We start from the raw sequence: 57,671 nt of genomic DNA, 5'->3' as shown, positions 1-57,671 counted from the left end.
AGATTTTTACTGTCCCGAGTGTAAAAGAACAACAACCCACAAGAAGATTATGTGTAAAAATCAGGTATGTCCTGAGTCATCCATAGGACAGTTTTTTAATTCTTTAGGTCAAATTTTTCGTGGTACGCATTATCATGAAATGGAAGAACAACTTTTTTGCAGAGAATGTAATTGCCAAAAGTTAGATGTAAAAATAGCAGAAAAGTCGATAAGTACAGCAGCAAATGCTCACTAGCTTGTTTGGTTAATTACCTCTAGTGATAGATTTACAGTGATCCAGATAAGGTGTTATCTGGATTTTTTCTTTTTTTTCTCAACAAAGTCGTTATATTGAGAGAAATTGTTATTGAAAAATGGAAGGCTGAGCAAAGGATATGGCTCAAAATTTAGATAAAACGGACTTAGAAATCCTTCGAATCTTGAACAAGAAAGGTCGCCTTTCTATGGTCGAGTTAGCAAAACAAGTTCACTTAACAACGTCTCCATGTTCAGACAGAGTTAAGCGTCTTGAAAAAGAAGGTTTTATTCAAGGTTATCATGCTGAATTATGCCCAGAAAAATTGGGGTTAGATGTTCAGGTCTTTATCCATGTTCGACTGGATCAATCAAGTTTCTCTATATTTGATAAGTTTGCTAAAGCGGTTGATTTAATGCCTGAAATTGAAGAGCATTATTCTTTGTCTGGTGACTTTGATGCCATGATTAAAATTCGAGTAAAAGACATGAAAGCGTATCAAGTGTTTATGTCTCACAAGCTAGGTACCTTGCCAGGTATTATCCAAACTCGTAGTGAAGTAGTAATAGAGGAACATAAAAAAAGCTTTGGTATTAATGCTGATAATGTTTCGCTTTGAATAAGTTAATGTAATCTACGTACAGAAAATACTCGGTGTTTAATTGTTAACTTTACACTGTAAATAGCCGAGTATAAGTAGGTGTTTTTATGGCGTTAACCCGATAGGTGAGATTAACTTTTAACTTCACCTATCGAGCTAATGTTTTCATCGTATTTTAGTGCTCAATTTGAATAGAGTCGTTACTCATTACATTAGCGATGATGAAATAACCCCAATTAACCCGCCAAAAACGCCGCCCCAAACGACAAGCCAACCTAGATGTTGTTTGATCATATCTTGCACCATTTGTTTTACTAGCTTCGGTGTGAGTTCATTCAGTCTTTGGTCAATGATGTTTTCGATGTTTTGTTGAATTTCAGTCATCATATTAGGCTGTTCGAATTGGTTCTTTAATGTTTGTTTAACTGCATCACTTTGACTTATCTCAACCACAGATTGTTGCATCTTCTCTACAAAAGGTTGTTTAAGTGGTAACAGTGCTTCTGTTCCGCCAAACATTGCTAGCATGCCGCCGAATGATGAATTGGCAATAACGTCGACTAATGATTCAAATGTTGGCTCAAAATCGATGCTGTTAATCACGGGTGAAAGATCGAGTTTATTGCTGCCGATCATTTCTTGAGTTAAAAATCGGTCAATGTTTTCGTCGGTGAAAAACTGCTCCATCATTAGTGTTTTAATCGCTATTTTAAATTCCTCAAAACGCGCCGGAATAACGCCTGAACCATATAATCCAGGTACTTTTTCAAACAGCATATGTACTGCTAACCAATTGGTAATGGCTCCAGAAAAAGCAAACACCCCTGCATAGAGTAACGTTTGGTTGTTTGTTTGATAGCCAATAGCTAATAAAGCCAATGCGATAATGTTGGTGGTAAGACTTTTATTCATAGTTGCTCAGAAAGGTTACGTTGATAAAACAGAGCAAGATTTTAGACAGTAATAGTTTATAAGTGAAGTGATTTTATTGCTAGCGTATTGCAATCATTGGCGGACGTATCCGCCAATAACATGTTATTGCTAGATGGTGCTTTGCTCATTTTCTCCGATAAAACCACCAGTTTGGTGTGCCCAGAGTTGAGCGTAAATACCTTTGCCTTTTATCAATTCTTGGTGTGTACCTTGTTCAACGACTTGACCTTTATCTAGGACGATAAGCCTATCCATTGCGGCTATCGTGGAGAGTCGATGGGCTATTGCGATAACAGTTTTCCCTTCCATTAATTCAAAGAAACTTTCTTGAATAGCTGCTTCTACTTCTGAATCGAGAGCGGAAGTGGCTTCATCTAGAATCAATAGTGGCGCATCTTTTAGTAATACTCGCGATATAGCGATTCGTTGCCGTTGACCACCAGAAAGTTTAACGCCGCGTTCACCTACTTGTGCATCATAGCCACGGTTTCCATGAGGGTCGGTTAGCGTTTCTATGAACTCGTGTGCTTCTGCTTGAATCGTGGCTTTCAGTACTTCTTCGTCTGTTGCATCTGGTTTGCCGTACAAAATATTTTCTTTTATTGAGCGGTGTAATAAGGACGTGTCTTGTGTGACCATACCAATATTAGCTCGTAATGAATCTTGAGTGACATCGGAGATAACTTGCCCATCAATCTTAATTTTTCCGCTTTCTACATCATGGAAACGAAGTAATAGATTAACAAGAGTCGATTTACCAGCACCTGATCGGCCAACTAGCCCCACTTTTTCCCCTGGTTTTATCTGTAGATTTAGGTTGCTAATCACGCCTTTGTCTTTTTCACCATAATGGAAACTGACGTCATCAAACTCAATACCGCCTTTGGCAACGTTTAACGGTTTAGCATCTTCCTTGTCAGTTATATCTATTGGTTTGGAAAGAGTGGCAATACCATCAACAACAGTGCCCATGTTTTCAAATAAAGTACCGACCTCCCACATTATCCACATAGACATGCCATTGATACGTAATGCTAAGCTAATCGCTATCGCGATAGCACCGATAGAAATAGCGCTTTCCATCCATAGGAAAATTGACATAGCCGCGATAGAAAAAACCAAAAAATAGTTAACTATTTCTACACTAACGTTGAATCCAGTCACCAAACGCATTTGTCGATAAACTGTATCCAAAAAGCCTTCCATACCTTCTTCGGCATACTTAGTTTCTCGTTTACTGTGTGAAAATAGTTTAACAGTGGCAATATTGGTGTAACTGTCTACAATTCGGCCGGTCATGGTTGATCGTGCATCGGCTTGTTCGGATGAAACGACTTTTAATTTAGGAACGAAATACATTTGTATTGCGATATAAGCGAATAACCAAACTAGCATCGGTATCATTAAGCGCCAATCTGCTTGAGCGAGCATCACAATAATAGAAGTAAAGTAGACAATAACGTAAACGAAAACGTCAGCGGCTTTCATTACGGTTTCTCGTACAGCGAGAGAGGTTTGCATTACTTTTGTGGCAATACGACCAGCAAAATCATCCTGATAAAAAGAAAGGCTTTGTTTTAAAAGGTATCGGTGAGCCATCCACCGAATCGACATTGGGTAATTGCCTAATAAAGTTTGGTGGATATTAAGCGAATATATGGTGACCATAATGGGCATAACGATTAACAGTAGAATGCCTATAAACCAAAGTGTGGCTCTGTTTTCCTCTAAAAACGTTTCTGGATTGCTATTCGATAGCCAATCGACTAACTGTCCCATAAAGCCAAATAGAGACACTTCAATAATCGCGATGATCGCACTCATGATTGCCATTAATATTAACGGCTTTTCATAGCCACGAGTATAGTGCCGGCAAAAGGCTAAAATTCCGCTAGGCGGTTGTTGTGGTTCTTCTTCTGGAAAGGGTTTTGTTAGTCGTTCAAAAAACTTGTACATTTAATTATCCTTATCCCACCTTGTTATTGTTTTATCTTCAACTATTTTAGAAAAAAGGCGGAGTTATTAACTCGTACACACTAACTCAAACAATAAAAAAAGAACATGCCTTTACGACTGTTACTTTGTATAGTTAGTTGAATTTGACCAGTGTTTTCCTACAATTAACGGCAATTTAGACGATGTACAGTAATAAAACCTAGTTACTAGGTGATAAAAGCGATGATTTCAGTGAATTGATACCGGATAAGGTGATTACAATCAATATTATTAACAATAATAGGTATCAATGGAATGAACTTAATTCAAAAAACACACACTCATGTTGCTGGTTCTATTCAAAACGCTGATTGCGTTGTGATGGTACCCCCTAAAGAATTTCGCTTTAATGTTCAAACTGCGCAAGATAATGAATTCCAAAATAACGTGCAATATAGTGACGAACTTGTTCAACAAAAAGCGATGAAAGAGTTTCGTTCGATGGTTTGTACGCTTCGACGCGAAGGGATTGATGTTATTGAATTTGATTATCCACTGGCTGATCAGCAAACTCCAGATGCGGTTTTTCCTAATAATTGGTTTAGCACTACCGCGTCAGGAGAGGTGGTTTTTTTCCCTATGGCGTGTCCTAATCGTCGATTAGAAGTACGGCCGCAAGCCTTGCTAGATACGCTTAGCCATTCTGGTCGCGAGGTTGTATCAAATTCCTCACTGGTTTCCTTCGCAGAGCAGAACGCTTTTTTGGAGAGCACCGGTGTTATGGTGAAGGATCATATTAACCAAACTATATATGCTGCGTTATCTCAGCGTTGTGACCGAGAAGTTCTTGAAGAGTACGCTCGACAAATTGGTTATGAACGGGTGATTTCCTTTCAAACAATGCTTCCCTCTGGAGCGCCAATTTACCACACCAACGTTATGATGGCGGTAGGAGAGTCCTTTTGTGTTATTTGTGACCAGATTATCCCGGAATTTGAGCGTCGTTTTGTGGTTAAGTCTCTGGCAAAAAGTAAGCAAGTTATTTCGATTTCGTTGCAGCAAATGAATCACTTCTGTGGAAATATCCTACAATTGAAAAATAGCCGTGGTGAAAAACTGATTGCGATGTCTCAATCTGCTTATGATGCTTTTACCGTGACCCAACGAAATCAGCTTGCTACCCACGGAAAATTAGTCGCGCTGGATGTGTCAACCATTGAAAGCATTGGTGGTGGCAGTGTTCGTTGCATGTTAGCTGAAGTGTTTTTAACTAAGAAATGATACTGAGTGGCTGGTTATATAAAAAGGATAGGCTTTTCAATTGCCTATCCTTACTAAGTACAATGCAAGGCTAATGCGCAATACTAAAACTTAAAGCACCGACACAATATCTTCTAGTGGTAAACGCGCTTTTGGAAGGCCGTGGTTATAATCTTCTCCGTCTTTGTGATAACCCATTGCTAATGCTACTTCACATACATGCCCATCTAACTCTTCGTTGAAAAGTTCACCAATTAACTCTGCGTCAACCCCTTCCATCGGAGTTGATGCAATGCCTAATCGAGCGAGTACATGCAAAATATTACCCAAGGCTAAATAAACTTGAGATTTGGTCCAGTGGCCATTGAATCCATGTTCGTCGGTATTGCCTTCCGCAAAAGCATACGCACCCATAAATGTTTCGTACATGTCGGCGGGTAAGTGACCAGAACTCACTTCTACATCTACTCTTTTGCTAAATTTTTCTTTAGTAAATTTAGGATCATAAGCAAATAAAATAGTGTGAGACGCCTCTTTTGCATGCGGTTGGTTAAATTGATATTTATTGGCAAAACTGTCGTGAAAACGTTGTTTAGCGCTATCGCTTTCAACCACAATAAATTTCCAAGGTTGAGAGTTAATAGATGATGCTGAAAGACGTAATGCTTGCAAAATTATTTGCATGTCTTGTTCAGAAATACGTTTAGATGGGTCGTATTTTTTGGCGGTATAGCGACTGTTAAGATCCGTGATAATTTGATGAGACACGTTTTACCTCTCTGACAATTGATAAGTTATAGGTTTATATTTCTAGTGTTAAAAGAGAAACCAGAATATTTAGCGCCATTATATTTATAATTAAAACAATATAAACAACTTAAATATAGAATCAGTTTCAATATAAAATTGATAATAATAGGTGGTTTATCTGTTGTTATCTATTGTAAATGAGTTAAGGGATCAAATTATTTAAAGCAGAAGTGATAACTCGGAAATCACATTGCTGTGTTTTCCGAGTTGAGTATTATTTCAATTTGGTCCGATGTGGTTAATCTGACTTAGCGCTCGAATGAAGTATTGCCAAAGAGGTAGGGGCCATTAACACTTCTTTAGTGGCTTTGGATCGAATTACGCTATCTTGGCTAGTATCACATATCGTATACCAGTTTTGCTGATAGTTATTTGGTAGTACGAAGCGTGCAGGTGCAGAAGCTTGATTAATTAGATAAATTAACTCGTCCCCATTTGTTCCAATACCAAGGTGTAAAGCGACAGAGCTCTGTGAATTCCAATCCTCGTGTTCCATATGTTCGCCATCGGCTCTGCGCCAACCAACTCGATTATCGTTGCGTTGTTCACCGCTAAAAGCTTGGATGAAAGGCACCATATATTGCTGACGAGCGGCTAACATATCACTCATCCAACGTTTGAATCTGTCTTTTTGCGAGTTTAAACCCCAGTTTATCCAACTTAAATGGTTATCTTGGCAATAGGCATTGTTATTACCTTTTTGTGTATGGGACATAACATCGGCTGTCATGATGTGAGGGATACCAAAGGCAAACAACAAACTTGCAATGAAGTTGCGTTTTTGTTTTTCACGGACCGCTTTGATCATCATGTTATCGGTTGAACCTTCTACACCGTAGTTGTCTGAACGATTATCTCCGTGCCCATCATGATTATGCTCGCCGTTTGCTTCATTATGCTTGTGACGATAAGAGACTAAATCTTGCAAGGTAAAGCCATCGTGATAGGTAATGTAATTGATTGTCAATTTTTGTGGCCAACGACTCGCGCTGTATAAATCTCTCGACCCCATAATTCTGGTAGCAAATTCTTTGAGGTAGCCAGGCTCGCCTTTCCAAAAACTTCTGGTGATGTCTCTAAATTTGTCGTTGCACTCGTTCCAACCATCAGGAAAACTACCAACTTGGTAACCATTTGGGCCGATATCCCATGGTTCAGCAATGAGTTTTATTTCTCTCAGAATAGGATCTTGTGCAACGGCTTTAAAAAACGGCGAGTGATAATTAAAGTCATCGCCATTTCGTCCTAGCGTTGCGGCAAGATCGAAGCGAAAACCATCAACATGAAACTCTTCAACCCAGTATCTCATTGAATCCATAACCAGATTTAACATAGGTTGATGCATTAAATCTGTCGTGTTTCCACAACCGGTAAAATTAGCGTAGTGGGGGCCATGTTTTATGTAGTTGCTAGGGTCGAGTGCTTTTAGATTAAACGTTAATCCGCCTTCTCCACCTTCGGCAGTATGGTTATATACCACATCTAATATTACCTCAATACCATGGCTGTGCAGCTCTCGAATAGCGGTTTTTAGCTCTATGACCGCATCACTATGAGCGTATCTAGGATCTGGAACCATGAATAGATAAGGGTTATAACCCCAATAATTTACCTTGCCCATGTCGAGAAGGTGTTCTTCATGCATACATGCTGCAACAGGTAATAGTTGAAGAGTGGTAATATTCTGCTCTTTATAAAACTTAAGCATCTCTGGGCTAGATAAGCCTAGATATTTTCCTTGTTTTGACTCTTCTATATCTTGATTGAGTTTAGAAACTCCTTTTACATGGGTTTCAAACAATACCGTTTCTTCTCTAGCGATACGAGGTGGTTCAACACCTTGCCAATCAAACGTGGTGTCTACGACAACGCATTTACTCATTTCCCAGCTTTTTTTGTTGCTGTACGGTGTTGCGTAATGTAACGGTTTTTCTAGTGCTTTGGCATAAGGATCAGATAAAAGCAGCCTGTCACCTTTTTCTGTGGTTATAGCGTAACCATATTTTTGCCCGGCTTTGATTTCTGCTATATAAGTATGTCGTATGCCCGCATATTCCTGATTCAACGGGAGTTCTTCATAGGCATCACCTTCGCCATCAAATAGCACCAGTAATATGTCAGGACAGGCAGGTGCATAAATAGAAAAATTGCAGCCTTTGTTGTCTAGTGTTGCCCCTAAAGGGTACGGACGTGAGCGATTGTCTGTCATTTTATATAATTCTTAGAATAGTTAGCTGTTTACACAAATCGATGCGAATTTTAGTTTTAAATAAAAAGCGAATGAAAAGCTTTGTATTTTCTCTATTTGTCGATGCTGATTTTATTTATTTATCAATTATTATTAATAGCATATTTATGTTGAAACATGATTGAATTAACACTTTATAGACTAATTAAGCGTAGATTAAGCAACTTTACCCTAGATTTAGATATTTATCATACATAATCTGTTTTAGTCATGGTTTTTTGTTTTATTACTATGTCTAAAAGATAGCTTATTTCCGCTGACTCAGTTGCGATTAAATTTTGTTTACAGTGTAAATTAGCCGTTAAGTCATTATGTAATGCTATTTTGTTGCTCAAGCGATCTGATTATGTATAGATAATTTGAGCAATGGTTTATAGTATTCTTATATGTTAATACTCAGTTGAAGGCATTACTTGCCTTTGTTGTGCTGAGTGTTGTTAATCAGTAACAGCTGTGTACAAAAAGGCTGCAAGTTTATCTTATGAATTTTATAACTATAGCCATTGGCTCTACTGTCGTATTCCTAGTCATTATTTTTGGCTGGATGTTGTCTCTATCTGCCAAAAAAAAGAGACTGGTTCAAGAAAAATCAGAGCGAGATCGTGCTTATAAAAGAGCGATTGAAAGACAGCGTAATGAAGAGAAAAAAGAACGTCAATTTAAGGCGGAGACAGGGCATATTCCTACCCAACTTTTTTTAGCCAAAGAAGCCGAGCTGCAAAACCCTAGGGAAGCGCTCTATTGGTATGAACAAGCAGCGCTCCAAGGTAATGAAATGGGGATGTTTGGTGTTGTTCGAGTTTGTGCTCGTGCTAAAGATGATATTGTCCTTAGTGAAAAATCGAAATTTTGGAAGGTTGCGATTGAAGCTTACAATGGTAACAAGCGAGCTAAGTTTGAAATGGGTAAAGCATTGTTAGGTGGTAAAGGTACCGAACAAGATATCGATAAAGGTATTGCTGCTATTGAAGATGTCGCTAATGAAGATAATATTGACGCCCAAATTTATATGGGAGATTGGTATATAGCGGAATCTAACATGCAACCCAATCCAAAATTATCAGCTGAATGGCACTTTAAAGCGGCACAACAAAATAGCATTGAAGGTCAATTAAAACTAGGTGAGCACTACCGTGACGGTATAGGAGTGGATAAAAATATCCGTAGAGCAACATATTGGTTTGAGCGTGCGGCAGAACAAGCTGATCCTAAGTCACAGTTTTATGCTGGTGACATATGGGTAGGTAGAGGTGCCAAAGGTAATGCGATTGCTTATATATGGTTGTTTCTATCGGCTTATTTTGGCTATGAGCCTGCGAAATTAAGACGGGATGATGTGGGTAATTTACTAGGCGTAGATGCAGTAGTCGCTTTGCAAGGAATGGCGAAGCCGTTGTTAAAAAAATTTGCTAGTGGTGCTATTGAAAAACATTCTATGATAAAAACCCTCAATAAATTGTATAAAAGAGAAACTTATTTTCCAGATATTGATGGAAATGAATTTATGGTCTATGAATCTCAAGCTACTGATAAAGATACTGAAACCCCAAAAAAAAGTGACGAAAAGCAGAGCCACGAACCATTTTTAGATTATTCTTCATCACCGATGGATAAAAATAACAGATAAATTTGGTGAGAGTAACGTGTAAATGACTAACGAATAAAAAATCCAGCTAACTGCTGGATTTTTTATATAGGCGAATTTATAGGTAAGTATTCTAATTATGATAAGTCAATATCTTATTATTTACGCTTGTTTTGATTGACAAATTGCGGCAGTGAAGATTACATCAGTCGAACTGTTCAATGCAGTTTCAGCTGAATCTTGAATCACACCAATAATGAACCCAACACCAACAACTTGCATTGCTACATCATTAGAAATACCAAATAAACTACACGCTAATGGGATTAATAGTAGAGAGCCACCTGCAACACCAGATGCGCCGCAAGCAGAAACTGACGCAACAAGGCTCAATAGTAAAGCCGTTGGTAAATCAATGTTGATTCCCATGGTATGTACAGCCGCAAGAGTTAATACCGTTATAGTAATCGCTGCACCAGCCATGTTAATCGTTGCACCTAATGGGATTGAAACAGAGTAAGTATCTTCATCTAGTTCTAGTTTTTCACATAACGTCATATTGACAGGAATGTTGGCTGCGCTTGAACGAGTGAAAAAGGCCGTAACACCGCTTTCGCGCAGACATCTAAACACAAGTGGATAGGGATTTTGTTTTGTTTTTATCCAAACAATAACTGGATTAACCACTAGAGCGATGATAAGCATCGAGCTTAACAATACCACTAATAATTGAATGTAACCTGCTAATGCATCGAATCCTGTTGTTGCGAATGTACTGGCAACGAGACCAAAGATGCCAAATGGCGCTAAGCGAATGATAAAACGAACAATTTGAGATACACCGTGACTAAGATCTTGGAATACAATTTTAGTTGATTCTGATGCATGGTGTAGAGCGAGACCAAGGCCAACCGCCCACACAAGAATACCGATGTAATTCGCTTCTTTTATCGCATTTACAGGGTTGTCTACCAGTTTAAATAACAGTGTATGAAGTACTTCACCGATACCTTGTGGTGGGGTTGTACCTTCTGCACCAGCCACTAATGTTAGAGTGGTTGGGAATGCGAAACTGAGTAATACAGCGGTTAAGGCGGCGGTAAATGTACCTATCAAATAAAGAGTAATGATAGGACGCATTTGTGTTTTTTGACCTTTCTTTTGGTTTGCAATAGAAGCCGCTACAAGAATGAAAACGAGAATAGGAGCAACCGCTTTTAATGCGCCAACGAATAAGCTACCAATTAACCCGGCATCTTTGGCACTTTCAGGCGCTATAGTGGCGAGCACTATACCGAATATTATGCCTACAACTATTTGTAGAACAAGGTTACCACTAGTGAATCTAGCGGCGAGTGAATTGTTGTTTTGCATGGAATTACCTAATAATTATTTTAAATTTTGTTATACCCATCCCCTAACGTTTTCTTGCTAGCGGAACGACCTGCATATTTTATGTTATGTAGAGTATCTGTCTATAATAAAGTCAATAATTAACTATTTAATAATTATATTTGTGATAAGTTAGATGTTTATATTGATACGTTGTTAACTGAACGTTAGTAAAATGATAAGAATCAGCAGTGATCAATCATCGCTGCTGATTAGTTTAAATGAGTAAACAGGTATAATAAGTATACAAATTTAATCGACCCTTCTATCGCTAGTGTGATGTTCAACAAAGATGGGTATGTGGGTACTAACTCTCTATAAAAGGAGCGATTATATTGGCTTTACAAACATTTTATATTGGTTTTACAACACATTAAAGACTACTAGGTAGATGGGACATTCTAATGATTTACATTCTGGGAGTCATAAGTAATACATTCTAAACTATGCTATTAATGGTGCGACATTTTATGTGACTTCATTCCTTGCATTACTTTTTTGATTTGCGCTTCAAAAGTTAGTGCTTCCCCGTTCGCAAAGTTGACGGTTACCTCTATTTTTTTACCTTCTGTAAATGGTTGTTGAAGGTCGAAAAGCATTATATGTAGACCACCAGGCTTCAATTCTGTCCTTGTCATAGGCTCTATAGTAATAGAACTTACCTGGCGCATTTTCATTACTTCCCCCTGCATAATATGCGTATGCAATTCAACTTTTCCTGCGGCAGGAGTAGAAGCAGACACGATCTCTCTTAGTTGGTCACTGTTGTTTTCGAAAGTTAAAAATACCGCACTAGTCGGCGCATTTGGTGGCGTTGCTCTAGCGTAAGGGTGTTGTACTAATAGGCCTGCTGCAAACACTGAATACGTCGATAAAAGAGTGAAAGCGGAGGTAAGTAGTATCAAGATAGGTTTCATTTAACATTCCTTTTGCGGGTTATAATGGTTTTTATATTGAATTGGTTTTGAGTATTTTATCTATCGCGGTGACAATAGGAGTTGGCTCAAGAGTGTGCGGAACTTTGGTAATTAATGTTCCATCTGGTTTTAGAAAGTAAAAATATGAACTGTGATCAACAACGTAGTCAATAGCAGAGTCTGCTAATACGGTTTTTTTAAAAATAACACCATAATGGTCGGCTAGTGGCTTGGTTATGTTCAATGATGCAGAAAACCCTTCAATACTTGGATGAAAATATTGAGCGTATTGATGCGCCGCATTCGCCTCATCTCTTTGAGGATCAATAGATATAAACATCGGCCGTAATTGAATCAATTGCTCTGGCGTTATAGTGTTGAGTGCAGCCGACAACATAGCGAGTGATGTAGGACACACATCAGGACATCGAGTATAACCAAAGTAAACCACTCTAATTCTATTGTCATCAAGGTTAAAAATATGGGTTGGTGTATCGTTGAATCCATTTAATACCGGATCTTTGATTATCTGTTCGGTTGCTAATTCCTGTTGTTGTTGGGCAATATCATTTTGCATTTCTATAAAGACTTTCACACTGTAACCAAGTACAAAGGCAATCACTATCGCCAACGACCAATTTTTGCTCATCTTTCCATCCTTATTGCCGCGTAAACTTGTTTTTTGCCATCGGTTAACGTTCCAATCCATGTCATTTTATTTTCAGTACATACCGGCAGCATGATATCGGTCGAAAATTTACCGTTGGGCTGTTTAGTTAATTGATATTTGGCAATGCCCATATCCATTTCTACGCCTTGTAGAGAGAGTAACAATGTATCACTTAGTGTATTTTCCCATATTACTTCAATCGTATTTGGTACTAAAGGCTTAGCAATATCTTGTTCTAATGTCATGCTGACTTTATTTTGTTCGCAACTTTTACTAGATAACATACAGTATTGAGCGATATCAAAAGGTTCTGTTTTATTCTTGAGCGACTTTACAATATCTGGAGCGTAGAACCCCAATGTTATTGCTAAAACTAAAAAGAGTATAGGAGGTAATTTCATTAGGCTACATAACGTTATCAACAAGTTAATAGTTTAACATGTGCTTGTGAAAATAGGGTCAGTTGTTTTAATTAGTTGTGATATTTGACGAGATGAGATGAATAAACTAGCCAAATATGAGTGAGTTAAAGTAGAATTGACAATTAAAGTATTCATATCATGAATGAAAATCTAATATATATAGCTTAAATTAAGATTTGGAGTGGCGGACTATTTACGCATTACTTTGTTAGGTGGTTGATGGGAAGTGATTTAGATATGTCGCTAACATTAATCAAGGGTCGTTATATATTTAAATTATGGAGAGCCAACCAATGGCTAGTGAAGATACGCCTGTGAATTTATCTAGCGAGTCAAAGCTAAAGAACGACACTACATCTGAATTGATTGTTGTCGGCGTAGGTGCAAGTGCCGGAGGCCTTGAAGCTCTGCAAGAGTTTTTATCTAATATGCCTACCGATAACGGAATGGCAATTGTTGTCGCACAACATTTGTCGCCATCTTATCGGAGTATGATGGCTGAATTACTTGAAAAAGATTCAACAATACCCGTCGTCACAGCGGTTGATAATACTAAGATAGAAGCAAACAAGGTATATGTTTGTCCGCCAAATTATAATATTGAAATTAGTTCAGATGACCGTATTCGTCTTATGAGCTACCCAGAAGTTCGCCATACTCCTCGTCCTTCTGTTGATATGCTATTTGAGTCTATTGCTCAACACAAAGGCGAGCATGCTATTGGTGTGGTATTGTCGGGAACAGGGACCGATGGAAGCCGTGGAATACGTGCGATTAAAGGCGAGAATGGCTTTGGTGTCGTGCAAGACCCAAACGATGCAAAATACGACGGCATGCCCAATTCGGCTATTAATTCTGGTAATGTTGATCTTATTTTACAAGCAACTGAAATTGGACATGAACTGAAAAATATTATTTATTTTCCACGTAATTATGGGATTGATAATGATGGTACTATGCCAAGAGAAACGTACCACGGTATTATTCAGTTATTGAAATTGCATTGCAAAGTCGACTTTTCCCTTTACAAAGAAAATACAATATTAAGACGAATTGAACGAAGAATGACTTCGTTAAAAATTCGTAAGTCAGCTATTTATCTAGAACACTTAAAAAACCATAATGAAGAAGTGGTTTATTTGTTTAATGACATGCTTATTGGAGTTACTTCATTTTTCCGGGACACGCGAGCTTTTGATAATTTACAACGTGAACTGACTCATTATATTCGACATAAAAATAATATAGAGCTACGAATTTGGTGTACTGCCTGTTCAACTGGAGAAGAGGCATATACCATTGCAATAATACTGAGTGAAATTCTTGGTGATAGAATTGAACAATATAAAATTCAGATTTTTGCCACAGATATTGATAGTAAAGCTATTTCATTTGCTAGAAACGCTATTTACCCTGAATCGGCTTTAGCCAATATTCCACGAACGATTAAACATAAATATTTTATGGTTAATGGTGAGCAATTTGAAATAATTAAATCTATAAAATCTCATGTCATTTTTTCCGTGCATGATATTAATAATGATCCGCCATTTTTGCGTTTAGATCTTATTACATGTCGAAATTTAATGATCTATTTTACAGTAGAGCTCCAGCGTCAATTATTGCCTATGTTCCATTATGCGTTAAACCCTAAAGGGTTATTGATGTTGGGGCAGTCGGAATCTATTGGTGTTTTTCAAGAGCAGTACCGTTCACTGTCTAAGACTGGAAAAATATATGAAGCGCTGTATGTAGGAAAACAACTACCTCCAGAAAGAAAAAACCATAAATCGACGAATGGTTTGCACAAAGCTGTAGATATGCCAATTTTGATACCTGACCAACCTAAACGAAACAAACTTGATACTGAATTAGTAGAAATAATTACTGAAACTCTACGTGAATATGTTTTACCCAACGCGATATTGCTGAATGAAAACCAAGATATTATATTCACACAAGGTAGTAATTCCCTATTAATTAGACCCACAGGATTACCTTCAAATAATATATTCAAGAATTTACACCCTCAATTATCAATTGATCTAAGAAGTGCATTTCACCACATTCAATCCGGGAAGAAAATTGCCGATACGGGATTCCAATCTTTTCAATTAAACGGAAAAGATGTATGGGTTAAACTGATTATTCTAGCCATTGAACGTGATGGTCCACTGGGGGATCTCACGCTTATTTTCTCTCAAATAGAACAACCAGAGAATATTCCATTACTAAATAACTTAAATAATAAGGATAACAGTCAAGCGATTGCTTTAGAGCAGCAACGACTGTTAGTAAAGACCAAAGAGCAATTGCAAAATGTCATAGAGGAACTAGAAACCTCTAATGAAGAAATGCAGTCGATGAACGAAGAATTGCAGAGCTCTAATGAAGAATTACAAAGTTCCAATGAAGAGTTGGAAACGACCAACGAAGAACTGCAATCAACTAATGAAGAGTTACAAACTGCTTATGCAGAGTTACGAATGGCTTATGAAGAACGCGAACATCAACGTAATGAGTTAGAACGATTAAAAGTTGAATTGCAACAATCAACACGTTTACTTAATGATGCAGAAGTGGCTGGTAAAATGGGATCTTGGTTGTGGGATATCTCTACTCGTAAATTGGTTTGGAGTAATGGCTGTTACCATATTTTCGATTTGGATAAAGATGTTTTCCACCCTTCTTATGAAGCATTTATTGGTCTTGCGTCAGGAGAATACCGCAGTAAATTGGAAGAGCAGTTGACCAATTTATTGCATAATAACGCTAAGCAGCCTTTTATATTTGAAGCACAAGATGTTAATAAAAATATTGTTATTATCTCATTAGAAGCCGTTGTTTCATTTAATGATTTGAAACAAGCAACACGAGTGATGGGAACAATGAAAGACATCACTGAGCAAGTGTTAAAAGAGCGTGAACAGGCGGGATACAAAGAGAAAATCACATATATTTTGAATAGTAGCCTTAATGCGGCTTTTGTTCTCGATTTACAAGAACTACGGATTGGTTACGCTAACGCTGAATTTCGTAATTTATTGCAACATGATCAAAAGTCGATAAATAGTATCAGAAGTGATGATTTTTATTCTTTGTATGCTAATGAAGATAAAAAAACGATCGTATCAATTATTGATCAAGTATCAACGGCTTTGCCAGGACAAACATTCCCAGCAACTTATAAAATGAATACTAGTAATAGTGATCAATTTATAGAGGTTTATGCGAATCATACGGTTTATGAAATTGATGAAATAACAGGAATGCCAAGCAAAATGCTAGTAACCTTATTCGCTGCAAAGTGATGATAGATCGCAGGATAAATGATGATGGTCAGGGATGAACTTTGGTTGGAATATGAATACTTGGTTATAATATGAATACTTGGTTGGAATATGAATAAAGTAGGCCCGCAATTAAACGGTAACGATGAAGGCACCAATATTTATGATGGTTTAGGAATACCTTGTATTACAACCAATTCAAGCCTGCAGGTTATGGCATATAATTCTGCGGCTTACCAAAAATTGAGCCGTTTAATTACTAAATCAGAGCACAATGGAGCCACGCCTTTATTAACCGCGTCCATAAAATCGAACCTAAATGATTTTTTGCAATGGTTCAAAAATGAAGATAGTAGCTACCATGAAGTGGTTTTGAACTGCAATGGTATTGCTCGACGATTTATTGCTAATTGTCATGCTCAAACAATAACCACATTATATGAAGAAACGGAAACAACTGAAGTAAATTACAACTTTTGTTTTTTCCCTACCGATAGTTATTACTCACTAGATAAAGATTTTAACCTGTATAAAATGGTGTTTAAGCATTCTATACAAGCCATTTATATTAGTGATATTGATAATCGTATTTTATCGGTAAACCCAAGTTTTATAAATATTTTTGGCGTTGATCAAATCAATATAATCGGCACAAACGATAGCATAATTTATGATGCTGACTCTTTTTCTGAACATCAGAATATGCTAAAGCTAATTCAAGAAGAACGTGATGATGTGGTTACACGTTTACGTTGTATAAAATACAACGAAGATCATTCTAAAACTTATCTATATTGCAACGTCAGTATCATTAATATCCAAGATACTAATTCAGATGAAGCGCAATATCTGCATATCCTTGAAAACGTAACTCAGCAAGTTGCTATTGAGCAATCACTAGAAAAAGCCGCATTTGTCGACAGTCTAACAGGGTTAGACAATAGAGCCAGTTTCAATCGTCATTTTTCAAATATGTTTAGTGATGCTCAGCGAGTAGGAGAAAAAGTGGTCCTGTTTTATATTGACTTGGACCGTTTTAAGTATCTGAATGATGAACTTGGACATGAATATGGAGATTTACTATTAAAGCACGTAGCAGAGCGATTGAAGCATTGCTTTAAGCAGTGTGATGTTGTTGCGAGAATTGGTGGTGATGAGTTTGTGGTTATGTTGCAATCTGATGAGTGTATCGAAAGTCTCGAACGTATCGCTGTTAGAGCGATTAAAGATTTGTCTAAACCGTATATTTTAGATAAAACCCATTATACCTGCACATGCAGCGTTGGAGTTGCGCTGTATCCTGATGATGCGTTAACTCAAGATCAGTTACTGATTGCTGCTGATAGTGCGATGTATGATGCTAAGAGAAATGGCCGTAATAACTACGCTTTTTTTAATCCTTCAGAGCAAAAATCGCAAAGTACCAAGCAGCAGGTAGTCAAAGAGATACAATTGGCGTTAGACGAAAGGCAAATTCTGCCTTACTACCAACCTATTCATGACATGAATTCGGGAGAGGTGGTTTCCTTTGAAGCTTTAGCACGATTTGTAGATAACGATGGCGTGGTTCACTCGCCAGACTATTTTTTACCTAGTATTGAAGATGATGTTCTACTTATAGAACTAGGTATTTCATTACTGAATGATGTCGTTATTCAGTTGAATATTCTTGCTAATTTTGGTGTTTTTATTCCTATTTCAATCAACCTATCTTCATATCAATTACGCTCGGATGCGGTGATAAGAAAGTTTGAAATGGTTGCCAGTAAATATAGAAACTTAATTAATCTGATTAAGATAGAAGTAACCGAGACGTTAATTTTTGAAAACAACCAAAATGTGATTGTTAATATTGAACGATTAAGTGAATGCGGTTTTAGCTTAATGCTTGACGATTTTGGCACTGGATACTCTTCGATTTATTCACTAAAGAAATTTAAATTTTCTACGGTAAAAATCGATAAAACGTTTATTGATGATATCAATTCTGGCAATAAACAAGATCAGAGTTTACTCAATACTATTATTGCAATGATACAGAACCTCGGTATGGAGGTGATCTGTGAGGGTGTACAAACAGAAGCTCAGAAGCAATATTTGGTCGATAGAGGTTGTCGTTACGGCCAAGGTCATTACTATGCTGAAGCGATGCAGCGGACTAAACTACTTGATTACTTGGCTAGGTAATTATATAAAATCTAATAATATGCATTAAGGTGACTAGGTGAGAATATGAGCGTGAAAAAACCAGTACATGTGCTAATTATTGATGACGAGCGTTCGTCGATAGATGTTATGTCTAGTATGTTGGAATCGACTTTACATGTGCATGTAGCGACTAATGCGCAACAAGGCTTAGCAATATTAGAGCAACGTAAAATCAATATCATTCTACTCGATATTGATTTACCCGATATATCTGGCTTTGACTTATGTAAACAAATCAAAGCTAACCCAAATTATACCGATATTCCGGTTATCTTTATTTCTGGATACAACGATCTTGTTTTTGAAATTCAGGCTTATGAAGCAGGTGGTGTTGATTATTTAACCAAGCCAATTAGCCCTGTGAGGATGCTTATCCGAATGAGTGTTTTTTTAAACATGAGACTAGCCATTCCCTCCAGTAAAATGATTCGGCCGAAGATCTGACGTGATCATAAGTAACATATTAATTGTTCAATAACCAACCAAATTATCGACTTATTGGTTGTTATCTTATCAGTCGATTTTATTATTAAAAAGGACCCTTGAATGACCCAACAAATTAATCGTCGTATCGTACTTGCTTCTCGTCCAATTGGTTCACCGACTCAAAATGATTTTCGTATTGAGCATGTTGATATTCCAACGATTGGTGATAATGAGATATTGTTGCGTAGCATTTATCTTTCTCTTGATCCATACATGCGTGGCCGAATGAGTGCAGCAAAGTCATATGCTGATCCGATTGAACTTAATGATGTGATGGTTGGCGCAACAGTTTGTCAAGTTGAGGCATCTAACAATGCCGATTTTTCAGTCGGTGAGTGGGTACTTGCTTACACAGGTTGGCAAGATTATGCGGTTTCGAATGGCGCAGGTCTAATTAAGTTAGGTAAAAAACCAACTCACCCATCGTTTGCTTTGGGAATTATGGGCATGCCGGGTTTTACAGCTTATATGGGGCTACTCGATATCGGTGCGCCTAAAGCAGGAGAAACGTTAGTTGTGGCTGCGGCAACGGGAGCGGTAGGTGCAACCGTTGGTCAAATTGGTAAGCTAAAAGGTTGTCGTGTTATTGGTGTGGCCGGAGGTGAAGAAAAGTGTCGTTATGCGACAGAAGTGCTGGGCTTTGATGCTTGTATTGACCATAAATCGGATGATTTTGCAGAGCAACTTGCTTCTGCGTGTGAGCAAGGTATCGATGTTTATTTTGAAAACGTAGGCGGTAAAGTATTCGATGCCGTATTGCCACTCCTTAATACTGCTGCCCGAGTGCCGTTATGTGGTCTAATTTCTCAATATAATGCGACTGAGGTGCCACAAGGACCAGATAGAATGTCCGCTTTAATGGGAACTCTATTAGTTAAGCGTATTAAAATGCAGGGTTTTATTATCTTTGATGATTACGCTCCTCGCTACAACGAGTTTTCTCAACAGATGAGCGAATGGTTAGCTGAAGGACAAATTCAATATCGTGAACACTTAGTCGACGGTTTAGAACAAGCTCCAGAGTCTTTTATTGGCTTACTAGAAGGTAAAAACTTTGGCAAACTTGTGATTCAAGTTAACCAACCTAAATAAGTATTATTGATTGTCTAGGTGCTCATGGCCTAGGCTAAGAATCGCATTGTCCGCCTCCCATATATGGTCAGAGGTGACATGCCACCAAAGGACACATTATGATAACCTTGCACCACCTAAATAAATCGCGTTCTAAGCGTATCATCTGGCTTCTTGAAGAGTTAGATTTAGACTATCAAATAAAACCTTATTTGCGCGATAGTGTAACTTTTTTGGCTCCGCCAGAATTGAAACATATTCATCCATTGGGTAAGTCACCAGTAATTGAAGATGATGGTTTAGTGGTTACCGAGTCAGGTGCGATAACCGAATATCTTATTGATAAATACGGTGATGGACGTTTAGCACCAGAACGGGGAACGCGTGAATATACCGAATATTCGCAATGGCTGCATTTTGCAGAAAGTTCGGCAATGTTGCCGTTATTACTCAAACTTTTTGTGACTAAAGATGGGTGTAAAACTAACTTTTTAGCCGATTATGCAGACGAAGAGACAATGAAAGTATTAAGTTACTTTGATCGTTGTTTGTCTGGAAAAACTTATCTTGTCGGAGAAAAACTTTCGGGTGCTGATATTATGATGTCATTTATCGTAGAAAATTTGGTAAACAATGGGTCTATTGCCCATTTCGCCAATCTAGAACGATATGCAAAGCAACTTGCCACTCATCCAGCATTTAATAAAGCGGATCAAGTTGAAATACAATACTCATAATCACCATGCAGCTATTCGTACTCAACTCATTTTTCAAGCACAATAGCTGAAAGTGACGTCATTTTATAATGTGAGTGAACACATATGTTTATAGGCAACAATAATAGCATCATTACTCCGTGCATAGGTCAATGTCAGTTGGATGATAATGATATTTGCAAAGGTTGTTACCGTTCATCCGCGGAAATAACGGATTGGGTTAATAAGTCTGAAGATGAAAAAATCAGTATCGTGATTCGATGTAAAAAACAGATAGCTGATAAAACATAACACTACGTTAAACCTAATTCTGTTTCAGAAATTAGGTTTAACGTGATCTATTTTCTAGGATTAATGCTGTTTCTTTAGAGGAGAGAATGTTTTTTACTGTCATTTGATTTCTGCCGTTATTTTTACTTTCATAAAGCGCTTCGTCAGCTAAAAATATAATGGAGCTTGGACTTTGTTGCTGTGTAGGTTTAACAGTGCTCAGACCTAAGCTTACAGTAACGAGTTTATCTTGATATGCAGGGTGGTGAAGAGCAAGAGCTCGAGTTTTATTTAATATTTTTTGAGCGATACATGCTGCATCTTCAGTATTAACCTCAGGTAATAGGATAATAAACTCTTCACCGCCATAACGAGCGACTATGTTCAAATCGTGTTTAACTAATTTTTTTAATGTTGTGGCTATTTTTTGAATACATACGTCACCCGCTAAGTGGCCTCCTACGTCGTTAAATTGTTTAAAATGATCGATATCGCATAAAATAATTGATAGCTCGAGGTTATTTTGTTGCAATCTCTTCCATTCCTTGTCAAGAACTTGGTCAAAATATCTTCGGTTAAATAACTGAGTTAACCCATCGGTTTTGGATAATAGCTCCAATTCTAGATTTTTTCTGAGCAGAGCTGATTCATACTCCAGTCGGGTAGATTCATTAAAATAGCTGATAATAAAAGTAATCAAAATAAGTATGAAAATGTTGCCTTGGCCAGCAGGAGAGAGAGCATCAACTCCAGATGAATACTTATAAATAAAAATAGAAAGTGAAACAACCGTTAAAAAGAGGGCAACAAGCATTCCGCGTTTTTGACCTAGTATAAAAAAACTGATCATAATAATGACTGCTGAATGACTGAAAATAGTATGATGAGTGGGTAATAATATAGCGAATATATGCATTATCACCATTGTAAGCGTGATTATTATTCCTATCGTACTTAGTAGTCTAGATCGATTAGTGAACGAACTCGATTTAGATATAAAATACAGAAGTATACTAAAAATAATCAACATTGCTGTTTCAATAGCAACCAATGAATAGGCCCCTTTCAAATAATTGAGAACAATCATTGGCGAGAAAATAAATAGAGGAGCAATACAGGTGATTTTAAGCAGCTTAGCTAACCTTCGCTCATAAATATAATCTTGGTCGACCTTCATATGGCTGAATTCTCCGAGGAATTAGAGCGAAAGGAAATACGGGAAAACATTACCATTATGAAAAATTACGCGACGACAATACCTAATTGGCTATTGTAAGCAGGGTTGCTTTGATAAAGGCAAATGTGTAAACCTAGCTGGTTAGATTTATTAGGTTTTGTATAGCATATGGAAACTTAATAAATTCAAGTTTGATATTTGGTTTATTTATGCTTTCGAGTGTTGGTAGTAGAAAAAATTGTAATGAAGGTACTGCCAGATTATGAGATATCTGGCAGTGTATCGGTATTTACCTAATATAACTTAATGAATTATCGAAAAATTAGAAGTTATGATTATTTTCCAGAGACGAATCACCATCTAAAGTAATAAACCGTTTTGCCTCTACAATCACGTCTACCAAAGAATAGACCAACATAATCAATGATGAAATCGGTATGCATGAATAGAGGATCCATTGCTTAATTTGGAATACCGTGGTGACTTGATTGGTTTTCATGGTTAATTTTAACGAATACCAAAATAGTATTGCCATAAAGGTCGCGGAAATAACCAAGATCACTAATTTGTAAAAGTGTTTTAAGCGTATATTTTTAATACGAGGGCTTATCCAGTCTCCAACTGAAAAATGCAATTTTGCACACCATAAGCCAGCTGCGCCATAAAAAACTAATGCAGTGAAGCTCAGCTCTACAATTTCGTCAAACCAATGAAAAGAACTAATCGTGACAATACTTTGAATTAAGCCTGCAACCCCTTCCAAGCCATGCTTTATCAAAAATTGTGCAAAGTCATTAATCAGTCTTAATGCTACATTAGCAAACAGCAGCAACCCGAGTACTGAAAACATGGTCATCGCAATGTAACGTAATATTCTTTGAACCCAAGTATCTATGGTTTTTAATAAATGAACCATTACATTTCTCCCATGATAAGGTTAGGTAAAAATAGTGCGATACTCGGTACAAATGCAATGAGTAATGTGATTAATAATATCATCAGCAAATAAGGCCAAACCCGCTTGGCTAAGGCTGGCATACCGACTTTTGCAAAACTATCTACCGCAAATAAACACATACCAACTGGTGGGGTTAAATTACCAATCATAATTAGCAATACCATAACGACACCAAAATTGACTAAGTCGATACCAAACATATTGGCAATAGGCATGAAAAGTGGAAGCGTGATAAGGAAGATAGCATTACCTTCCAAAAATAAACCCATGGTTAATACGATACCAATAATAATCCACATCACGATTGATTGAGTAGCACCAAACCCTACCAGAGCTTCAATAATACTATCTGGCAGTTTTTGGTGGATAATTAGCCAGCCAAAAAAGTTTGCTGCAGCAATAATAAAGAGCAAACTGACCGACTGAGTAATGGATTTATAAACAATACCGGGAATGTCTTTTAGTTTTAAATCTTTGTAGTAGAAACCAAGCAATGCCGCATAAACACAAACCACAACAGACGCTTCAGTCGGAGTGAAAAACCCACTCATAATTCCACCAATAATGATTATCGGTGCCATCAGCGGCCAAAATGCACCATTAAACGCAACGAAACGTTCTCTGATAGTGGCCTTATATTCTGCTTTTGGATAATTTTTTCGCTTCGCTAAAATGCCCAGAGCAATCATCATACCTAGTGCCATCATTACGCCGGGAATAAAACCGGCTAAGAATAAACGCGCCACGGAAACACTAGTAATTGAACCATATAATACAAAAGGGATACTAGGAGGGATAACCGGTCCAATAACTGAAGAGGCTGCAACCAGTGTGGCGGAATCTGCAGGGTCATAGCCTTGATCAACCATGGCTTTATGCTCTATTTGCCCTAAACCTGCTGCATCAGCCACAGCTGAGCCTGACATGCCGGAAAAAATGACGCTCGCAACAATATTTACTTGGCCAATACCTCCGGAAATGTGGCCTACCATAGACTGTGCAAAACGGAATATTCGATCGGTAATTCCGCCGGTATTCATTAGGTTTCCAGCTAAGATAAAAAAGGGAATCGCTAATAGCGTAAAGCCAGTGGTGCCATAATACATACGGTGAGGTAGCATGGCTAACAGGCGGGCATCACCTAGGCCAATAAAAAAGACGACTGACGTTAATCCAATTGCTACGACAACAGGCACATTGATCAGTAGTAGAAAAATAAGAACGCCAAATATAGCTAAGGTCAACATATTAGAGGTTACCTATCTGTATTAACAAAGGAGTTAAAAAGCGGATTGTTGTTGCGACCCAAGGTCATAAAGATAGGATAGAATTTGAACTTATTATACTGTTCATACGAACAATTAATTTCTTAAAAACTATACTGTCTATTTTTAGTTAACCATGTTTTTGACGCAATACTTAATCAAACAATTATCTCTATTGTGATTGTTTTGGGAGATTTTGCCTTTAACCGGCTCAATCCAGTTATATCGAATGGACTGTCAGTTGTGAATTTCTTTCGTCAATTCTATTGCTCTTTTTGTTATGCGTATTATTGAAAACATATCCTCTTCACCTTTGAGGCGAGGAGGATATAAATAAGAATTGTCGTGTGAATTTTAAAAATAGTTAATATTTAGTTATCTACTCTAAATAAATATTAATGGTGTTACGATTTAAGTTCACTCGACATCCTGTCGCCAATAATCGTTGTCAGCAATAATTGTTCCTATATAACTGTGGAACATACTGATAATTCCATCGATATAATAAAAGACTTAAATTTATTAATTACTTAACGGATTTAGTCATTTCCATCCATTTATCGAAATTAGCTGCACCAACTTTATTTTTAATTTGTTTATAAGCTGGTTCCATCATCGCTTGGAAAGGTGCAAGATCAGGTTCGTCGATTACGATACCTTTTTCACGCATTGCTTCTATCTGTTTCAATTCTTCTTCACGTGATAGTTTTCGCATTAATAAGCGTGCTGAATCAGACTCTTCGCTAACAATTTTTTGTTGTTCTTCAGTCAATTGTTCCCAAGCATCTTTAGACACAACGTGTACCATAGAACTATACAAGTAGTTAATAATGGAAATGTATTTTTGAGATTCATAAAGTTTCAGATTATAAATCACACCAATTGGGTTTTCTTGACCGTCAACCACACCTTGACGCATCGCCATAACGAGCTCACTGAATGAAATAGTCTGTACGTTTGCTCCGATTGCTTCCATAGCTGCTTGATAAGTCATGGCAGGAGGCGTTCGAATTTTTAAACCTTTGACATCATCAGGAGTTAAAATAGGTCTAACAGAGTTAGTTAATTGACGAAATCCCCAATCCCAACTAGATAAATACACTAAGCCTATCTTATCAAGCTCTGGTGCCGCCCATTCTTTAAAAGGGCCATCTAAAACACGGTCTGCATGCTCTGCATTACTCAATGAAAAAGGAATACCAACGGTATCGAATAATGGAACATGTTTTGCGAGTTGATCTTGTCCTGATAAGCTCATATCAACCACGCCCATGATCACCTGCTCAAGAACTTCTGGTGGGCTACCTAAGGCATTGTTAGGATAAAGCTCTATTTCTACTTCACCATTTGTCCGTGCCTCTACTTGCTTAGCAAACTGCATAGCAGCGATATGAGAAGGATGGTTTTCAGATCCAAAGTGGCCAAGCTTGAGCTCAACAGCAGAGTATGCTGTTGATGCCCACGCCAAACATAAAGCCGATACTAGACCCTTTTTAAAATTTGAACGCATAGTTTAACTCCTAATATATTATTAGTTTTTTGCTTCATTTTGAATGTCTATACAATTACAAACATTCACTCTGCACATCCTTCTTCTTTAAAAGAATTATTGTTGTGCAACTATTTTACAGTTATCTTTTATATTCATTAAAATAATGAAAAATATTTATTATGTTATGTGTACAAATGAAATTCAGTGAAAATACATCAACTTACTTTATATATATCCATGTACAAATAACTGAAAAATTAAAAATCAGAAAAATAGTTAACAGTTAAACCTTACCTTAAAAATAAACAATAAATACAAAACCGATCATTTAATTTAAACAATGATGAACGTTATTTTATATTACAATACTATAACAAATCTTTAATTGTTAAATCTAAGTGTTAGATCTCATTTTTAAAGCCTAGTGAAATTGAGATGTATTAACGTGAGCGATCACGTTATTTTAATAAAAATATTTCTGATCACTTGACGTTTTACTATTATCGTTTTTTCTAATTGATGCATAGTTTTTCTATCCAGAGAATAGAGGTTGATGTGTGAGATAAAATCCAAATGATATTCGCTGTCAGCTATTTTTAGGATGAGTGTGTAACCTGCGTAGAAACATTGAATGGAGAAGAGAGAGATAACTTTTGATTTTAAAAACTATTAGATTATAGATTTATTGAATATCCTAAAGGAGAGTTAGATGAGTTTTCTTGTGGTGTTTACATACGAGAATTGTGACAGGGTTAGTTTGAGAAGTGACATTAGCTTATAGCAGATATGTAGATAATAGGTCCTATCACTGTGTTAAGTTTTGCTAGTTATCGTCGTCGAATTCAACAAAGAGGCTAACGTAAGCTTTTGTCGTTTAAGATGTATGTGTTAAAACCCGAAAATGAAGTGTAAAACTGTCTCGTTTATACACTTCATTTTTTGTTTTCTGCTGTTCTATGTTTTCGATTTATTGAGCAACCCAAAGTTTTGATGCATTATCAACCGAGGTCATTAACATGGTGTTCTTATCAATCATGTCAATTTTTCGTACTTGTAACATATCTATGAGGAATAATTCTTTTAGTTTTTCGACGTTAGCGTGTTGAACATAACTTTCGCTTATTGAGGAAACGTCATGAATGTCACCTGCTTCTAAAAAAAGATAGCGTTCATCGTATTTCCAACGTCCCACGTTAGAAATTTCGATAGTGAAAATAATATCGTGATTTTCGTCATAGGCTTCAATAAACGAGTTTTGAATATAGGAATTATCTTTAAGGTACTTAAAGTCACTTACTACAGATGTTGTGTACAATTTATCGAAACCCAGAGACGCTTGATCATAAAACTCACTTGGCACCATAAAGCTCATATTTGAATGCCATGTTTTCGAGGTTAAAATAGATTGATCAAACTTGTCAGAGTAATGAAAAATAGCAAAAATAATCGTTAGAACAGAAAGTCCCCAGAAAATTAAAAATTTATTTCTTAACATTAGCAAACCTCATGTCGCAAAATGACTGCATATCTAAATTTTTTGAAATTAAGGTATAGCTAACACTTCTGCTTAAATATCTGTCGATTACGTTGATCACTAGTTCATTTCTAGAAGTACTGGATACTATAATTTTATCGATAGTATTGGACGGTAGATCGCTATGTAACAGTTGAGTGACGCAATGTTTTATTTCTGGTTGAAGGTTGTAAGTATTGTCAAACGGGTTTAATACATAAATATTAATATCTTTAATAACATCAACTTGTTGTAATCTGGCGTATTTTTTTTGCGCAATATTGGTCGGAAACCAGAAAGAGAATACAAGCATTAACCCTGCGATCAACAGCAGTAACATAGAACTTTTTTTATCGAAGAATTTTTTCTTCGTTTCATTAGCATTGCTCGTTTGTTTGGCGTTATCTAATTCTTTGTCAGTTGCTATCGTTTTGTGATGTTCTTGATTTCTGACTTCATGCTCAATATTATCTTCAAGCTCAATTTTTTTGCTGTGGGCAATAAATTGGTAACCATGTTTAGGAATTGTCTTAATGTACCCAGGATCTTTGGCTGAGTCTTTAAGGATTTTTCTAAGGGTGGATATTGCCTGAATAACACTTGATTCATCTACGTGAAAACCATTGTCTGTCCAAACCAGTTGATGTATCTGATCGCGACTTAATATCTGATTAGGTCTTTCGATAAAGGCTAATAAAATATTGCTTTCATTACTTCCTAACCAAGTCGTATTGTTGCCCTCACCACTAATGGTGAGAGATTTTGCACTCGCATCGAAAATATATTTGTCGTTTAGAAAATACTTATTTCCGGAATACATCTACACTTCCTTAAGTTTCATATGGCCTAATTAACAGTAAGTTATCGCTGTTTTATATCAGACTTTTTATTCTTTAATTTCGAGTAGTATATTCTGATTAACATCGATTTCAATCATTATTGTACGGCTGTACAATAAAATGGATATACTATTGTTTTATAACATATATATTGGCATTTCTATTTAGAACAATTTGCAATCTATGTTATTGATTGTATTATCAATTAAGTGATGTGCTGAGATTGACTTTTGGTTGATTCAGGTGAAGCGAAGAGTGTTGATTGGAATAAAGGCGAATTGGTGTATAAAATCAGTCGTCTATTGACGTTTTTAATCGACGACTGATTTTACCGATAGAATGGATTATGACGGTACGTGTTTATTTTAGTGCTTTATGCTTTACCTTGATTTTCTAGATATAGCACCGTTGCGGCGACTCGTGATTTTACGCTGAGTTTTTTCAGTAAGCTTTTTATATGAACTTTTACTGTCGCTTCAGAGATAAACAGTCTATCAGCGATCTGTCTGTTGCTAAAACCTCGAGCGACTTCAACTAAGATCTCTCTTTCTCGGTCGGTTAACTTGCTAAACATGTCTTCACTTACAGACTTATCTCTCAGCACTTCAAGTACATATTCGTTGTAAGCACTGCCGGTTACCATCGCTTGTTTTAACAAACGAATAAGTTCATCTGGTTCAGTGTCTTTTAGTAGGTAACCATCGGCACCAGCATCGACGAGAGTTCGGATATCTTGCTTGTTATCTGAGACAGTTAATACAATGATAGTCGAGGTAACCCCTTCTTCTCGCAATACTTTAAGAGTATCAAGTCCTGACATTCCTTTCATATTAAGGTCAAGTAAAATAAGATCGGGTTCTGTGCGGCATGCTGTTGCTACAGCATCTGCACCATTACTTGCTTCCGCTACCACCGTAAATTCATCTTCAAAAGAGAGCAATTGGCTTACTCCTCTTCTCATCAATGGATGGTCATCGACTAATAATACATTCCAGTTTGACATTTGCTTTCCTAATTTACATCTGTAGTGGGAAGAATAACTGTATAGTACAACCTTCACCCGGCTTACTAATTACTTTGAGATCACCATTTAAACGTTCTGCCCGTTCTGACATTATCGTTAATCCATAGTGATTGATTTTTTCAATGTTTGTGCAAAAACCATTTCCATTATCGACAACACTAATATTGACCATACGATCTTGTTGATGACAATTAACCTTAATCATGGAGGCATTAGCGTGCTTCATCGCATTGAGTACAGCTTCTCGTATCAGTTGAATGACGTGTACTTGATGGTTTGCACGTAAAGAAATTGATGCGAGAGTGTTATCCAATATTACCTCAGCGCTGGTTTGTTCTTCTAGTGGTTTGAGCAATTCTTGCAGTGCTTCGCCCAAGTTAGCTTTGCCGATAGTTAACCTAAACGTACTTAGTAACTCGCGTAATTGAGTGTAAGTTGCGCTGAGTTGTTTATCAATTTCCTGAGCGGTTATCGCCGCCTGTCCCATATCTGGCTTAGCAATACTTCGATTGAGTAACGTGGTTTGAATTTTAAGATAAGATAGAGACTGAGCAATTGAATCATGCAGCTCTCGGGCAATAGTCGCTCTTTCTTCCATTAGTAGTAATTGCTGCGTCTGTTTTTGTGTATCGTTGTAATAGATCCCACGAGATAAAATCTTTGCCACATTAGTTATCAACTCTTTGTCTGGGCATGGGAGGGTAAATTGCCACTCGAGTCGGCCCATAACATCATGATCCAGTTTTAGTGGCTCTGAATGCCAATTGGATTGATCTGGCTTTCCGACTTGAAGCTCCCATTCAGCATGCGTTTCTTCGACTACTAAACGTACCGCTGTTATGCCTTCTGTCGCATGTAAGTAAGATAAAATAGTTTTAAAGTTTTGTTCACCAAGGTGACTGCTGGATAGTTCTTGTTGACAGCCATACAGAACTTCAAGCGAATTTTTTGCATGTTCTAGACGATGTGTCTTCTCAGCAATGGTTTTCTCTAGCCCGGTATAATGTTTCTCTAATTCAGTCGCCATGCCATTAAACGCATTTGCTAGCACACCGAGTTCATTTTGACTTTTTATATGTACTTTACAGTTAAAGTTTCCTGACTGAACTTCCTTACTTGCATTCATTAATTTACGTAATGGCTTAACAATTTTTCTATGAGAAAAATAAATGACGTAAGAAACGACCATTAATATAAATATAAATACTAACCCATAAGTAATAAATAATATTTGTAACTTTAATTGGGAAAACTCTTGCAGTTCATAAACAAAAATATCTATTTGATTAACATATGAAGCCACTTCATCTAAATATATAAACTTATCTTCAGATAATAATGCGGGCTGTAATTCTTGCCAACGACTGAGTAATAATTGGTAGTTTTCTACCAATGATGATGGTGTTAACCAATTCTCTATTGCTCGTAAAGTAGGTGCATTGAGTGATCGCTCATAGTTGACGATGTGATCGTGAAAAAGTGTCGATTGTGTCTCGATGTCAAAAGCCAAGCGATAACTTTGCATTCGCAGTGAACCAGCGATATTTATTGCTTCTGCATCATCTAGATTTGAGTAGAGTGCGTACAATGTGATGACGGTAGTTACAACAGAGAGAAAGAGAATGATGATCATTGCTCTTGCAATAGTTTTCGTAACAGAAACGTAAGTGCGTTGCAATTATTCCTCTCCTGTAAAGTTTGCCAATAGAATTAAGTATTGTGTGAACTAAATCGATAATAAATATTGATCTGGCGCAAGTCCACTAGCTAATTACCTCTTTGTAGGTATTTATTAGCTTAACCCACATCTTAGACTAAAGTTATATTTAGTAAATTTAAAATATTAATTATTTCTACTGTTTGGCGACTTGTTGTTAATACAAACATAAATAAAAGCAAACATGAATAAAAAATAACATCGGGTTGTATTCGTATCGAATCAAATTGAGGGAAATTTTGGTTGATTTAGCAAGACGTAGACTGTTTAACCGAGGCGTAAAACAACACGCGAATACACAAGCTCCTCAGCGTATGCCATGGCTGGTTGGTGAGTCGGAGTTTATTGCTGATTGCAGCCGATGTAACAAGTGTATCAACGTCTGTGAAACCTCGATTATTGTTAAAGGTGATGGTGGATTTCCGGAAGTCGATTTCTCTTTGGGTGAATGCTCCTTCTGCGAAAAATGTGCCGACATATGCCCAGAGCCTCTATTTACACCACGTTCAGAACCTTCGATACCGCGCTCTGAACTGGCTTGGCAGCAAGTAGCAAGAATTAATGACAAGTGCTTGTCATTACAAGGCGTTGAATGCCGTATTTGCGGTGAAAACTGTGAATACTCTGCGATCAAATTTCGTTTGCAAGTGGGTGGTAGAGCGAAACCAATATTGAATGAAATAGATTGTACCGGCTGCGGAGGATGCATAAAACCGTGTCCTGCCAACGCGATCGATATTTACAGACCATCGGACAGCATTGATTAGATAGTAAATTCAATTAAAAAAACGATTACCAGTGTAGAGCAGGTGGCCGTAGTGCTGAGTAACTACAAAATCAAAATAGGATAAAGCAATGAGTTATCACGTGAGCAGCTTAGCGGTACATGCCGCAGCTGACCAACTTGAAGCAGTAAAGGCTTTGATCGAAGAAATGCCAGGGACAGAAGTTCCCGGAACAAGTGAAGTGGGTAAGTTAGTTGTGGTTATTGAAGGTGACAGCCGTGACAGCTTAGCTGAACGTTTTGATAAAATTAAACTATTGCCGGGGGTGCTTGCTGCAACTCTGGTTTTTCATCAAATGGATGAACAAGTTGAGCTTGACTGAGGAAGCAAAAATGAGTGTCAGTAGACGAAGTTTCTTGAAGGCAAATGCAGCGGTTGCTGCGGCATCGATAACGGGAGTAGTACTTCCTACATCGATTGCTCAAGCTGCCGGTAAAGACAATGAAGTACATTGGGATAAAGCACCATGTCGTTTCTGTGGTACAGGTTGTAGTGTTTTAGTCGGTACCCAGAATGGCCGAGTAGTAGCATCACAAGGTGACCCAGATGCCCCGGTAAACCGCGGTTTAAACTGCATTAAAGGGTATTTTTTACCTAAAATAATGTACGGACGTGACCGTTTGACTCAACCATTATTACGTAAAACCGATGGTGTTTACGATAAAGAAGGTGAATTTACTCCAGTAAGTTGGGACGAAGCTTTCGATGTAATGGCGGATAAATTCAAAAAAACCTTGAAAGAAAAAGGCCCAACAGCGGTAGGTATGTTTGGCTCGGGCCAATGGACTGTGTGGGAAGGTTACGCTGCAGCAAAACTGTATAAAGCCGGTTTTCGCTCTAATAACATTGATCCTAACGCGCGTCACTGTATGGCGTCTGCGGTTGTTGGTTTTGCCCGTACATTTGGTATGGATGAACCAATGGGGTGTTATGACGATTTAGAGTATGCCGATGCCTTTGTTCTTTGGGGCTCAAATATGGCAGAAATGCACCCAATCCTTTGGTCTCGTTTGACTGACCGTCGTCTGTCTGATGATAATGTCCGAGTAGCGGTTCTTTCTACTTATGAACACCGTTCTTATGAGTTAGCAGATAACCCTATTATCTTTACCCCACAGACTGACTTGGCTATTTTGAACTATATTGCTCACTATATTATTTCCAATAATAAAGTGAACCAAGATTTCATGGATAAGCACGTTAACATCCGAGAAGGTGTTACCGATATTGGGTATGGTTTAAGACCCACGCATCCGCTTGAGCAGTCTGCTAAAAATGCGGGTAGTGGGAAATCTACTCCAATGGACTTTGATTCGTATGCTAAGTTTGTTGCGGAATATGATGCGGAAACAGTCTCTGAGTTGTCTGGTGTACCTGTCGATCAACTGGAAGAATTGGCGGAAATGTACGCTGATCCTAAAGTGAAAGTAGTCTCTTACTGGACAATGGGCTTTAACCAACATACTCGTGGTGTATGGGCCAACAACTTGGTTTACAACATTCATTTGTTGACGGGAAAAATCTCGAAACCAGGCTGCGGACCGTTTTCATTAACCGGCCAACCTTCAGCGTGTGGTACTGCACGTGAAGTGGGTACTTTCGCTCACCGTCTCCCTGCTGATATGGTGGTAACTAACCCGAAACATCGTGAGATGTGTGAAACAAAATGGAAAATTCCAGCGGGTACTATCCCATCTAAGCCCGGCTATCACGCTATTCTTCAGGATCGTATGTTGAAAGACCGTAAGTTGAATGCTTACTGGGTTCAGTGTAATAACAACATGCAAGCGGGGCCAAACATTAACGAAGAGCGCTATCCTGGCTATCGTGATCCAGCTAACTTCATTGTGGTTTCTGATCCATACCCAACCGTAACAGCAATGGCGGGTGACCTTATTCTTCCTACTGCAATGTGGGTAGAAAAAGAAGGCGCGTATGGTAATGCAGAACGTCGTACTCAGTTTTGGCGTCAGCAAGTAACGGCTCCAGGTGAAGCTAAATCCGATGTATGGCAAGTAATGGAGTTCTCTAAACGCTTTACTGTTGAAGAGGTTTGGCCACAAGAGTTAATTGATAAGATGCCTGAATTGGCAGGTAAGACTCTGTTCCAAGTGCTATTTGAAAATGGTGAAGTGAATAAATTCAGCGTTGATGAACTTGCCGAAGGGCAACTAAACGATGAGTCTCGTGATTTTGGCTTCTATGTGCAAAAAGGCTTGTTCGAAGAATATGCTTACTTTGGCCGTGGTCATGCACACGACCTCGCACCATTTGATATGTACCATAAAGCGCGTGGCCTTCGTTGGCCTGTGGTGGATGGTAAAGAAACATTGTGGCGTTATGTGGAAGGTTACGATCCTTATGTAAATGAGGGTGAAGAATTCTCGTTCTACGGAAAACCGGATAAAAAAGCGGTTATTTTCGCACTTCCTTACGAGCCAGCAGCAGAATCTCCAGATGATGAATACGACTTGTGGCTGTGTACTGGTCGCGTGCTTGAGCATTGGCATACAGGATCTATGACTCGTCGTGTTCCTGAGTTGTACCGTGCTTTTCCTGATGCAGTTGTGTATATGCATCCATTGGATGCTAAGAAACGTGGCTTGCGCCGTGGAGACGCTATCACTATTGCTTCTCGTCGTGGTGAAGTAACCAGTCATGTTGAAACACGCGGACGTAACAAAGTCCCTCAAGGTTTGGTATTTATGCCGTTCTTTGATGCCAGTCAGTTGACCAACAAGCTAACACTTGATGCAACCGATCCGCTATCAAAAGAAACGGATTATAAAAAATGCGCAGTTAAGATCGGCAAAGCTTAATTGCGGTCATGGAGCAGTAAAGAATGAAAATCTTACATTCTTTACCATCAGCGAGTAGAAGACGTTTCATGCGAGATGCGCTTCGAACCGCGGTTGGAGTTGGCGCTGCAACAACCGTGCTTGGGTTGCAGACCACACAAAGTAAAGCGAATGGATCGGGTGTGCCTATTCGGCCACCCGGTGCTCTAGCCGAACCTGAATTTTTAAACTCATGTTTACGTTGTGGTCTGTGTGTTCAAGCTTGCCCTTATGACACCTTGAAACTGGCGACCATGCTGTCGCCCGTCGCAACCGGAACGCCTTATTTCACCGCGAGAAATATACCGTGTGAAATGTGTGAAGATATTCCGTGTGTTGTTGAGTGCCCAAGTGGTGCACTTGATAAAGGGCTAACCGATATAGCCAAAGCCAAAATGGGAACGGCAGTTCTTATTGACCATGAAACCTGTTTGAACTGGCAAGGGTTACGTTGCGATGTTTGCTATCGCGTATGCCCATTGATTGATGAAGCCATTACATTGGAGCCAATACGTAATCATCGTACTGGTGTTCACGCGAGTTTTATCCCAACTGTTGTATCTGACAAATGTACCGGTTGTGGTAAATGTGAACAAGCCTGTGTTCTGGAAGAAACCGCAATCAAAATTGTTCCAATTGCATTGGCGAAAGGTGAGTTGGGTCATCACTATCGTCTGGGTTGGGAAGAGAAAGCCAATCATGGTGGAGAAAGCCTGATTCCTGAACAGTTTGATTTACCTAACCGTAAGCCGCTAGGCAATCCAGATGGCATAAAGCCCGACGGACCTGCGGATAAAGGAGGCTTATAGTGGCAGTCAAACAAAGAAGTATTAAGAATCTGGCGAAAGACGCAGGTAAAGAGGCAACAAATAAACTCGGTTGGTGGCGTGCTAATCGGTTTTTAATCTTGCGTCGAGTGTGTCAACTTTCGGTTATCGGTTTGTTTGTTATGGGACCAACGTGGGGAATTTTAGAAGGTAATTTATCTTCGAGTGTGTTTCTCGGCGTAATTCCACTGTCCGACCCATTATTACTGCTTCAGACCATTGCAACCGGTTATTGGCCCGAAACTACCGCTATTCTTGGTGGGATTATCGTGGCTGGGTTTTATGCCATTGCAGGCCCAAGAATGTTCTGTGGTTGGATATGTCCTATGAATATGGTGACAGATTTTGCCGCATGGCTGAGAAGAAAAACAGGGCTAAAAGCAAGTTATCAATGGCCGTCGTCATTACGTTATTGGTTACTTGCTGCCATCCTAATTGGTAGTGCTATATCAGGCACTCTGTTATGGACATGGTTAGACCCCGTATCCGCTTTACACCGCGGCATTATTTTTGGTTTCGGTGCGGGTGCAGTCTTAATACTGTTGGTCTTTCTCATCGACTTGCTGCTCGTTGAGCATGCGTGGTGTGGTCATTTGTGTCCGCTGGGAGCGACATACGGTGTGATTGGCCGTTTTAGTTTGTTACGCGTGTCTGCAACTAACCGAGAGCAATGCAATAACTGTATGGATTGTTACAACGTTTGTCCTGAACCAAAAATATTAAGACAACCGTTAAAAGAGGGTGACAGGAAAATCATGAGTCAAGATTGTATTTCATGCGGTCGATGTATTGATGTCTGTGCCGAGAAAGTATTCGAATTTAGAATGAGAACTGGAGCTAAATATGAAGAGTAAGTTTGTCGTGTCTGCAATGCTGGCGGCTTTAGTAAGTACGGTAGCATTCGCCGAAGTGACATCACTTCGCGGCGATCAGGGTATAAGTGATAATAATGAAGTAGCAACGATTAAACAGTTGCCCAAAAAACAGGATAAGTTGGCATTAGATTATGTAAATCAACCGCCGCTTATTCCACACTCAACCGTTCAAGTACAACTAAATGTCAGTAACAATGGCTGTCTAGAGTGTCATGACGTGAGTACTTATCGTAAGACAGGTGCGCCACGAGTGAGTCCAACGCACTATATGGACCGCGATAATAAAATATTGACCGAAGTAGCACCTCGTCGTTATTTTTGTTTACAGTGTCATGTGACTCAAGTTGATGCGAAACCTCTGGTTGATAATGATTTCAAACCAGTCGGTAAATTCGGCCAGTAGGGGGCGTTATGGGGATGATTAAACGCTTTTGGGCGTGGTTTACTAAGCCAAGTCGCTTAGCTATTGGCACATTACTAACGGTTGGTTTTATCGCAGGTATTGTTTTCTGGGGTGGTTTTAACACCGGTATGGAGATGTCAAACAGAGAAGAGTTCTGTATTGGCTGCCATGAAATGGAAGATAATGTGTACGAAGAGTATGTAGGAACCATCCACTATTCTAACCGCTCTGGTGTGCGGGCCACTTGCCCTGATTGCCATGTTCCAAAAGAGTGGGTGCCTAAAATGATCCGTAAAATCCAAGCGAGTAAAGAGTTATACGGGAAAGTATTTGGTATCGTTGATACACGCAAAAAATTTGAAGACCATCGCTTTGAAATGGCTACACGTGAATGGGCTCGAATGAAGGCTAATGATTCACAAGAGTGTCGTAACTGCCACAACTTTGAATACATGGATTATGTAGAGCAAAAACCAGTGGCGGCAAAAATACACAGCGTCGCAGAAGATCAGGGTCAAACTTGTATCGATTGCCACAAAGGTATTGCTCATCAATTACCTAAAGGCCATACGATCTCTAAAGAATTTTAGTCTTTCTATATGATATTAATATAATGGCACGTTAAAAAGTTCGTGGTCAATTATTTTCAATTTTAGGTTAAGCGCTCACTCAGTTGAGCGCTTTTTTTATATGAATGCCTTTCGGAATTAAAATCAATTTGATCATGGTATTAATGGCACATATGGTCGCGGAGCAAAAGTCCGTCTATAATTACTTATATTCATGAATCAACAGGGAGAGAAGTTATGGCTGTTACTCGCATGCATACTGACCCTGGAAAGTCTTATGATCCCAATAAAGAACTGACGAATACTCAGCGTAAACGTTTCTCTGAGATAGCCAACAAAGCCGAAGAACGCAGAGAACAGCGAGAGCTTTATGAGTCGGTGATTCACCCTCAAAAATTACACGCAAAAGCTTATCAAAAATTGAAACAACGGCAGATGAAAAAAGCGATGCTCAAGTCAGAAAAATCACCTGAGTTAACAGGTTGGCGAGTAGTCGGTTGGTTTATTGTTTTAACTATATTCTGGTTGTCGATACATTTTATGTTTCCCAGTCAGTAAGTACTTACGTTACTCGTAGAAATCTTGATGTTGATCCCTTACTTTTATTATTTCTGGTAAGCATTCAAGAAATTTGGGTACTAGGCTTGGGTCAAAATGTTTCCCCGCTTCTTCTTGTAGTAAATCAATGACCTTATCCATTGGCCAAGCTGCTTTGTAGGGCCGTACACTGGTTAACGCATCAAATACATCTGTGATCGCTACAATCCGAGCCGATAAAGGAATATCAGTTCCTGCTAAACCATGCGGGTATCCTGTGCCATCCCACTTTTCATGATGGTAAATGGCCACTTCTTTCGCCAGTTGCAAAAGTGGCGACGCATGCTCACCGATAATTTCGCCGCCATAGCTAGAATGTTGTTTCATCGTGTCCCACTCTTCAGCATCAAGCTTTCCGGGTTTTAGTAACACACGGTCGGGAATGCCTATTTTACCAATATCATGCATCGGCGCTGCGTTGTATAACAAATCTATCCAATCGGTATTATCGCTTACTTTTTCTGCTAGTAGTTTAGTGTATTTACTCATGCGTACTACGTGTAAGCCCGTTTCATTGTCTTTATATTCGGCGGCTCTACCTAATCGACGTATGATTTCAAATCGAGTTTCGTTTAATTCAGCGGTTCTAGTTTGGACTAATTTTTCTAAGTGACGGGCTTGATCATATAAACTAAGTTGCGTTTTTACGCGTGCGAGAACTAAGGGAGGACTTATCGGCTTGGTTATATAGTCGGTAGCGCCTAGTGCAAAGCCTCTTTCTTCATCTTGAATTTCCGATTTGGCGGTAACAAAGATAACTGGTATTTTACACGTTTCAGGATCGCGCTTTAGATGCTCACAGACTTCATATCCGTCCATATCAGGCATCATGATATCTAATAGTATTAGGTCAGGCTGTGGGGAAGATTTGGCAATTTTCAGCGCAACTTTTCCGTTTAATGCCGCTTTCACTTTATAGTGCTCACGTAACACACCGCTCAAAATGTCGATGTTATCTGGTGTATCATCTACCACTAATATACTTGCACTATTTTCTCTCATCCCTAACCTCAGGTATTGTAAGTTAAGCCACTGATGACGCACATACTTATTGGCTACTGTATTGATTGAAGTATTTCAATTAATTGTAGTACTAAAAGTGACAGTTGAATGAGTAAATTACCGGGTAGCGGATATTTTTTCTTGAGTTGTCGATGATAATCGTACATGCGCTGGTCTCTGTATGGCGATAATTTTTGCAATTAACCATAAATTGATTAACAAATAACCACTTAGCACTCGTTTGTTGATTAACTCACTAAAATGTAATGAAAAAGCATCTACACTGATAAAATCATTGTAAATGAATTATCACGGGAGGTGATAATGCCTATTGTTTCTTTAACACCAGCGGAACTCTACCATGTAGCGGAATTAGAAAAGCTTCCCTGTAAGTCAACTAAAGAGTTGCCGCCATTGGATGAAATTGTTGGGCAAGAGCGAGCGCAAAAAGCGGTCGAATTTGCGATGTCTATTAAGGAAAAAGGGTACAACATTTATGCGATAGGTAGGAATGGTTTGGGTAAACGGACCATGATTTTACGCTATTTAAACCGACATCAACATGAAGTGAATACCTTACATGATTGGTGTTATGTTGCAAATTTTGACGATATTAGAACCCCAAAAGTACTTAAGTTGCCGACTAAAATGGGGGTCAAGTTTAAGCAAGATATTGAGAAGTTGATGGTGAAGTTGGTAAAAGCGATTCCATTAGCCTTTGATAACGAGATGTATTTTACTCGAGCTGAGAAATTAAAAAGTCAGTTAGTCAACAAGCAACAAAGTGATTTGGCTGAGATCAGTAAGAAAGCGCAACAAAAGAACATCAGTTTAACTTTAACTGCCCAAGGCGATTATCAATTTATCGCCATGAATGGTGAAGAAGAGCATACCGAAGAAACGTTTGATGCACTGTCAAAGAAAGAACAGCAACAATTTGGTAAGCATATAGATGAATTAGAAATACAGCTGAGGACTATGGTTCGTCGGCTAACGGAATGGGAAGAAAAATACAGCGAAAAAATACAGAAACTCAATGATGAAGTGACTTTAGATGTCATCACACATTTTATTAAAGCACTCAAAAAAGAATATGTAGGTTATGTTGAAATAAAGAAATATCTGACCGAGCTGCAAAAAGATATTGTAGAGAACGTTGAAATTTTTCTAGAAGAAACCGGTGAACAAGGTGAAATAGCTACCGCTTCGTTAGATAAAAAATTGCCGAGGCGCTATCGCATCAACGTGCTAGTGAGTCAAAGTGATGATACGTTGCCCATTATCGTTGAAGAAAACCCGAGTTACCATTCTCTGTTTGGTTATACAGAAACGGCTACTTATAAAGGTACCGTCTTTACGGATTTTTCGCTGATTCGATCTGGCAGTTTGCATAAAGCCAATGGCGGCGTTTTGCTTATGGACGCGATAAAAGTGCTTGAGCAGCCTTATGTTTGGGATGGGATAAAAAGAGCGTTACGTTCAAAGCAACTTAGTTTTACTTCTTTAGAAAAAGAAGTGACGTTAACGGGGACCGTTTCACTTGATCCTGAACCGATTCCTTTGGACGTGAAGATTATTCTATTCGGTGATTATCGAACCTATCAGTTGTTGCAACACTATGATCCAGAATTTAGCGAGTTATTTCGTGTAACCGCTGATTTTGAAGATGAAATGAAACGAACCGCTGATTCTGAACTGCATTATGCACGGTTTATTTCTAGTATTGTGCATGACAATAATATGCTGCACTGCGATAAGCAGGCAATGGGCCGAATTATTGAATATAGCTCGCGTAATGCTGGAGATCAGAATAAGTTATCGCTACATTCTGCTCACATAGCTAATTTACTAAGAGAGTCAAATTATGTGGCGAGAAATGCCCGTTCGAATTTGATTCGTGCTAACCATGTTGAGCAAGCGTTAGAAAACCAGAAAATGCGTGCCAGTCGTTTACAAGATGATGTTATGGAGAGTTTCGTTAATGGGTCTACCTTATTGCGAACTGAAGGTGAAGCGATAGGTCAAGTGAACGCATTGTCGGTTTTATCTACCAGTGATTACATGTTTGGCGCACCAAACAGAATTACTGCCACCACATCCTATGGAGAAGGAGGTGTCATTGATATTGAGAGAAATGTTGATCTTGGTGGCAGCATTCATTCGAAAGGTGTTTTAATTTTATCTGCTTATCTTGCTTCTGTGTTCGGTAAGACGGCTAAAGTTCCATTGACGACTCATATTACCTTTGAGCAATCTTATGGTGGGGTTGATGGCGACAGTGCCAGTATGGCCGAGTTTTGTGCGATAGTATCCGCTTTTTCTAAGCAAGCGAACCGGCAAGATATCGCAATTACTGGCTCGATGAACCAATTTGGAGAATCACAACCAATAGGTGGCGTTAATGAGAAAATAGAAGGTTTTTTTGATGTATGTTGTATCAAAGGTCGTTCAGCACACCAAGGTGTGATTATTCCTAAATCCAATGCCCATAACTTGATGTTACGAAAAGATATTGTCAAAGCTGTAGAGAAAGGAGAGTTTTCGATTTGGGCAATTGAGCATGTTTCTGAAGCTATTGAATTACTGACAGGAAAACCAGCAGGTGAAGCAACGGAAGAGGGCAGTTTTCCAGTCAATACTATATTTGGTATTGCACAAGCCAAACTCAATGCATTACGTAAATAGTATTTACCCATTACTAAGGTAGAATTCAGGTGATTTGATTAAAGACGAACATAGATACGACAGCGTAGGTAATCAATAAATATGCCTGTGGCGGTTTTTTCTGTATGATTTACAACTAACAATTTAATGTCTAAATAGGTAAAATTTTTGGAAAACTTAATAATACCTGCAAATATTAAGTGATTTGAAACGTTAGGTAAATGTAAACATTAGCTATATAACTATAAAGCTACTTATAAAAATCGACTATAGGCACTTCTTATCTACAATTTTAATGTCAGTTTAACGCCATCGAATTTGAGTAAACTTAGTAAGCTTTTCACATGAGCTTTACCTGTACTATCAAATCTGAGCCCATATTTAGCAAAATGCATGGAAGATTGGAGGTTACAAATTTTACCGTGCAACGGAAGTAACTTAACTTTGGAGTTAGCTGATGTCATTATATTGATGACAACCTCTTCTCCTACATCAAATTTTTTAGCCAACGGACTGGTAATAAACCTACAGCCACCTTTTGATAAATCTCTTACTTCACATTCGATTTTATTCTGTCCAGCTTTCGTACTGGTAGCAGCGTCAGACGTATTGGTAAAGTTATCAGAATTTGCAATTTCAACACAGGCTTTCAACGAGACATCGTATCTCGGCTCTTTTCTAAGCTGATGTATTTTCATCATACTTGGAATAGAAATCATGACCAACGGAATGGGCTCTTTGAGGATATGCATAATCTGAGCTCTAAAATAAATTAAAGCACCTTCACCTTTTTGCGAGATAGCTCGGACATTCATCCAGAACCCCTCTTGGAAAAAGTAGTTTTGGTCTTCTTCCGAGATATTGGGAACTTCCATTAGGATTAAATTATTTGAATGAGTACCAACAAAGTTGGTTTTCCCCATATATTTGATACCAACAGGTGTGGTGAGGTTAACCGTTAATTCACTGCCATGGCTGACCATATCAATGGCATCGGTACTATTAATTGTACTTTCATTACCCTTGATAGCAGGTGGCTCTTTAATGTCCATTTTATCTTGCTGTGTTCCTAAATATTGAGAACCCACTTGCTAACTCCTGTGTAAATATATGCCAATTGTGGCGTATTCACTGATAAATAATAAGGATTATTTATATTGTTGCAACTGACTTTTTATTACTGGCTAAGATATGGGTAAATAATTGCTTTAAATGTGATCTTGTTTAATTTAGATAGATATAGGTATTCTCAATAGCCTTCGTTTCGTTTATATAGCCATTATCCTTGACGTTGCATCTTTGTTGACTACGTTCATTTCACCCCAGTCGTATAGTGTTCCTATACTCATGGGGATCCGTGCGCTTGTCGTCTCAATGCAACTCTAATGGCTTTGTGGATAACACAGGTTATCTACAGGGTGAATTGGTCGCTATTCTACATTTAAAACGTAAGCTTGAAACGGCTGCAACACCATTTCTTGCAATGATGAGGTCAGCATAGAAGTGTGATTTTCACTGTCGTCGACCAGATCATAGTTATTAAGTAGAATTTTTTTAAGACTAAAATCGTAATGACGTTTTTGTGTTTCGGCTGTGAAATTTGCTAAGATTAACAGTGTTTTACCGTCATAATAGCGAAGGTATGCGTAAACACTGGCATCATCTTTATCTAATAGTTCATGCTTACCGTAAACAACCACATCGCCAAATTCACTTCCTTTGCGCAGTGCAATCAGCTTTTGGTAGTGAGCATAAATTGAATCTTTATCGCTGATAGCTTGCTTAGCATTGATGTAAGTGTAATTAGGATTAATCGCAAGCCAGGGGGTTCCTGTTGTAAAACCGGCATTTTTTTCATTACTCCATTGTACTGGGACTCTGGCATGATCACGTGAAAAATGATTGAGGAAGTCTAGTGCATCTTGTTTACTGACGCCTTTATTGATCATTTTCTGATAATGAAATTTCGCCATAAGATCGTCGTATTCATCAATATCCGCAAAATGCTTGTTGGTCATACCAAGCTCTTCACCTTGATAAATATAGGGTGTTCCACTCATCATATGTAGAACCGTTGCTAACATTTTTGCACTAATCACTCGATATTGTTCAGATGGATCGCCATAGCGAGACACGGCTCGAGGTTGATCGTGATTACTCCAATATAAACTGTTCCAACCCTTTTGATAAAGGTCATCTTGCCACTTCGACATAATGGATTTAAATTCTATTAAATCGAAAGGTTTACGTACGGCGTTGTGCTCTTCACGATCGATAGCCATGTGTTCGAAATGGAAAATCATGCTCACTTCATGTCGATCAGGATGCGAATAGTAACGTCCATCTAGAGTTGTGGTAAAAGGTGTTTCTCCAACTGTGAGTACGTCATAATGAGAGAGCACTTTTTGGTGCATTTCTCTTAGATATTGATGAACAAGAAGGTTATTTGACCAGTGTTCCCAACCCGCGACTCCAGAATCAAAAATGGTCGCATCTGGATAGTCGGAAGGTTTGCCAATCATATTGATCACGTCCATTCTGAATCCGCCTAGTCCTTTTTTAAGCCAAAAATGCATCATATCGTAAATCGCATTTCTTACTTCAGGATTGGCCCAATTTAAGTCTGGTTGTTTTTTACTAAACAGGTGGCAATAGTATTGTCCTGTGTTTTCATTTAACGTCCAAGCTTTCGGTGTAAAGAAGGATTCCCAATTATTCGGTTCACTGCCATCTGCTTTTGGATCTTTCCAAATATACCAATCTCGTTTAGGGTTGTTTTTACTGCTTTTCGATTCAATAAACCATGGATGCTCGTCTGACGTATGGTTGGCCACTAAATCCATTACAATTTTTATATTTCGTTGTTTTGCCTGTGCAATTAGATCATCCATATCTTGCATACTGCCAAATTCTGGAGCAATCGCCATATAATCAGAAATATCATAGCCATTATCATCCATCGGAGAAGCATAAACCGGACTGAGCCAAATAACATTCGCACCAAGTTCGCTAATATAATCAAGCTTTTCGATAATGCCGGGAATGTCACCTATACCATCGCCATTCGAGTCATTGAAGCTACGGGGGTAGATTTGATAAACCACGGCATCATGCCACCAGCGCTTAGCTAATTGTGTGGAACTCATGAGTGTTCTCCTTTAACAAATATTTTTAATAAATGAATGGCTATAAATAGGTCTTATCCATATCTTTTTTTAACTGGTATTACGCTTAACTAAGTGATACGGCAGTTGAACGGATTCATAAGGCACTAAATTAAGCGCCATTTGAGCAGCGACTCTGCCTTTTTCGACTAGGGGTTGTGCGATAGTTGTTAGGCCGTTGATTTCGGAATCTGGAATGCCATCAAATCCCACTATTTTTAACTGATTAGGGACCGAGATATTCAATTCTTTGGCGACTTGCAACGCAGAAAGAGCAATTCTATCGCTCATACATAAAAGTACATCAACAGGATCTGATGTAGTTAAAGCCCCTCGTAATAGAGTATTTAATGCTTCAGAATTTAAGTCGTGTATTTGCCAGACATCTTTAGTGGTTAATTGATGACCAACTTCAGATAAGGCCTTTTTATAACCCTCTAATCGACATCTTGAGATAGATTCTTTTTCACTGTAAAGGTTATCAAAATTGGCGAGTGTTAGAGAGGAAGAGGGTTCGAGTCTCAACCCTAAAATAAGTGCTTTATGTTGGCTTTTATGTAAGGTATGCGCTGCTATTTCATAGGCCGCAGAACGGTTATTTATTCCAATTGAAGGGGCATTTTGTAAAGTAAAATCTACAGCGATTAACGGCTTACCTTGACGTTCGAGTCGTTCAATTATGCTCTTATCAACTGGTTTTCCATAAACAATAAAGCAATCAGGTATCGTTTCAACTTGGGTGTTTTGATAGTTTTCTGCCTTAGATGGAAGTAACAGCATATTGGCATGCTGTGTATCTAACGTTTGTGCTATCCCTGCGAGAAATTGAGTTGCAACAGGATCGGTGAAATTAAATACAAGGTTGTCGGCTAGCAACACGCCAATAACGCCAGTTTTACCGGTTCGTAAACTTCTGGCGGTTAAACTTGGCCCGGTGTACCCAAGTTCATTGCACTGGAATAAAATTTTGTCTCGAAGAGCAGAAGACAATTGATCGGGGCGATTAAAGGCATTAGAAACGGTTGCGGTAGACACGCCTAGTTTTTCAGCAACCGTTTTAAGGGTTGGCTTTTTAATCGTGTTATTTTGCATACCTTACCTTTTAGTTATCGTAGGCATTATTTTCGCCAGTCGTTTTGTTATAAACAAGGCGTTGTGATGAAAACTTTGCCGTACCTAATGAACGACATAACAGATTCTAGAACGATTAAGTAAAATTAATAAATAGCGATAAGTTGCTATAAGTTGTTCTTTTGAACTTGCTCACTAAATATCGAAAATAAAGCCAAAATATTCGATCTATATAGCATATTTGGATGAGAAGTTGGTTGAATTTGCTAATGAGGTCTACTGTATTAATCAAGACTTAACCGATTAAGTCTTGATGTGATTTTGAACAAATAATAATTAAACGTGAACAACTGTAATTGAATGAAATAAAATTAATTAAACAAACGTAACTAAAACACGGAGTTTGAATCGATGAAAACTACTCTACTCACGAGCGCTGTGGCTTTGGCCATATTATCCTCGTCCGCAGTGGCTGCTGATCTTAAATATTCACCGGGAGAAGATAGCCGATTTGATTGGTCTAGCTATGACGCCCTAAAAAATATTGACCTTAAAGGTGAAGTTATTACCTTACGTGGTCCATGGTTAGGTCCAGATAAAGAACTGGTTGAAAGTGTGATTGCCTACTTTGAAGCTGCAACAGGAGCTGACGTTCAGTACGCAGGTTCTGACTCTTTTGAACAACAAATTGCTATTGATGTGCAAGCGGGTAGTGCTCCAAATATCGCCATTTTTCCTCAACCGGGTTTGGCTGCTGATTTGGCCTCAAAAGGCTTCTTAACACCTTTAGATGAAAGTTGGGGGCCATGGATAAAAGACAACTATGCAGCTGGGAACTCTTGGGTTGATTTGGGTACGTTTGCAGATAAACAAGATCAACAACATTTGTTTGGTTTCTTTTATAAAGTTGATTTGAAATCACTAGTTTGGTATATACCAGAAAACTTCGAAGACGCTGGCTATGAAGTTCCCGAATCAATGGAAGAGTTGAAAGCCTTAACGCAACAAATTGCACAAGATGGCGACACACCTTGGTGTATTGGTTTAGGAAGTGGAGCCGCCACAGGTTGGCCTGCTACCGATTGGGTTGAAGATTTGATGTTACGAACTCAATCACCAGAAGATTATGATGCATGGATAACAAATGACCTTAAATTTAATGATCCAAAAGTGGTCGGTGCTATCGATGAATTTGGTTGGTTCCTACAAGATGAATTTGTAGATGGTGGCTCTCGTGCTGTCGCTGCAACCGATTTCCGTGATAGCCCGAAAGGCTTGTTTAGCTCGCCAGCCAAATGTTACATGCATCGTCAAGCCTCGTTTATTCCTAGCTTTTTCCCAGAAGGAACAGAGTTGGGCGCAGATGCCGATTTCTTCTATTTCCCTGCTTACGAAGGTAAAGAGCTCGGAAAACCAGTGCTTGGTGCAGGTACGATGTGGAGTATTACCAAAGATTCGAAAGCAACCCGTGAATTTATGAAATTTTTACGTTTACCGATTGCACATGAAATATGGATGGCTCAATCTGGATTCTTAACACCATTTAAGGGCGCAAACTTGGACGCTTATGCGAATTCAGCTCTTAAAAAACAAGGCCAGATTCTACTTGGTGCAACTACGTTCCGCTTTGACGGTTCCGATTTGATGCCAGGTAAAATTGGTGCAGGATCTTTCTGGACTGGAATGGTTGACTATAGTGGTGGTAAGTCTTCTAAACAAGTAGCCGATGAAATTCAAAGCACGTGGGATGCGATTAAGTAACTTATAGCAGTATAAAGGCCAGTATGAATATATTGGCCTTTATGTCGTTGTTTTTTTTATTAGTTTTATTGGCTATTAATTTACCGCAGATGATTAACCTGTTTTCCGATCAATAATCTATGGCAGAGCACCAAGTTATAGAAGATCAACAGGTTATAGAAGATCAATAAGTTTGCCTAAGTTAATAATTTATCAGTTGGTTATAAATCTTTTTACAAAGTGTATTTTTCGTGGGGTTGCTATGGAGCAATTATATTCCTCTCTTTTTATTATGGCGCTTGGTGTGGCTGGTTGCGTGTTCTATTTCTTTGGCAGCAACATGCTATTGGGCTTAATTTTTCCCTCTCGCGGTGTATCAAATGCTCAAATGGCGAAAAACATTCGTCGAGCTGCTGCTATCCGTCCTTGGTTATTTCTTGGTCCAGCATTAAGTTTTTTAGGACTGTATTTGGTTTATCCCGTCTTTGATTCTTTGATGCTGTCTCTAAGTGATAGAACAGGAGAAGAGTTTGTTGGGCTTAGCAATTATGTATGGTTGATCAATGACAAAGAGTTTATCGAATCTTTGTTCAACAATTTATTATGGCTGCTTGTGGTTCCGGCTGCCTCGACTTTTTTTGGTCTTGTTATTGCGGCTATGACCGATAAAGTCAGTTGGGGAAATATTGCGAAAAGTTTGGTGTTTATGCCAATGGCTATCTCTTTTATTGGCGCATCAATTATTTGGAAATTTGTGTACGATTTTCGTGCAGAAGGGTCTGAGCAAATTGGTATTTTGAATGCTCTTGTTGAATATTTTGGTGGTACGCCAGAAGCGTGGATAACCATTCCTTTTTGGAACAACTTCTTTTTAATGGTTATCCTAATTTGGATCCAAACCGGGTTTGCTATGGTGATCTTGTCTGCCGCATTGCGTGGTATCCCTGAAGAAACGGTAGAAGCAGCGGTACTTGATGGTGCGAATGGTATCCAAATCTTCTTTAAAATACTGATCCCACAAATTTGGGGAACTATAGCGGTGGTTTGGACCACTATTACTATTACCGTTTTGAAAGTCTTCGATATTGTTCTGGCGATGACTAATGGGCAATGGAATACGCAAGTACTGGCTAATATGATGTTTGACTGGATGTTCAGAGGCGGTGGCGATTTTGGTCGCGGCGCCGCGATTGCGGTTGTTATTATGGTGGCGGTTATCCCGGTTATGGTTTGGAACATTCGCCAAGCAAATGCTCAAATGGAGGGACGTTAGATGTCTGGAGCCAAACTTAGCATAAGTCAATTAAGACGCTCTCCGTTAACGCTATTGGTACACTTTGCTGTCTTTGTCGTGGTTGTTTTGTGGACATTACCCACTGCTGGGCTATTAATTTCTTCTTTTAGAGATAAAGATCAACTGGCGATTTCCGGTTGGTGGACGGCGCTATCGGTATCGGAACAGAATCTAATTGGTCGTACTGATGATCCTGACACTCAAGTGCAACAAGATGGCGTTTATGTATTAAAAGGCTCACTTGCCGAACAAGATGAAGAGGTTGATGTCATCATGTTTGGGTGGACGTCTAAAGCCCCAACGGCATATGTTGCTGGAACTGTCGCTGAAATGCGTAATGGCGGAACGTTAAGCGTTGGTTCTGATGGTGACTATATTATGACGTCACCTAAGCCATTTACTGGTTCGCGAGGGAAACGGGTTTTCTATACGGCTAAAATTCCGCCTAAATTCAGTTTGGACAATTATCGTGAAGTGTTAACGGCAGAGGGTATCGGCCAATCATTTATTAACTCGTTAACCGTGACTATTCCAGCCACAGTGATCCCTATTTTAATTGCCGCGTACGCCGCTTATGCACTTTCTTGGATGCGTATGCCTGGCCGTCCATTATTGATTGCATTGGTGGTAGGTTTGTTAGTTGTGCCACTGCAAATGTCATTGATTCCTTTATTGAGGCTATATAACGATATTGGCGCATTTTTTGGTGTCGGAGCCAAAACGTATTTAGGCATTTGGCTGGCTCATACTGGTTTTGGTTTGCCGTTAGCAATCTATTTGTTACGCAATTATATTTCTAATTTACCCAAAGAAATTATTGAATCAGCGCGTGTCGATGGTGCGACCGATTTTGAAATTTTTGTCCGGATTGTATTGCCGCTGTCTTTTCCTGCTCTCGCATCCTTTGCCATATTCCAGTTTTTATGGGTGTGGAATGACCTATTAGTCGCGACGGTATTTTTGGGTAACGGCGAACATGAATTGGTATTAACCGGACGATTAAGAGAACTGCTTGGTTCTCGAGGGGGGAACTGGGAAATATTAACCGCGTCGGCTTTTGTTTCTATTGCCGTGCCTTTGGCCGTATTTTTTAGTCTGCAACGATATTTAGTCCGTGGCCTTTTAGCTGGCTCAGTGAAATAATTGATTTAAGAGAAGAATTTAATGAATGGTTTAAAATTAACGAACATTAAAAAAGCCTATGGCGACACTGAAGTTCTTCATGGTATTGATTTAGACATTGATATTGGTGAATTTATTGTTTTTGTCGGCCCATCAGGCTGTGGGAAATCAACCTTATTGCGTATGATCGCGGGCTTAGAAGATATCACTGCTGGTGACTTAGAAATAGAAGGGGCTCGAGTGAATGATATGCCTGCTGCAATGCGCGGTATTGCAATGGTATTTCAAACTTATGCACTATATCCGCATATGACAGTGTACGACAATATGGCATTTGCGATGCGCATTGCCAAAGAGTCTAAAGACAATATCCATGAACGAGTGATGGCTGCGGCAGAAATGCTTCAGTTGACAGAATACTTAGGTAGGCTCCCCAAAGCACTTTCCGGTGGTCAAAGGCAGCGTGTTGCGATTGGCCGAGCGATTGTACGTAACCCGAAAGTATTTTTATTTGATGAACCATTATCCAACCTTGATGCGGCATTACGGGTACAAACGCGGATTGAAATTGCGAATTTAAAAGAAAAAATGGAAAAAACAACCATGATCTATGTCACGCATGATCAGGTTGAAGCCATGACATTGGCGGATAGAATTGTCGTGTTGTCTGCGGGAAAAATAGAGCAAGTAGGGACTCCGTTAGAGCTTTATACTAACCCTGCTAATGTATTTGTTGCTAAATTTATTGGTTCGCCTTCAATGAATATTATTAGCACCGATATTATTGCTGGTGGCGAAACAGGTAAAGTTCGCTTTGAAAATAATTGTGAAGCAGATTATGCCTTTGCCATACCAAACAACTTGGTCGGTACGTCTGGGCAACTGGGTATCCGTCCAGAAGATTTTGAATTGGCTGAAGAAAATCAAGCCTTTATTTCTGGTTCGGTATTATTTGTTGAATCGCTGGGAGAGGTAACTCAGTTGCATATTCAAGTCGCGAATCAGCAAGAGGCAATTGTGGTCAAATTACCCGGTATTATCGACTTACATAAAGGTGAAACTATCCATTTAAAAGCGCCAGCAAATAAAATACATTTGTTTGATAGCCAAGGCATTTCTGTTCGTTATCTGTAGCCAATGTTACTTATTGGTCAGAGCTTTGTTTAAAAGGCAGCTCTTATAAAAAAGCCCCCGAATTGAGTCGGGGGCTTTGTCTATGTTTTATTCACTTCTTGCTATTAGCCATGAATCAGTTGTGGCTAAATGTGCTAACACACTATACCTTTTTTCTCTCGGTTCTAAGACCCAAAGTTAGGCTCACACACATTAATAGTAGAATAATTGTAAACGGTAACGCAGTGGAGATAGCGCCAGCCTGTAGCGCTTGAATGGCTTCTGTTCCGCCAATCCATAATAATGCTGCCGCAATTGCGCCTTCAATGGTTGCCCAAAATATTCTTTGTGGTACTGGTGCATCGATTTTACCGCCAGCAGTAATACTATCGATAACCAATGAGCCTGAATCGGAAGACGTTATAAAGAACACCAATACCAATACAATAGCAACTACTGATAATATTGCACCGTATGGTAAGGCATCGAACATTTGGAACATAGCCAACGGAACATCAGTTAAGCCTTTAGCACCAAGTTCACCGACTTTATTCACCACTTGATCTAACGCTAGCCCACCGAAAACAGACATCCATACGACTGTCACAAAAGTAGGAACCAGCAACACAGCCGTTAAAAACTCTCTTACTGTACGACCTTTAGATACACGAGCGATAAACATACCAACAAATGGTGACCATGAAATCCACCATGCCCAATAGAATACAGTCCAACCTTGGAACCAAGCTGTATCATCCCGGCCAATTGGGTTACTTAATGGAATAATATTTTCAACATAAGCCATAAAGGTTGTTGGAATAGTTCCAAGAGTCACCGCATAACCAATAAGTGCCACCAATATAACCAGTATCAGTGCAATAAACATATTAACGTTACTTAATACTTTTACACCACCTTCGATTCCTCGAACCACTGAGATGATGGCAAGAAAGGTGACAAAAGCAATAATAATAAGTTGTAAGTCAATTCCAGCTTCAATACCAAATACATGATGGATACCACTGGCCGCTTGTTGTGCACCAAGACCAAGAGAAGTCGCTAAACCAAATAGCGTTGCAATAACGGCCAAAATATCGACTACGTGCCCGGCAACACCCCATGTTCTGTCCCCAAGTAAAGGATAGAAAATGGAACGCATAGATAAAGGGAGCCCTTTGTTGTATGTAAAGAAGGCAAGAGATAGAGCAACAACAGCATAGATTGCCCATGGGTGTAATCCCCAGTGGAACATGGTTGCGCCCAACGCTAATTTCATGGCCTCTGGTGTGTTGGCTTCAACGCCTAATGGTGTTTCATACCATCCTGTAAAGTATGCTACTGGTTCAGCAACACTCCAGAACATTAAACCGATACCCATACCAGCAGCAAACAGCATGGCTAACCAAGATACAAAGGAGTGATCGGCAGTTGCGTTGTCACCACCTAAGCGAATTTTACCTAATGGTGACGCGATTAATACTAGGCAGAACACAACAAATATGTTGCCTGACCAAATGAACAACCAATCGAATGTGCCGATTATTTTCCATTTTAGTCCATCCAAAACTGATTTTGCTGTTTCTGCATCACTGACTAAAACAGCGACCAGAAATAGAAAAACCAACCCTGCACTAATACCGAATACGGGATTATGAATATCAAATCCCCATTTCTGTACGTTATCCTGTCCGACACTGTAGTCGGTACTGTGGATACTGTATTTTTTTGATCCTTGCGGCATGTTTTCTCTCTTAGTTTCTAACATTGAGGCATAAATAACGTTGAATAACTGTAATTAACCTAAATAACTATAGTTAACCTAAATAACGATAAGTAACTCTAAATAACCATAAGTAATTTTAGTAGAAAATCAGAAGTAGCAAACCAAATGATTTGTACTCGTTGTATTGCTCTCTACTTTTTTTGCGATAGGTTACTCTCTTTGGTAAAAAATGCCATAACTTGGCTATATTTTGAACTGAAATGCTGATAATTTACAACTGAATGGCGATTCTATGTCCTTTGTTGCCTTCAACTAGGAAGGTTACTGAGCAAAAACTATTTGATTTCTAATTATTACAGGTCATAGTATTGTTGCTGTAGAGCATATTATTATTATTATTGTTGGTCATAATATTGTTATTACCGAGCATAGTGTTGGCAATAATTACATTAATTAGTCACAATAGATGGTTACAGATAGCAATTAATGAATAGACCACGTTTTGAAGCTCAGCTTTCAATCAAAGTAAGGTCTATTTTTTCTACCGTTTTTGGCATTTTTATAGTTACGGAGTGGTGAGTTGGAAAAACATGAGGAAGTTCTCGTTTCACTGAGACAAATTATTAGGGCAATAGATCTGCATTCCAAGAAATTGAGCAAGGAATCTGGCCTTACTGGTCCACAATTGATACTTATGCGCTCAATCAGAGAATTAGGCGAAGTAACCATTAGGCAATTGTCTAATCATACGAATATGAGCCCAGCTACAGCAACGACGATACTAGATAGGTTGGAACGAAATAACCTCGTTGAGCGAGTAAGAAGTACCACTGATAAGCGTAAAGTTCACGCTAACCTTACCGAAAAAGGTAATCTCTTACTGAGTAATGCGCCATTACCATTGCAAGAAAGCTTTATTAATAAGTTGCAAAGTTTGGATGAATGGGAGCAAAGCTTATTACTATCATCAGTTCAACGCATTGCAGGAATGATGAATGCTGAGTCAATCAGTGTGGCACCTGTACTGGAGCTTGGCGATATTACCGACCCTGAGTTGAATACTGAAAAGTAATTTTTGTTTCTTTTCTAGATCTTAATTCCTTCTGATTGTGGACTTCACTTAATCTTTGAGGTGTAGCTTGGTTTGATTGTTAGCATACAATCAAATAGTCCGCTTATTGGTGAGTAGATATAGCTATGCGGTAGAAATAGTCATTAATATAGATAGTTAAGGGTTTGATAGTCCGACCCTTAACTCTTTCTGTTCACAGATACATTACGTTCTATTCACCGTCACATTACGTCAACCTTCGACTTAAATCCTTCGACCTATAATTGTTTATTCAACAACATTTTTGTCAAGTAATAGACGATTTAATTTTTCTTTCTTTTCATACTGCTAATTCCATTGTTTTTTTTAGATATTAATCGCATTTGTCCCCGTTCTTTTGCCTATGTAATTGAACTAAATCCATAGGTATTTAGAGGGTACTCAAATGCTTATAGCTATAATCATTTGAACACGAAGTATAATTTCGGTATGATTGTAATCTAACTATGGAAGTTATTTAAGGGAATGAGTATGAAATTGAAACTTGCGACACTGGCTTTACTTGCCGGTGCCAGTACCAGCGTATCCGCTAGTGAATGTGGCGATGTAACGATCGCAGATATGAATTGGAACTCCGCTAGTTTACTCGCTAACGTAGATAAGTTTATCTTAGAAAATGCTTTTGGTTGTGATGCTGAGTTGATTCCTGGTGACACAATGCCTACCACAACATCTATGATTGAGAAAGGACAACCAGATATCGCACCTGAGTTATGGGCAAATGCGGTAAAAGATGCGGTAGAAGCAGGCGTTAAAGAAGGCCGAATTGTTCTTGCTGGTAAGTCGCTAGTTAATGGTGGTGAAGAAGGTTTTTGGGTTCCAAAATATATGGTGGATAAATACCCTGAGCTGAGCACTATCGAAGGTGTAAAAAAACACGCTGATTTGTTTGAACACCCAGAAAATAAAGATGTAGGTGGTTTCTACGGCTGTCCTGCTGGCTGGGGTTGTCAAATCTCAGCGTCTAACTTGTTCAGAGCGCTGAAACTTGATGAAGCTAATTTTGAATTAATCGATCCAGGGTCGTCGGCTGGTCTTTCTGGATCAATCGCTAAAGCTTATGAGCGTGAAGAAGGTTGGTTAGGTTATTATTGGGCACCAACGGCGATCTTAGGTAAATATGAGATGGTTAAAGTTGATTTTGGTGCAGGTGTAGATGAAGACGAATACTTTGCTTGTACTACAGTTGATGGTTGTGAATCGCCAAAAGTAACAGCGTATCCTGCTTCTCCTGTTTACACAGTGGCTTCTGCAGAATTTTCTAAAGATAACCAAGAAATAATGAGCTATTTAGACACTCGTGGAGTGACTAACGCTGATATGAACAAGTTATTGGCTTGGATGGAAGAAGAGCAAGCGGATGCTTCCGATGCAATGTTCTATTTCTTAGAGAACTATCCTTCAATTTGGAAAGCATGGTTACCTGAAGATAAAGCCGAAATGGTTGAGAGTGCGTTGTAAGTTAGTATTGTAAAATTTCGAAAAGAGTAACTTGCTACGAGTTGCTCTTTTCGTTTCAAGGAATTAAAAATGGCTGATAGTAGCTGGTTGTACAGTTTTCCAGAAATGGACCGTTCGGGTCTGAGAGCAATTAGAAAAACGCTTGATGGCGCATATAAAGATTTTTCAAGAGAATATGGTGATTTAATAGAGTCTATTTTTGACCCATTGTTGTCGTTTCTTATTTGGTTTGAGAAGTTATTATTAAGTACTCCTTGGTGGATAGTTTTGGCTATTTGCACTGGGTTTGTTTATCTAGCGAGTCGTTCAACGAAACTCGCTGTCGCTTGCTTTGGCTCTTTATTACTTATAGGCTATTTTGGGATGTGGGAAGATACGATGCGCACGCTGAGTATTATTACCGTATGTACCTTTTTAGCTATCGCGATAGGTATTCCCATAGGTATTGCCATGGCACGCTCTAATCGAATTCAAGCGGTTATTACTCCGCTGTTAGATATTATGCAAACTATGCCTGCTTTCGTTTATCTTATCCCTGTGGTGATGTTGTTAGGCATAGGTAAAATTCCGGGCTTGATTGCGGTCATTATATACGCTATCCCTCCGGTTATTCGATTGACTAATCTAGGTATTCGTTTGGTTGATAAAGAAGTATTAGAAGCGGCTACAGCCTTTGGTGCCAGCCAACGGCAAAGGTTAACTGGTGTTCAGTTACCTTTAGCTATGCCAACTATTATGGCCGGTATTAACCAAACTATTATGATGGCTTTGTCTATGGTGGTTATCGCCTCAATGATAGGTGTGAAAGGGCTAGGGCAACCGGTACTAAAAGCAATAACGAACCAATATTTTACTCTAGGATTATTAAATGGCTTTGCTATCGTCGCATTGGCGATTTTATTTGACCGCGCATCACAAGCGTATGCAAAGCGTACTCAAGCTCATTTAGGAGACCAGAAACATGACTGAGTCAGTAATTAAGATTTCAGGTCTTTACAAAGTTTTTGGTTCTAATCCTAAGTCTGTGCTACCTATGATTAGTGAAGGCTTAAGTAAAGATGAAATCTTGAAAAAAACGGGTCATACCGTTGGCCTAAAAGATATTAATTTAGAGATTAAAAAAGGCGAAATTTTCGTCATTATGGGGCTATCTGGCTCAGGTAAATCGACATTAATACGCCACTTTAACCGTTTAATTGATCCCACTGAAGGGCAAATTATTGTTGAAGGCACGGATATAATGGAATTTGGTGTCCATGAGCTTCAAGAGTTCCGTCGTCATAAAATGTCGATGGTCTTTCAACGTTTTGGTCTATTTCCACACAGAAAAGTTATTGATAATGTTGCTTATGGCTTGGAAGTACAAAATATTGAAAAGGCAGTACGACTTAAAAAGGCGAAAGAATGGATAGATACCGTTGGCTTGAAAGGTTACGATGATCAGTACCCATCTCAGCTTTCAGGTGGTCAGCAGCAGCGTGTTGGTTTAGCGCGTGCACTTTGTACTGATGCAGAAATTTTATTAATGGATGAAGCGTTTTCGGCACTGGATCCACTGATCAGGAGTGAAATGCAAGATCAGCTTATTGAATTGCAAGAAACCTTACAAAAAACCATTATTTTTATTACCCATGATTTAGATGAAGCGCTTAGACTAGGTGACCGAATTGCTATTCTTAAAGATGGTGAACTTGTTCAGCAAGGAACACCGGATGAGATATTGCTAGAGCCAGCTAACGATTATGTAGAAGCTTTTGTTAAAGATGTTAACCGAGCTAGAGCTCTAACGGTTGAAACCGTTATGCAGCGTCCTGCAATGCGTATCACAGCAGAAACCATCGATGGCGCACTTGCGCAAATGAAAAAATCGGTTCATGACTATGGTTATCATATTACCGAAGATGGCTTCCAAGGCATAATAACTGAAAAAGAACTGGAATCTGCTGCTTCTTCCGATGTGAATAACGGCGAATTCAATCCTGATATTTATGAAGATGTACCGACGATTTCTCCAGACTCTGCGATTGAAGATGTACTGACAGAGACAATATCTTCAGAGTATTCATTACCTGTTGTGGACAGTGATGGCAACTTAAAAGGCTCTCTAGAGAAAGAATCGGTTGCCGATATTTTTTCAGAGAAATCTAGCTTAGAGGAAGACTCTGAAGAGCAACTAACGGAAGAGAAAAAATAGTCTACGGTTGGTTTATCTTAAAATCACAATTAGTATTTATTGATAAGTATTATCAATAGTATATAAAGGGAAGTCGATATTTGAC

At 38.7% G+C, this 57,671-nt stretch carries 47 protein-coding genes; 26 read left to right on the top strand and 21 right to left on the bottom strand.

Annotation, left to right across the window (positions count from 1 at the left end; all coding sequences use genetic code 11):
- Window positions 1-374 precede the first annotated feature (374 nt).
- Window positions 375-854, top strand: coding sequence for an Lrp/AsnC family transcriptional regulator (locus R3X26_RS10600; RefSeq protein ID WP_317717283.1), 480 nt, complete (start codon window positions 375-377; stop codon window positions 852-854).
- Between the two features lie 189 nt (window positions 855-1,043).
- Here the strand turns inward: R3X26_RS10600 and R3X26_RS10595 are convergent, their stop codons facing one another.
- Entirely contained in the window at window positions 1,044-1,748 is a 705-nt protein-coding gene (locus tag R3X26_RS10595) for a DUF445 domain-containing protein (protein WP_317717282.1), read from the bottom strand.
- A gap of 129 nt (window positions 1,749-1,877) precedes the next feature.
- Complete coding sequence (locus tag R3X26_RS10590) at window positions 1,878-3,725, bottom strand: ABC transporter ATP-binding protein (protein ID WP_317717281.1); 1,848 nt, start codon at window positions 3,723-3,725, stop codon at window positions 1,878-1,880.
- Between the two features lie 294 nt (window positions 3,726-4,019).
- Here R3X26_RS10590 and ctlX point away from each other — a divergent pair, with 294 nt between their 5' ends.
- Entirely contained in the window at window positions 4,020-4,985 is a 966-nt protein-coding gene (ctlX, locus tag R3X26_RS10585) for a citrulline utilization hydrolase CtlX (RefSeq protein WP_317717280.1), read from the top strand.
- Window positions 4,986-5,075: 90 nt separating this feature from the next.
- On the opposite strand, the gene R3X26_RS10580 is transcribed toward ctlX, so the two are convergent.
- A complete protein-coding gene (locus tag R3X26_RS10580; RefSeq protein WP_317717279.1) occupies window positions 5,076-5,732 on the bottom strand; it encodes an NAD(P)H-dependent oxidoreductase in 657 nt (218 codons plus the stop codon).
- Window positions 5,733-6,012: 280 nt separating this feature from the next.
- Window positions 6,013-7,983, bottom strand: coding sequence for a glycogen debranching protein GlgX (glgX, locus tag R3X26_RS10575; protein WP_317717278.1), 1,971 nt, complete (start codon window positions 7,981-7,983; stop codon window positions 6,013-6,015).
- A gap of 520 nt (window positions 7,984-8,503) precedes the next feature.
- Between glgX and R3X26_RS10570 the strand changes: the two genes are divergently transcribed.
- Window positions 8,504-9,649: a tetratricopeptide repeat protein gene (locus R3X26_RS10570; RefSeq protein ID WP_317717277.1), complete on the top strand. Its 1,146-nt coding sequence runs from the start codon at window positions 8,504-8,506 to the stop codon at window positions 9,647-9,649.
- A gap of 120 nt (window positions 9,650-9,769) precedes the next feature.
- On the opposite strand, the gene sstT is transcribed toward R3X26_RS10570, so the two are convergent.
- From sstT to R3X26_RS10550, 4 genes are all read right to left on the bottom strand, one after another.
- A complete protein-coding gene (sstT, locus tag R3X26_RS10565; RefSeq protein WP_317717276.1) occupies window positions 9,770-10,981 on the bottom strand; it encodes a serine/threonine transporter SstT in 1,212 nt (403 codons plus the stop codon).
- A 470-nt stretch (window positions 10,982-11,451) separates the two neighbouring features.
- Window positions 11,452-11,916 carry a copper chaperone PCu(A)C gene (locus R3X26_RS10560; RefSeq protein WP_317717275.1) on the bottom strand — a complete coding sequence of 155 codons (465 nt, stop codon included), beginning with the start codon at window positions 11,914-11,916 and terminating at the stop codon, window positions 11,452-11,454.
- A gap of 31 nt (window positions 11,917-11,947) precedes the next feature.
- Window positions 11,948-12,565, bottom strand: a complete 618-nt coding sequence (locus R3X26_RS10555; protein ID WP_317717274.1) for an SCO family protein — start codon at window positions 12,563-12,565, stop codon at window positions 11,948-11,950.
- Window positions 12,562-12,987 (bottom strand): hypothetical protein, encoded by a 426-nt coding sequence (locus R3X26_RS10550; RefSeq protein ID WP_317717273.1) that lies wholly within the window; start codon window positions 12,985-12,987, stop codon window positions 12,562-12,564. Before R3X26_RS10550 ends, R3X26_RS10555 begins: the two co-directional genes overlap by 4 nt.
- Before the next feature lie 314 nt (window positions 12,988-13,301).
- Here R3X26_RS10550 and R3X26_RS10545 point away from each other — a divergent pair, with 314 nt between their 5' ends.
- The 6 genes from R3X26_RS10545 to R3X26_RS10520 all read left to right on the top strand — a co-directional run bounded on the left by R3X26_RS10545 (window position 13,302) and on the right by R3X26_RS10520 (window position 21,070).
- A complete protein-coding gene (locus R3X26_RS10545) occupies window positions 13,302-16,319 on the top strand; it encodes a chemotaxis protein CheB (RefSeq protein ID WP_317717272.1) in 3,018 nt (1,005 codons plus the stop codon).
- A 90-nt stretch (window positions 16,320-16,409) separates the two neighbouring features.
- A complete protein-coding gene (locus tag R3X26_RS10540; RefSeq protein WP_317717271.1) occupies window positions 16,410-18,485 on the top strand; it encodes a putative bifunctional diguanylate cyclase/phosphodiesterase in 2,076 nt (691 codons plus the stop codon).
- A gap of 45 nt (window positions 18,486-18,530) precedes the next feature.
- On the top strand, window positions 18,531-18,950 hold the full coding sequence (locus R3X26_RS10535; protein ID WP_317717270.1) for a two-component system response regulator: 420 nt from the start codon (window positions 18,531-18,533) through the stop codon (window positions 18,948-18,950).
- Window positions 18,951-19,052: 102 nt separating this feature from the next.
- On the top strand, window positions 19,053-20,084 hold the full coding sequence (locus R3X26_RS10530) for an NADP-dependent oxidoreductase (RefSeq protein WP_317717269.1): 1,032 nt from the start codon (window positions 19,053-19,055) through the stop codon (window positions 20,082-20,084).
- 98 nt (window positions 20,085-20,182) lie between these two features.
- A complete protein-coding gene (locus R3X26_RS10525) occupies window positions 20,183-20,800 on the top strand; it encodes a glutathione S-transferase family protein (protein ID WP_317717268.1) in 618 nt (205 codons plus the stop codon).
- 84 nt (window positions 20,801-20,884) lie between these two features.
- Window positions 20,885-21,070, top strand: coding sequence for a DUF1289 domain-containing protein (locus R3X26_RS10520; RefSeq protein ID WP_317717267.1), 186 nt, complete (start codon window positions 20,885-20,887; stop codon window positions 21,068-21,070).
- 37 nt (window positions 21,071-21,107) lie between these two features.
- Here the strand turns inward: R3X26_RS10520 and R3X26_RS10515 are convergent, their stop codons facing one another.
- From R3X26_RS10515 to narQ, 8 genes are all read right to left on the bottom strand, one after another.
- Window positions 21,108-22,226, bottom strand: a complete 1,119-nt coding sequence (locus tag R3X26_RS10515) for a GGDEF domain-containing protein (protein ID WP_411572412.1) — start codon at window positions 22,224-22,226, stop codon at window positions 21,108-21,110.
- Between the two features lie 322 nt (window positions 22,227-22,548).
- Window positions 22,549-23,142, bottom strand: coding sequence for a TRAP transporter small permease (locus R3X26_RS10510; RefSeq protein WP_317717265.1), 594 nt, complete (start codon window positions 23,140-23,142; stop codon window positions 22,549-22,551).
- Window positions 23,142-24,431, bottom strand: coding sequence for a TRAP transporter large permease (locus tag R3X26_RS10505; RefSeq protein ID WP_317717264.1), 1,290 nt, complete (start codon window positions 24,429-24,431; stop codon window positions 23,142-23,144). The genes R3X26_RS10510 and R3X26_RS10505 overlap by 1 nt, the downstream gene beginning before the upstream one ends.
- Before the next feature lie 544 nt (window positions 24,432-24,975).
- Window positions 24,976-25,959 carry a TRAP transporter substrate-binding protein gene (locus R3X26_RS10500; RefSeq protein WP_317717263.1) on the bottom strand — a complete coding sequence of 328 codons (984 nt, stop codon included), beginning with the start codon at window positions 25,957-25,959 and terminating at the stop codon, window positions 24,976-24,978.
- Between the two features lie 949 nt (window positions 25,960-26,908).
- Window positions 26,909-27,436 (bottom strand): regulatory protein ToxS, encoded by a 528-nt coding sequence (locus tag R3X26_RS10495; RefSeq protein ID WP_317717262.1) that lies wholly within the window; start codon window positions 27,434-27,436, stop codon window positions 26,909-26,911.
- Window positions 27,423-28,274: a transcriptional regulator gene (locus tag R3X26_RS10490; protein WP_317717261.1), complete on the bottom strand. Its 852-nt coding sequence runs from the start codon at window positions 28,272-28,274 to the stop codon at window positions 27,423-27,425. Before R3X26_RS10490 ends, R3X26_RS10495 begins: the two co-directional genes overlap by 14 nt.
- 392 nt (window positions 28,275-28,666) lie before the next feature.
- A complete protein-coding gene (locus R3X26_RS10485; RefSeq protein ID WP_317717260.1) occupies window positions 28,667-29,296 on the bottom strand; it encodes a response regulator in 630 nt (209 codons plus the stop codon).
- Between the two features lie 13 nt (window positions 29,297-29,309).
- A complete protein-coding gene (gene narQ, locus R3X26_RS10480; RefSeq protein ID WP_317717259.1) occupies window positions 29,310-30,995 on the bottom strand; it encodes a nitrate/nitrite two-component system sensor histidine kinase NarQ in 1,686 nt (561 codons plus the stop codon).
- 278 nt (window positions 30,996-31,273) lie between these two features.
- Here narQ and napF point away from each other — a divergent pair, with 278 nt between their 5' ends.
- From napF to R3X26_RS10440, 8 genes are all read left to right on the top strand, one after another.
- Window positions 31,274-31,801 (top strand): ferredoxin-type protein NapF, encoded by a 528-nt coding sequence (napF, locus tag R3X26_RS10475; protein ID WP_317717258.1) that lies wholly within the window; start codon window positions 31,274-31,276, stop codon window positions 31,799-31,801.
- 88 nt (window positions 31,802-31,889) lie between these two features.
- Window positions 31,890-32,141, top strand: coding sequence for a chaperone NapD (locus R3X26_RS10470; RefSeq protein WP_317717257.1), 252 nt, complete (start codon window positions 31,890-31,892; stop codon window positions 32,139-32,141).
- A gap of 10 nt (window positions 32,142-32,151) precedes the next feature.
- On the top strand, window positions 32,152-34,638 hold the full coding sequence (gene napA, locus R3X26_RS10465; RefSeq protein ID WP_317717256.1) for a nitrate reductase catalytic subunit NapA: 2,487 nt from the start codon (window positions 32,152-32,154) through the stop codon (window positions 34,636-34,638).
- Between the two features lie 23 nt (window positions 34,639-34,661).
- Entirely contained in the window at window positions 34,662-35,465 is an 804-nt protein-coding gene (gene napG, locus R3X26_RS10460; RefSeq protein ID WP_317717255.1) for a ferredoxin-type protein NapG, read from the top strand.
- On the top strand, window positions 35,465-36,337 hold the full coding sequence (gene napH, locus R3X26_RS10455; RefSeq protein ID WP_317717254.1) for a quinol dehydrogenase ferredoxin subunit NapH: 873 nt from the start codon (window positions 35,465-35,467) through the stop codon (window positions 36,335-36,337). Before napG ends, napH begins: the two co-directional genes overlap by 1 nt.
- Window positions 36,327-36,761: a nitrate reductase cytochrome c-type subunit gene (locus R3X26_RS10450; RefSeq protein WP_317717253.1), complete on the top strand. Its 435-nt coding sequence runs from the start codon at window positions 36,327-36,329 to the stop codon at window positions 36,759-36,761. Before napH ends, R3X26_RS10450 begins: the two co-directional genes overlap by 11 nt.
- Before the next feature lie 8 nt (window positions 36,762-36,769).
- Window positions 36,770-37,351 carry a cytochrome c-type protein NapC gene (gene napC / locus R3X26_RS10445; protein WP_317717252.1) on the top strand — a complete coding sequence of 194 codons (582 nt, stop codon included), beginning with the start codon at window positions 36,770-36,772 and terminating at the stop codon, window positions 37,349-37,351.
- Between the two features lie 216 nt (window positions 37,352-37,567).
- Window positions 37,568-37,888 (top strand): hypothetical protein, encoded by a 321-nt coding sequence (locus R3X26_RS10440; RefSeq protein ID WP_317717251.1) that lies wholly within the window; start codon window positions 37,568-37,570, stop codon window positions 37,886-37,888.
- A 9-nt stretch (window positions 37,889-37,897) separates the two neighbouring features.
- Here the strand turns inward: R3X26_RS10440 and R3X26_RS10435 are convergent, their stop codons facing one another.
- On the bottom strand, window positions 37,898-38,929 hold the full coding sequence (locus R3X26_RS10435) for a two-component system response regulator (protein ID WP_317717250.1): 1,032 nt from the start codon (window positions 38,927-38,929) through the stop codon (window positions 37,898-37,900).
- A gap of 324 nt (window positions 38,930-39,253) precedes the next feature.
- Between R3X26_RS10435 and R3X26_RS10430 the strand changes: the two genes are divergently transcribed.
- Window positions 39,254-41,614, top strand: coding sequence for an ATP-binding protein (locus R3X26_RS10430; protein ID WP_317717249.1), 2,361 nt, complete (start codon window positions 39,254-39,256; stop codon window positions 41,612-41,614).
- 263 nt (window positions 41,615-41,877) lie between these two features.
- On the opposite strand, the gene R3X26_RS10425 is transcribed toward R3X26_RS10430, so the two are convergent.
- The 3 genes from R3X26_RS10425 to R3X26_RS10415 all read right to left on the bottom strand — a co-directional run bounded on the left by R3X26_RS10425 (window position 41,878) and on the right by R3X26_RS10415 (window position 45,849).
- A complete protein-coding gene (locus R3X26_RS10425; RefSeq protein WP_317717248.1) occupies window positions 41,878-42,681 on the bottom strand; it encodes a flagellar brake protein in 804 nt (267 codons plus the stop codon).
- Between the two features lie 342 nt (window positions 42,682-43,023).
- Window positions 43,024-44,739 carry an alpha-glucosidase gene (locus tag R3X26_RS10420; RefSeq protein ID WP_317717247.1) on the bottom strand — a complete coding sequence of 572 codons (1,716 nt, stop codon included), beginning with the start codon at window positions 44,737-44,739 and terminating at the stop codon, window positions 43,024-43,026.
- Window positions 44,740-44,808: 69 nt separating this feature from the next.
- Window positions 44,809-45,849, bottom strand: coding sequence for a LacI family DNA-binding transcriptional regulator (locus R3X26_RS10415; RefSeq protein WP_317717246.1), 1,041 nt, complete (start codon window positions 45,847-45,849; stop codon window positions 44,809-44,811).
- A gap of 390 nt (window positions 45,850-46,239) precedes the next feature.
- On the opposite strand from R3X26_RS10415, the gene R3X26_RS10410 reads away from it, so the two are divergent.
- The 4 genes from R3X26_RS10410 (at window position 46,240) to R3X26_RS10395 (ending at window position 51,118) form a co-directional block, all read left to right on the top strand.
- Window positions 46,240-47,589, top strand: coding sequence for an ABC transporter substrate-binding protein (locus tag R3X26_RS10410; RefSeq protein ID WP_317717245.1), 1,350 nt, complete (start codon window positions 46,240-46,242; stop codon window positions 47,587-47,589).
- 241 nt (window positions 47,590-47,830) lie between these two features.
- Window positions 47,831-48,841, top strand: a complete 1,011-nt coding sequence (locus R3X26_RS10405) for a sugar ABC transporter permease (RefSeq protein ID WP_317717244.1) — start codon at window positions 47,831-47,833, stop codon at window positions 48,839-48,841.
- Window positions 48,842-50,005, top strand: coding sequence for a carbohydrate ABC transporter permease (locus tag R3X26_RS10400; protein WP_317717243.1), 1,164 nt, complete (start codon window positions 48,842-48,844; stop codon window positions 50,003-50,005).
- Between the two features lie 21 nt (window positions 50,006-50,026).
- Window positions 50,027-51,118: a sn-glycerol-3-phosphate ABC transporter ATP-binding protein UgpC gene (locus R3X26_RS10395; RefSeq protein WP_317717242.1), complete on the top strand. Its 1,092-nt coding sequence runs from the start codon at window positions 50,027-50,029 to the stop codon at window positions 51,116-51,118.
- A 142-nt stretch (window positions 51,119-51,260) separates the two neighbouring features.
- Here R3X26_RS10395 and R3X26_RS10390 read toward each other — a convergent pair whose 3' ends face one another.
- Window positions 51,261-52,838: a BCCT family transporter gene (locus tag R3X26_RS10390; protein ID WP_317717241.1), complete on the bottom strand. Its 1,578-nt coding sequence runs from the start codon at window positions 52,836-52,838 to the stop codon at window positions 51,261-51,263.
- Between the two features lie 562 nt (window positions 52,839-53,400).
- On the opposite strand from R3X26_RS10390, the gene R3X26_RS10385 reads away from it, so the two are divergent.
- The 4 genes from R3X26_RS10385 to R3X26_RS10370 all read left to right on the top strand — a co-directional run bounded on the left by R3X26_RS10385 (window position 53,401) and on the right by R3X26_RS10370 (window position 57,586).
- Entirely contained in the window at window positions 53,401-53,892 is a 492-nt protein-coding gene (locus R3X26_RS10385) for a MarR family winged helix-turn-helix transcriptional regulator (protein ID WP_317717240.1), read from the top strand.
- A 510-nt stretch (window positions 53,893-54,402) separates the two neighbouring features.
- Window positions 54,403-55,392, top strand: a complete 990-nt coding sequence (locus R3X26_RS10380) for an ABC transporter substrate-binding protein (RefSeq protein WP_317717239.1) — start codon at window positions 54,403-54,405, stop codon at window positions 55,390-55,392.
- Between the two features lie 69 nt (window positions 55,393-55,461).
- Window positions 55,462-56,361, top strand: a complete 900-nt coding sequence (locus tag R3X26_RS10375; protein ID WP_317717238.1) for a proline/glycine betaine ABC transporter permease — start codon at window positions 55,462-55,464, stop codon at window positions 56,359-56,361.
- A complete protein-coding gene (locus R3X26_RS10370) occupies window positions 56,354-57,586 on the top strand; it encodes a glycine betaine/L-proline ABC transporter ATP-binding protein (protein ID WP_317717237.1) in 1,233 nt (410 codons plus the stop codon). The genes R3X26_RS10375 and R3X26_RS10370 overlap by 8 nt, the downstream gene beginning before the upstream one ends.
- Window positions 57,587-57,671 lie beyond the last annotated feature (85 nt).

Origin of the sequence: Vibrio sp. TH_r3 (assembly GCF_033101115.1) — a bacterium.
GTDB lineage: Bacteria > Pseudomonadota > Gammaproteobacteria > Enterobacterales > Vibrionaceae > Vibrio.
Note: the sequence above shows the minus strand (reverse complement) of the source record. Positions and strands in the feature narration are given on the sequence as shown.

Coding starts and splice junctions, on each gene's coding strand:
- napC (WP_317717252.1), top strand. CDS start 36,770: ATGGGGATGATTAAACGCTTTTGGGCGTGGTTTACTAAGCCAAGTCGC.
- R3X26_RS10380 (WP_317717239.1), top strand. CDS start 54,403: ATGAAATTGAAACTTGCGACACTGGCTTTACTTGCCGGTGCCAGTACC.
- R3X26_RS10395 (WP_317717242.1), top strand. CDS start 50,027: ATGAATGGTTTAAAATTAACGAACATTAAAAAAGCCTATGGCGACACT.
- R3X26_RS10525 (WP_317717268.1), top strand. CDS start 20,183: ATGATAACCTTGCACCACCTAAATAAATCGCGTTCTAAGCGTATCATC.
- R3X26_RS10450 (WP_317717253.1), top strand. CDS start 36,327: ATGAAGAGTAAGTTTGTCGTGTCTGCAATGCTGGCGGCTTTAGTAAGT.
- R3X26_RS10505 (WP_317717264.1), bottom strand. CDS start 24,431: ATGTTGACCTTAGCTATATTTGGCGTTCTTATTTTTCTACTACTGATC.
- napA (WP_317717256.1), top strand. CDS start 32,152: ATGAGTGTCAGTAGACGAAGTTTCTTGAAGGCAAATGCAGCGGTTGCT.
- R3X26_RS10500 (WP_317717263.1), bottom strand. CDS start 25,959: ATGCGTTCAAATTTTAAAAAGGGTCTAGTATCGGCTTTATGTTTGGCG.
- R3X26_RS10590 (WP_317717281.1), bottom strand. CDS start 3,725: ATGTACAAGTTTTTTGAACGACTAACAAAACCCTTTCCAGAAGAAGAA.
- R3X26_RS10600 (WP_317717283.1), top strand. CDS start 375: ATGGCTCAAAATTTAGATAAAACGGACTTAGAAATCCTTCGAATCTTG.
- R3X26_RS10440 (WP_317717251.1), top strand. CDS start 37,568: ATGGCTGTTACTCGCATGCATACTGACCCTGGAAAGTCTTATGATCCC.
- R3X26_RS10370 (WP_317717237.1), top strand. CDS start 56,354: ATGACTGAGTCAGTAATTAAGATTTCAGGTCTTTACAAAGTTTTTGGT.
- R3X26_RS10510 (WP_317717265.1), bottom strand. CDS start 23,142: ATGGTTCATTTATTAAAAACCATAGATACTTGGGTTCAAAGAATATTA.
- R3X26_RS10435 (WP_317717250.1), bottom strand. CDS start 38,929: ATGAGAGAAAATAGTGCAAGTATATTAGTGGTAGATGATACACCAGAT.
- R3X26_RS10570 (WP_317717277.1), top strand. CDS start 8,504: ATGAATTTTATAACTATAGCCATTGGCTCTACTGTCGTATTCCTAGTC.
- R3X26_RS10410 (WP_317717245.1), top strand. CDS start 46,240: ATGAAAACTACTCTACTCACGAGCGCTGTGGCTTTGGCCATATTATCC.
- R3X26_RS10530 (WP_317717269.1), top strand. CDS start 19,053: ATGACCCAACAAATTAATCGTCGTATCGTACTTGCTTCTCGTCCAATT.
- R3X26_RS10515 (WP_411572412.1), bottom strand. CDS start 22,226: ATGAAGGTCGACCAAGATTATATTTATGAGCGAAGGTTAGCTAAGCTG.
- R3X26_RS10430 (WP_317717249.1), top strand. CDS start 39,254: ATGCCTATTGTTTCTTTAACACCAGCGGAACTCTACCATGTAGCGGAA.
- R3X26_RS10545 (WP_317717272.1), top strand. CDS start 13,302: ATGGCTAGTGAAGATACGCCTGTGAATTTATCTAGCGAGTCAAAGCTA.
- R3X26_RS10470 (WP_317717257.1), top strand. CDS start 31,890: ATGAGTTATCACGTGAGCAGCTTAGCGGTACATGCCGCAGCTGACCAA.
- R3X26_RS10485 (WP_317717260.1), bottom strand. CDS start 29,296: ATGTCAAACTGGAATGTATTATTAGTCGATGACCATCCATTGATGAGA.
- sstT (WP_317717276.1), bottom strand. CDS start 10,981: ATGCAAAACAACAATTCACTCGCCGCTAGATTCACTAGTGGTAACCTT.
- R3X26_RS10555 (WP_317717274.1), bottom strand. CDS start 12,565: ATGAGCAAAAATTGGTCGTTGGCGATAGTGATTGCCTTTGTACTTGGT.
- R3X26_RS10415 (WP_317717246.1), bottom strand. CDS start 45,849: ATGCAAAATAACACGATTAAAAAGCCAACCCTTAAAACGGTTGCTGAA.
- R3X26_RS10520 (WP_317717267.1), top strand. CDS start 20,885: ATGTTTATAGGCAACAATAATAGCATCATTACTCCGTGCATAGGTCAA.
- R3X26_RS10375 (WP_317717238.1), top strand. CDS start 55,462: ATGGCTGATAGTAGCTGGTTGTACAGTTTTCCAGAAATGGACCGTTCG.
- glgX (WP_317717278.1), bottom strand. CDS start 7,983: ATGACAGACAATCGCTCACGTCCGTACCCTTTAGGGGCAACACTAGAC.
- R3X26_RS10400 (WP_317717243.1), top strand. CDS start 48,842: ATGTCTGGAGCCAAACTTAGCATAAGTCAATTAAGACGCTCTCCGTTA.
- R3X26_RS10560 (WP_317717275.1), bottom strand. CDS start 11,916: ATGAAACCTATCTTGATACTACTTACCTCCGCTTTCACTCTTTTATCG.
- R3X26_RS10405 (WP_317717244.1), top strand. CDS start 47,831: ATGGAGCAATTATATTCCTCTCTTTTTATTATGGCGCTTGGTGTGGCT.
- ctlX (WP_317717280.1), top strand. CDS start 4,020: ATGAACTTAATTCAAAAAACACACACTCATGTTGCTGGTTCTATTCAA.
- R3X26_RS10420 (WP_317717247.1), bottom strand. CDS start 44,739: ATGAGTTCCACACAATTAGCTAAGCGCTGGTGGCATGATGCCGTGGTT.
- R3X26_RS10595 (WP_317717282.1), bottom strand. CDS start 1,748: ATGAATAAAAGTCTTACCACCAACATTATCGCATTGGCTTTATTAGCT.
- R3X26_RS10495 (WP_317717262.1), bottom strand. CDS start 27,436: ATGTTAAGAAATAAATTTTTAATTTTCTGGGGACTTTCTGTTCTAACG.
- R3X26_RS10540 (WP_317717271.1), top strand. CDS start 16,410: ATGAATAAAGTAGGCCCGCAATTAAACGGTAACGATGAAGGCACCAAT.
- napG (WP_317717255.1), top strand. CDS start 34,662: ATGAAAATCTTACATTCTTTACCATCAGCGAGTAGAAGACGTTTCATG.
- R3X26_RS10550 (WP_317717273.1), bottom strand. CDS start 12,987: ATGAAATTACCTCCTATACTCTTTTTAGTTTTAGCAATAACATTGGGG.
- R3X26_RS10535 (WP_317717270.1), top strand. CDS start 18,531: ATGAGCGTGAAAAAACCAGTACATGTGCTAATTATTGATGACGAGCGT.
- R3X26_RS10490 (WP_317717261.1), bottom strand. CDS start 28,274: ATGTATTCCGGAAATAAGTATTTTCTAAACGACAAATATATTTTCGAT.
- R3X26_RS10390 (WP_317717241.1), bottom strand. CDS start 52,838: ATGCCGCAAGGATCAAAAAAATACAGTATCCACAGTACCGACTACAGT.